50 protein-coding genes, 1 tRNA gene and 3 pseudogenes are annotated in these 56,658 nt (G+C 64.3%); 41 read left to right on the top strand and 13 right to left on the bottom strand.

Annotated elements, in window-relative coordinates; translation table 11 throughout:
- Positions 1-178: 178 nt before the first annotated feature.
- A pseudogene (locus ACN0V4_RS00005) lies at positions 179-511 on the bottom strand (IS21 family transposase); the annotation flags it as partial.
- Positions 512-654: 143 nt separating this feature from the next.
- Between ACN0V4_RS00005 and ACN0V4_RS00010 the strand changes: the two are divergent.
- The 9 genes from ACN0V4_RS00010 (at position 655) to ACN0V4_RS00050 (ending at position 9,349) form a co-directional block, all read left to right on the top strand.
- Positions 655-1,020 carry a hypothetical protein gene (locus ACN0V4_RS00010; protein WP_417672402.1) on the top strand — a complete coding sequence of 122 codons (366 nt, stop codon included), beginning with the start codon at positions 655-657 and terminating at the stop codon, positions 1,018-1,020.
- Positions 1,021-1,027: 7 nt separating this feature from the next.
- Positions 1,028-1,723 carry a GntR family transcriptional regulator gene (locus ACN0V4_RS00015; RefSeq protein ID WP_417672404.1) on the top strand — a complete coding sequence of 232 codons (696 nt, stop codon included), beginning with the start codon at positions 1,028-1,030 and terminating at the stop codon, positions 1,721-1,723.
- A gap of 320 nt (positions 1,724-2,043) precedes the next feature.
- Entirely contained in the window at positions 2,044-2,790 is a 747-nt protein-coding gene (locus tag ACN0V4_RS00020; RefSeq protein ID WP_417672406.1) for an aspartate/glutamate racemase family protein, read from the top strand.
- Positions 2,787-4,184, top strand: coding sequence for a dihydropyrimidinase (hydA, locus tag ACN0V4_RS00025; RefSeq protein WP_417672408.1), 1,398 nt, complete (start codon positions 2,787-2,789; stop codon positions 4,182-4,184). The genes ACN0V4_RS00020 and hydA overlap by 4 nt, the downstream gene beginning before the upstream one ends.
- Positions 4,181-4,945 carry an aspartate/glutamate racemase family protein gene (locus ACN0V4_RS00030; RefSeq protein WP_417672410.1) on the top strand — a complete coding sequence of 255 codons (765 nt, stop codon included), beginning with the start codon at positions 4,181-4,183 and terminating at the stop codon, positions 4,943-4,945. The genes hydA and ACN0V4_RS00030 overlap by 4 nt, the downstream gene beginning before the upstream one ends.
- 70 nt (positions 4,946-5,015) lie before the next feature.
- On the top strand, positions 5,016-6,050 hold the full coding sequence (locus ACN0V4_RS00035) for a TRAP transporter substrate-binding protein (RefSeq protein ID WP_417672412.1): 1,035 nt from the start codon (positions 5,016-5,018) through the stop codon (positions 6,048-6,050).
- A 65-nt stretch (positions 6,051-6,115) separates the two neighbouring features.
- The gene (locus ACN0V4_RS00040) at positions 6,116-6,670 is read left to right on the top strand and encodes a TRAP transporter small permease subunit (RefSeq protein ID WP_417672414.1); all 555 of its coding nucleotides are present in this window, start codon (positions 6,116-6,118) and stop codon (positions 6,668-6,670) included.
- A gap of 16 nt (positions 6,671-6,686) precedes the next feature.
- The gene (locus tag ACN0V4_RS00045) at positions 6,687-8,003 is read left to right on the top strand and encodes a TRAP transporter large permease (RefSeq protein ID WP_417672416.1); all 1,317 of its coding nucleotides are present in this window, start codon (positions 6,687-6,689) and stop codon (positions 8,001-8,003) included.
- On the top strand, positions 7,976-9,349 hold the full coding sequence (locus ACN0V4_RS00050) for an amidase (RefSeq protein ID WP_417672418.1): 1,374 nt from the start codon (positions 7,976-7,978) through the stop codon (positions 9,347-9,349). Before ACN0V4_RS00045 ends, ACN0V4_RS00050 begins: the two co-directional genes overlap by 28 nt.
- Here ACN0V4_RS00050 and ACN0V4_RS00055 read toward each other — a convergent pair.
- Positions 9,336-10,058, bottom strand: a complete 723-nt coding sequence (locus ACN0V4_RS00055) for a hydratase (protein WP_417672420.1) — start codon at positions 10,056-10,058, stop codon at positions 9,336-9,338. The genes ACN0V4_RS00050 and ACN0V4_RS00055 overlap by 14 nt on opposite strands.
- A 111-nt stretch (positions 10,059-10,169) precedes the next feature.
- On the opposite strand from ACN0V4_RS00055, the pseudogene ACN0V4_RS00060 reads away from it, so the two are divergent.
- From ACN0V4_RS00060 to ACN0V4_RS00070, 3 genes and pseudogenes are all read left to right on the top strand, one after another.
- Positions 10,170-11,221, top strand: a pseudogene (locus ACN0V4_RS00060) (IS5 family transposase).
- A 42-nt stretch (positions 11,222-11,263) separates the two neighbouring features.
- Positions 11,264-11,776: pseudogene (locus ACN0V4_RS00065) on the top strand (recombinase family protein); the annotation flags it as partial.
- 85 nt (positions 11,777-11,861) lie between these two features.
- Positions 11,862-12,323 (top strand): hypothetical protein, encoded by a 462-nt coding sequence (locus ACN0V4_RS00070; RefSeq protein WP_417672422.1) that lies wholly within the window; start codon positions 11,862-11,864, stop codon positions 12,321-12,323.
- On the opposite strand, the gene ACN0V4_RS00075 is transcribed toward ACN0V4_RS00070, so the two are convergent.
- Positions 12,309-12,385, bottom strand: a tRNA-Met gene (locus ACN0V4_RS00075). The genes ACN0V4_RS00070 and ACN0V4_RS00075 overlap by 15 nt on opposite strands.
- 188 nt (positions 12,386-12,573) lie before the next feature.
- On the opposite strand from ACN0V4_RS00075, the gene ACN0V4_RS00080 reads away from it, so the two are divergent.
- Positions 12,574-14,184 (top strand): hypothetical protein, encoded by a 1,611-nt coding sequence (locus ACN0V4_RS00080; RefSeq protein WP_417672424.1) that lies wholly within the window; start codon positions 12,574-12,576, stop codon positions 14,182-14,184.
- Between the two features lie 8 nt (positions 14,185-14,192).
- Here the strand turns inward: ACN0V4_RS00080 and ACN0V4_RS00085 are convergent, their stop codons facing one another.
- On the bottom strand, positions 14,193-15,095 hold the full coding sequence (locus tag ACN0V4_RS00085; protein ID WP_417672426.1) for a LysR family transcriptional regulator: 903 nt from the start codon (positions 15,093-15,095) through the stop codon (positions 14,193-14,195).
- Positions 15,096-15,261: 166 nt separating this feature from the next.
- Between ACN0V4_RS00085 and ACN0V4_RS00090 the strand changes: the two genes are divergently transcribed.
- Entirely contained in the window at positions 15,262-16,650 is a 1,389-nt protein-coding gene (locus ACN0V4_RS00090) for a VOC family protein (RefSeq protein WP_417672428.1), read from the top strand.
- A 35-nt stretch (positions 16,651-16,685) separates the two neighbouring features.
- Positions 16,686-18,209, top strand: coding sequence for an aldehyde dehydrogenase family protein (locus ACN0V4_RS00095; protein ID WP_417672430.1), 1,524 nt, complete (start codon positions 16,686-16,688; stop codon positions 18,207-18,209).
- Between the two features lie 76 nt (positions 18,210-18,285).
- On the opposite strand, the gene ACN0V4_RS00100 is transcribed toward ACN0V4_RS00095, so the two are convergent.
- Positions 18,286-19,212, bottom strand: a complete 927-nt coding sequence (locus ACN0V4_RS00100; RefSeq protein ID WP_417672432.1) for an isocitrate lyase/PEP mutase family protein — start codon at positions 19,210-19,212, stop codon at positions 18,286-18,288.
- The gene (locus ACN0V4_RS00105) at positions 19,209-19,883 is read right to left on the bottom strand and encodes a GntR family transcriptional regulator (RefSeq protein ID WP_417672434.1); all 675 of its coding nucleotides are present in this window, start codon (positions 19,881-19,883) and stop codon (positions 19,209-19,211) included. The genes ACN0V4_RS00100 and ACN0V4_RS00105 overlap by 4 nt, the downstream gene beginning before the upstream one ends.
- A gap of 150 nt (positions 19,884-20,033) precedes the next feature.
- Here ACN0V4_RS00105 and acnA point away from each other — a divergent pair, with 150 nt between their 5' ends.
- The 13 genes from acnA to ACN0V4_RS00170 all read left to right on the top strand — a co-directional run bounded on the left by acnA (position 20,034) and on the right by ACN0V4_RS00170 (position 35,769).
- Positions 20,034-22,727, top strand: a complete 2,694-nt coding sequence (gene acnA / locus ACN0V4_RS00110; RefSeq protein ID WP_417672436.1) for an aconitate hydratase AcnA — start codon at positions 20,034-20,036, stop codon at positions 22,725-22,727.
- Positions 22,724-24,082, top strand: coding sequence for a dihydroorotase (locus tag ACN0V4_RS00115; protein ID WP_417672438.1), 1,359 nt, complete (start codon positions 22,724-22,726; stop codon positions 24,080-24,082). Before acnA ends, ACN0V4_RS00115 begins: the two co-directional genes overlap by 4 nt.
- An 11-nt stretch (positions 24,083-24,093) precedes the next feature.
- Positions 24,094-24,819, top strand: a complete 726-nt coding sequence (locus ACN0V4_RS00120; protein ID WP_417672440.1) for an isochorismatase family protein — start codon at positions 24,094-24,096, stop codon at positions 24,817-24,819.
- 141 nt (positions 24,820-24,960) lie between these two features.
- On the top strand, positions 24,961-26,184 hold the full coding sequence (locus ACN0V4_RS00125; protein WP_417672442.1) for an FAD-dependent oxidoreductase: 1,224 nt from the start codon (positions 24,961-24,963) through the stop codon (positions 26,182-26,184).
- A complete protein-coding gene (locus ACN0V4_RS00130; RefSeq protein ID WP_417672444.1) occupies positions 26,177-26,992 on the top strand; it encodes a hypothetical protein in 816 nt (271 codons plus the stop codon). The genes ACN0V4_RS00125 and ACN0V4_RS00130 overlap by 8 nt, the downstream gene beginning before the upstream one ends.
- A gap of 37 nt (positions 26,993-27,029) precedes the next feature.
- A complete protein-coding gene (locus ACN0V4_RS00135) occupies positions 27,030-28,061 on the top strand; it encodes an extracellular solute-binding protein (protein WP_417672446.1) in 1,032 nt (343 codons plus the stop codon).
- A gap of 77 nt (positions 28,062-28,138) precedes the next feature.
- On the top strand, positions 28,139-29,317 hold the full coding sequence (locus tag ACN0V4_RS00140; RefSeq protein ID WP_417672448.1) for an ABC transporter permease: 1,179 nt from the start codon (positions 28,139-28,141) through the stop codon (positions 29,315-29,317).
- Positions 29,318-29,324: 7 nt separating this feature from the next.
- On the top strand, positions 29,325-30,122 hold the full coding sequence (locus ACN0V4_RS00145; protein ID WP_417672450.1) for an ABC transporter permease: 798 nt from the start codon (positions 29,325-29,327) through the stop codon (positions 30,120-30,122).
- An 11-nt stretch (positions 30,123-30,133) separates the two neighbouring features.
- Positions 30,134-31,222 (top strand): ABC transporter ATP-binding protein, encoded by a 1,089-nt coding sequence (locus ACN0V4_RS00150; RefSeq protein WP_417672452.1) that lies wholly within the window; start codon positions 30,134-30,136, stop codon positions 31,220-31,222.
- Between the two features lie 34 nt (positions 31,223-31,256).
- Positions 31,257-32,804, top strand: coding sequence for an aldehyde dehydrogenase (locus tag ACN0V4_RS00155; RefSeq protein WP_417672454.1), 1,548 nt, complete (start codon positions 31,257-31,259; stop codon positions 32,802-32,804).
- A 217-nt stretch (positions 32,805-33,021) separates the two neighbouring features.
- On the top strand, positions 33,022-33,543 hold the full coding sequence (locus tag ACN0V4_RS00160) for a hypothetical protein (RefSeq protein WP_417672456.1): 522 nt from the start codon (positions 33,022-33,024) through the stop codon (positions 33,541-33,543).
- Between the two features lie 147 nt (positions 33,544-33,690).
- Positions 33,691-34,980 (top strand): aspartate aminotransferase family protein, encoded by a 1,290-nt coding sequence (locus tag ACN0V4_RS00165; RefSeq protein ID WP_417672458.1) that lies wholly within the window; start codon positions 33,691-33,693, stop codon positions 34,978-34,980.
- A gap of 3 nt (positions 34,981-34,983) precedes the next feature.
- On the top strand, positions 34,984-35,769 hold the full coding sequence (locus ACN0V4_RS00170; RefSeq protein WP_417672460.1) for a GntR family transcriptional regulator: 786 nt from the start codon (positions 34,984-34,986) through the stop codon (positions 35,767-35,769).
- 37 nt (positions 35,770-35,806) lie between these two features.
- Here ACN0V4_RS00170 and ACN0V4_RS00175 read toward each other — a convergent pair whose 3' ends face one another.
- Both ACN0V4_RS00175 and ACN0V4_RS00180 read right to left on the bottom strand, forming a co-directional pair.
- The gene (locus ACN0V4_RS00175; RefSeq protein WP_417672462.1) at positions 35,807-36,178 is read right to left on the bottom strand and encodes a DsrE family protein; all 372 of its coding nucleotides are present in this window, start codon (positions 36,176-36,178) and stop codon (positions 35,807-35,809) included.
- A gap of 127 nt (positions 36,179-36,305) precedes the next feature.
- The gene (locus tag ACN0V4_RS00180) at positions 36,306-37,466 is read right to left on the bottom strand and encodes a M20 aminoacylase family protein (protein WP_417672464.1); all 1,161 of its coding nucleotides are present in this window, start codon (positions 37,464-37,466) and stop codon (positions 36,306-36,308) included.
- 395 nt (positions 37,467-37,861) lie between these two features.
- Between ACN0V4_RS00180 and ACN0V4_RS00185 the strand changes: the two genes are divergently transcribed.
- The 11 genes from ACN0V4_RS00185 (at position 37,862) to ACN0V4_RS00235 (ending at position 50,029) form a co-directional block, all read left to right on the top strand.
- On the top strand, positions 37,862-39,343 hold the full coding sequence (locus ACN0V4_RS00185) for an ABC transporter substrate-binding protein (protein WP_417672466.1): 1,482 nt from the start codon (positions 37,862-37,864) through the stop codon (positions 39,341-39,343).
- Between the two features lie 58 nt (positions 39,344-39,401).
- Positions 39,402-40,349 carry an ABC transporter permease gene (locus tag ACN0V4_RS00190; RefSeq protein ID WP_417672468.1) on the top strand — a complete coding sequence of 316 codons (948 nt, stop codon included), beginning with the start codon at positions 39,402-39,404 and terminating at the stop codon, positions 40,347-40,349.
- Positions 40,346-41,164: an ABC transporter permease gene (locus ACN0V4_RS00195; RefSeq protein ID WP_417672469.1), complete on the top strand. Its 819-nt coding sequence runs from the start codon at positions 40,346-40,348 to the stop codon at positions 41,162-41,164. Before ACN0V4_RS00190 ends, ACN0V4_RS00195 begins: the two co-directional genes overlap by 4 nt.
- Positions 41,161-42,117 (top strand): ABC transporter ATP-binding protein, encoded by a 957-nt coding sequence (locus ACN0V4_RS00200; protein WP_417672471.1) that lies wholly within the window; start codon positions 41,161-41,163, stop codon positions 42,115-42,117. The genes ACN0V4_RS00195 and ACN0V4_RS00200 overlap by 4 nt, the downstream gene beginning before the upstream one ends.
- Positions 42,114-42,911 carry an ATP-binding cassette domain-containing protein gene (locus ACN0V4_RS00205; protein WP_417672473.1) on the top strand — a complete coding sequence of 266 codons (798 nt, stop codon included), beginning with the start codon at positions 42,114-42,116 and terminating at the stop codon, positions 42,909-42,911. Before ACN0V4_RS00200 ends, ACN0V4_RS00205 begins: the two co-directional genes overlap by 4 nt.
- The gene (locus tag ACN0V4_RS00210) at positions 42,908-43,720 is read left to right on the top strand and encodes a metallophosphoesterase family protein (protein WP_417672475.1); all 813 of its coding nucleotides are present in this window, start codon (positions 42,908-42,910) and stop codon (positions 43,718-43,720) included. The genes ACN0V4_RS00205 and ACN0V4_RS00210 overlap by 4 nt, the downstream gene beginning before the upstream one ends.
- Positions 43,721-44,066: 346 nt before the next feature.
- Entirely contained in the window at positions 44,067-44,399 is a 333-nt protein-coding gene (locus ACN0V4_RS00215; RefSeq protein ID WP_417672477.1) for a hypothetical protein, read from the top strand.
- 294 nt (positions 44,400-44,693) lie between these two features.
- A complete protein-coding gene (locus ACN0V4_RS00220) occupies positions 44,694-45,668 on the top strand; it encodes a response regulator (RefSeq protein WP_417672478.1) in 975 nt (324 codons plus the stop codon).
- 290 nt (positions 45,669-45,958) lie between these two features.
- Positions 45,959-46,303, top strand: coding sequence for an Hpt domain-containing protein (locus ACN0V4_RS00225; RefSeq protein WP_417672480.1), 345 nt, complete (start codon positions 45,959-45,961; stop codon positions 46,301-46,303).
- On the top strand, positions 46,293-49,592 hold the full coding sequence (locus ACN0V4_RS00230; protein WP_417672482.1) for a PhnD/SsuA/transferrin family substrate-binding protein: 3,300 nt from the start codon (positions 46,293-46,295) through the stop codon (positions 49,590-49,592). Before ACN0V4_RS00225 ends, ACN0V4_RS00230 begins: the two co-directional genes overlap by 11 nt.
- Before the next feature lie 50 nt (positions 49,593-49,642).
- On the top strand, positions 49,643-50,029 hold the full coding sequence (locus ACN0V4_RS00235) for a response regulator (RefSeq protein ID WP_417672484.1): 387 nt from the start codon (positions 49,643-49,645) through the stop codon (positions 50,027-50,029).
- On the opposite strand, the gene ACN0V4_RS00240 is transcribed toward ACN0V4_RS00235, so the two are convergent.
- Complete coding sequence (locus tag ACN0V4_RS00240) at positions 50,030-50,464, bottom strand: hypothetical protein (protein WP_417672486.1); 435 nt, start codon at positions 50,462-50,464, stop codon at positions 50,030-50,032.
- A gap of 4 nt (positions 50,465-50,468) precedes the next feature.
- Positions 50,469-51,338, bottom strand: coding sequence for a flagellar motor stator protein MotA (motA, locus tag ACN0V4_RS00245; protein WP_417672488.1), 870 nt, complete (start codon positions 51,336-51,338; stop codon positions 50,469-50,471).
- A gap of 208 nt (positions 51,339-51,546) precedes the next feature.
- On the opposite strand from motA, the gene ACN0V4_RS00250 reads away from it, so the two are divergent.
- Positions 51,547-52,842, top strand: coding sequence for a hypothetical protein (locus tag ACN0V4_RS00250; protein ID WP_417672490.1), 1,296 nt, complete (start codon positions 51,547-51,549; stop codon positions 52,840-52,842).
- Positions 52,843-52,905: 63 nt separating this feature from the next.
- Here ACN0V4_RS00250 and ACN0V4_RS00255 read toward each other — a convergent pair whose 3' ends face one another.
- The 3 genes from ACN0V4_RS00255 to ACN0V4_RS00265 form a co-directional block, all read right to left on the bottom strand.
- Positions 52,906-54,174, bottom strand: coding sequence for a flagellar motor protein MotB (locus ACN0V4_RS00255; protein WP_417672492.1), 1,269 nt, complete (start codon positions 54,172-54,174; stop codon positions 52,906-52,908).
- 193 nt (positions 54,175-54,367) lie between these two features.
- Positions 54,368-54,874, bottom strand: coding sequence for a MucR family transcriptional regulator (locus tag ACN0V4_RS00260; RefSeq protein WP_417672494.1), 507 nt, complete (start codon positions 54,872-54,874; stop codon positions 54,368-54,370).
- A 124-nt stretch (positions 54,875-54,998) separates the two neighbouring features.
- The gene (locus ACN0V4_RS00265) at positions 54,999-55,265 is read right to left on the bottom strand and encodes a hypothetical protein (RefSeq protein ID WP_417672496.1); all 267 of its coding nucleotides are present in this window, start codon (positions 55,263-55,265) and stop codon (positions 54,999-55,001) included.
- Between the two features lie 338 nt (positions 55,266-55,603).
- Here ACN0V4_RS00265 and ACN0V4_RS00270 point away from each other — a divergent pair, with 338 nt between their 5' ends.
- The gene (locus tag ACN0V4_RS00270; protein ID WP_417672498.1) at positions 55,604-56,329 is read left to right on the top strand and encodes a winged helix-turn-helix domain-containing protein; all 726 of its coding nucleotides are present in this window, start codon (positions 55,604-55,606) and stop codon (positions 56,327-56,329) included.
- Positions 56,330-56,658 lie beyond the last annotated feature (329 nt).

A 56,658-nucleotide genomic window follows, 5' to 3' on the forward strand; every position in this document is an offset into this window, starting at 1 on the left:
CAGCATCCGTTCCATGAGCTTGATCTTCAGCTCTTTCATCAGTCCGGCATCGCCGAGCAGATCCTCGGGACGCTCAACGCCCTTCAGCCGTTCGTCCAGGATTTCTTTCGAGATGGTCACGCATGCTTCCTTTCGATGAAGCATGGACCGGATCAGTCATACACAGAAGATCGGACACCCTCGCATGCCCGGGCGCATGGGCCAGCGGCACGAACATCTCGCGACCGCGCCGGTCATGCTCGCGAATGTAATCCTTCACGATCGTGTCGCCGCCGGTGAAACCATGCTCGTCCCGGAGTCGCTCGAACACAGGCTTGGCGGTGTGCCGCTGCTTGCGCGGGACACCGCGATCTTCTTCCAGCCAAGTGCCGATGATCTCGGTGAAACCATCCAGCTTCGGGCGCTTGATCGGCACCTTGCGCCGATAGCCGGGCGGAACCGAATACGCCAACATCTTCTGCACGCTCTCGCGCGAAATCCCGAAGTGATGCGCCGCAGCCCGCTGGCTCATCTCCTCGGCGCAGGCAAGTCGAACCCTGCGACACAAGTCCACGGTGAAAATCCTCCTGCCCGCCCTGGCGCCAGAAAGGGCAAAAGTGGACGACTTATACGCCGCCCGCAGCCGGATCATCCCCCCGCTACCGTGGACGACTATTGCTCCGCCGTTCTCACCTCACGGCGCTGACCGAGGTGAACGGTCATGCCACCGTCGTGCAAAGCCGCGCGCTGGCGATCCGGCGCATGCTCGAGGCGCGGCATAGCTGGATCTTTTCCGAGGGGGCGCCGCCGGTGAAAGGCCAGAAGATCGTGCCGCAAAGCATCAGCATCGCGATCAGCGCGCAACAGGTTCTGCCTCGGGTTGCCGGCACGCTGGCGCAGGATCTGTCCGAGGCCATGCAGGCGATTGCTCGCCGGGGTCAAGGCGGCGATGGCGCAGCGCTGAGCGCGCCTTTGCAGGCCTTCATCTTTCTATTGCCCTCGGTCCGGCTATGCGAAATGCTATGCCAAATTGAGCGATGAGCGGATGATGACCGACGAAGCCGGGCCACAGATCGAAGCGACAGCCCCGAGCGAACCCACCGCGATTGCGCAATGGGTCGCCGATGTGCTGCGCGACCGGATCGTCAAGGGCAGCTACCCGCCGGGGGCGCGTCTGGTGGAGCGCAAGATCTCCGCCGAGCTCGAGGTGTCGCGCACGCCGGTGCGCGAGGCGATCAAGCTGCTCGACGCCGACGGTCTGATCGGCATCTCCCGCAACAAGGGGGCGCAGGTTCTGCAACTCGGGCCGGAGGAGGCCCGTAAGATATTCGATGTCATCGCCGTGCTGGAAAGCCTGGCGGCAGAACGTTTCGCCGAAGCTCTCGCGCCGGAGCAGCTCGAGACGCTGGAAGAGTTGCACGACCGGATGATGGTCTTTCACAAGATCGGCAGCCACATGGATTATTTCGACACCAATTCGGAAATCCATGATTTCATCATGGAAAATTGCGGCAATCCGATCGTGATCGAGACCCATAAACGGTTGATGGCCCGGGCGCGGCGGGGCAGGTTCCTCGCCATCATGCGGCCCGAGCGGTTGATCGAAGCAGTGGCCGAGCACGAGGCGCTGATGGCGGCGCTGCGTCAGGGCGATGCCGCGGTGGTGGCGCAGATCTGGCGCGCCCATCTGCTGCATACCGGCGAAACGCTTGCCATGCTCCTCGCCCAATCCGAGCCGGCATAAGCTCTAGCCCGACCTTCTATCCTTGCGAATCACGCCGGCGCGTCATGCCCCGATTGCGTGCCGGTGAGCCGCGATCGGGCGATGCGTCTGAGTCCCCTTGATAAAATGGAATGCCATTTTTGATTTTGCAGCGCTCATGAAAGTGGCTCGGGCGCAAAAGTCCTGCCTGTTTTTTGGGTTTGTCGCAAATTGCCGCCGAAATTTTGAGAAATCCTCTCGGAAAACCACATGGTTTTGCGCCATCTAAAATGGAATTCCATTTTCTAGATGCGGACTCACGCCGGGTCAACAGAGCAGAAAGAGACAGAAAGAGCCCCCGCATGCGCCTTCTCCTTGTGAACCCGAATATGACGGTTGCGATGACCGATAGGATGGCGGCCATCGCCCGCAAACTGGCCGGAGCGCGTGCCGAGATCGTGCCGCTGACCGCCCCGCGCGGCTTCCCATATATCGCCTCACGCGCCGAGGCGCAGATCGCGGGCGGCATCGCGCTCGAAATGATCGCCGAGCACATCGACGGGATCGACGCGGTGGTGATCGCGGCCTTTGGCGATCCGGGGCTGGCGGGGGCGCGCGAGTTGTTCGATCTGCCGGTTGTCGGCATGGCCGAAGCCGCCGTAATGACCGCCGCCATGCTGGGCGAACGGTTTTCGGTCGTGACCTTCTCGCCGCTGATGACGCCGTGGTATTCCGATTGCGTCAAGGACACTGGGCTGGCCTCGCGGTTCACCGGGGTTTGCGCTCCGAAAACGCGTGCGGTGGATGTGACGCGGGCCGCGACCGACCTGCGCGGGGATCTGATCGCGCTGGCCAATCAGGCCGTGCGCGAAGACGGGGCCGATGTTGTCATTCTGGGCGGTGCGCCGCTTGCCGGGCTGGCGCCGGAAATCGCGGATGACGTTCCGGGGATTGTCATCGACCCGATTTCGGCGGCGGTGGCGCAGGCGATGACACTAGCCTCGCTCAAGGTGCAATTCGCCGGGCGGACCTGCAAACCCACCGTGAAATCCTCGGTCGGGCTGGCACCGGCGCTGGCGGATATCATTGCGACGGAGACGGTCCAGTGAGCTTCGACACGATCATCCGTGGTGCGCGCGTGGTGACCCCCGCCGGTGTGACACGCTGCGAGATCGGCATTTCCAGCGGGCGCATCGCGGCGCTTGGCCTGTCGCTCGGCGACGCCACCAAGGTCATCGAGGCCGAGGGCCTCATCGCCATGCCGGGCGGCATCGACAGTCATGTGCATATTTCCCAGCCGTCCGGACCGGGGATCGAGATGGCCGATGATTTCAGCTCCGCCACGCGGGCGGCGGTGGCCGGGGGCAACACCACGGTTCTGCCGTTCTGCCTGCCGGAAGAGGGGCAGAGCCTGCGCGATGCGGTGGCGGCGTATCATGCCAAGGCGGCGGGCCAATGTCATTGCGATGTGTCCTTTCACCTGATCGTCAAGGCGACCGACCCGATCACGCTGGGGCAGGATCTGCCGGCGCTGATCGCGGCGGGACATACGAGTCTCAAGGTCTTCATGACCTATCAGGGGCTGGCGCTCTCCGATCGCGAGATCCTCGAGGTCATGTCCGTGGCGAAAGCGCAGGGTGCTCTGGTCATGGTGCATGCCGAGAACGAAGATGCGATCGAATTTCTGCGCGACAAGGCCGAGCGCGAGGGCAACACCGACCCGCTGTTTCACGCCCGGACGCGTCCGGTGCCGGTCGAACGCGAAGCCACCCATCGCGCCATCACCCTGGCCGAGATCGTCGATGTGCCGCTGACCATCGTCCATGTGTCGAATGGTGAGAGCCTCGAGGAAATCCGACGAGGCCGGGCACGCGGCGCCAAGGTCTTTGCCGAGACCTGCCCGCAATATATCACCCTGACGGCGGAGGATCTCGACCGTGCCGGCTTTGAAGGGGCGAAATACGTCTGTTCGCCGCCACCGCGGGCAGCGTCCGATTGGCAGGCGATCTGGTCTGGCATCTGCAATGGCGATTTCGAGCTGTTCTCCTCCGATCATTGCCCTTTCCGCTTTGCCGATCCGGCGGGCAAGGATGCGCCGGGCGCGCGCAAGAGCTTTCGCAACATCCCGAACGGCATTCCCGGGGTCGAAACCCGCCTGCCGATCCTGTTCTCCGAAGGGGTGAGCAAGGGGAGGCTCTCGCTTGAGCGTTTCGCCGCGCTCACGGCGACCAATCACGCGCGTCTCTACGGGCTGAAAGACAAAGGCGCGATCATGGTCGGCATGGATGCCGATATCGTACTCTGGGACCCGGAGATGACCCGGGAGATCCGCCAGGACGATCTGCATCACGGCTCGGATTATACGCCCTGGGAAGGCTTCACTGTCCTGGGCTGGCCGGTGCGCACGATCCTGCGCGGCGAAACGGTGATGCAAGACGGCGATGTGCAGGGCGCGCCGATAGGCAGCCATATTGCGCGGAGTGCGCCGGAGGTCCTGCTATGAGTTTTCCTGTGACCGCCCCCCTGATCGATGGCGCGCGCGTCGGCATGTTGACGCCCTCGTCGAACACCGCGCTCGAACCCTATACGGCGGCGATGTTCGCACCTTTCGGTGACGAAGCTTCAGCGCATTTCGGACGGTTCCGGGTGGTGGAAATCTCCATGTCGGAAGCCTCGCAGACGCAGTTTCAGAACGCGCCGATTCTCGAGGCGGCCGAGCGTTTGGCCGAGGCGCATCCGCGCCTCATCGCCTGGAACGGCACCTCGGCCTCCTGGCTCGGGCTCGACAAGGACCGCGCGCTCTGCGCCGAGATCGAACGCGTCACCGGCGTGCCCGCCACCTCGACGATGCTGGCCTACGACCGGATTTTCAAAGGCATGAAGGTCAAGCGGCTCGGCCTCGTCACGCCCTATATCGGTGAAATTCAGGGCCGGATCATCGCCAACTATGCCGCGCAGGGGATCGAGATCGTCGCCGAGGCGCGGCTTGAGGACAAGGGCAATTATTCCTTCGCCACCTATCCGCCCGAACAGGTGGGCGCGATGATTGAACAGGTGGCCGATGCGAAGCCCGACGCGATTGCCATCGTTTGCACGAATTTCCGTGGCGCCCCGGTGGCGGAACGGATCGAAGCGGAAACGGGCATCCCGGTGCTCGATTCCATTGCTGTCACCGCTGCACATTGCATGGGTGAAATGGGGCTCGATCCCGCGCGCGTGACCGGCTGGGGCTCCGTGTTCCAGCGTTTTGCCGAGCTTGCCTAATCCCAGAATTCCCACCCACCAGACCCAACGGGCCGATCAGACCCCCCATTTCCACAGAGAGGACGACACCATGACCTTCAGCAAGACGATCTCCGCAGCGCTCGCCGCAGCCACGCTCCTGAGCGGCGCGGCCAGCGCCGAAACATTGCGCGTCATGGGACAGCCGGTGGCCACCGGCCTGATCCAGAAGAATATCGAGCAGCCGTTCTTCGAGAATTTCGCCAAGGAAACCGGGCTCGATTTCACCGCCGACTATCAGCCAGTCGATGTCACCGGGATCAAGGACACCGAACAGCTTCGCATTCTGAAGGATGGGTTGTTCGATATCGTCTCGCTGCGGCTGTCGCAGGTCTCGCGGGATGAGCCGACCATCCTCGGCCTCGATCTCGTCGGCCTGAACCCGGATTACGCGACCGGGGCGGTCACGGCCGAGAAATTCGCCCCCGTCGTCGACGCGGCATTGCAGAAGAAATTCAATACCAAGCTGCTGGGCGTCTGGCCCTTTGGCCCGCAGGTGCTGTTCTGCGAACCGGAAATCTCGTCGCTCTCGGATCTCAAGGGGCTGAAGGTCCGGGTCTATGATCAGAATCTGGCGAATTTCATTTCGATGGTCGGTGGCACGCCGGTGCCGCTGTCCTTCGCGGAGGTGCAGCAGTCGCTGGCCCGCGGCGTGGTCGATTGCGCCATCACCGGCCCGTCGTCGGCCAACTCCGCAGGCTGGCCGGAGGTGAGCAAATACATGCTGCCGATCGCGTTCCAGCTGGCGATGAACGGCTATGGCATCAATCTCGACACCTGGAACAAGCTGTCGCCGGAAGATCAGGAGAAGCTGCAGGCGGCGTTCGACAAGCTGTCGGCGGATATCTGGGCTTATTCCGAGAAGCTCTTTGTCGACGCCGTGTCCTGCAACACCGGCGGCGAGGTTTGCGAGACCGGCAAGAAATACAATCTGACCCTCGTCGAACCGTCTGAGGCCGACATGGCCCTGATCGGCACGGCCGTGACCGAGGTCTCCTTCCCGGCGTGGAAAGAAGCCTGCGACGCGGTGAATGAGGGCTGCTCGGCCTCTTGGCTCGAAACGGTCGGCACCGCCTACGATTTCTGATCGCGATAGATCGCGCCGCGTCCCCCTGGGGCGCGGCGCCCGGCGCGCATTGTTAGGAGAAACAGATGGAACGGATCGCCCAGTGGATTTCACGCCTTTTCGGCGCGGCACTGCTTTTCTTGTCGGGCTTCGTGGCGCTTGAAACGCTGCTGCGCAAACTGTTCAACACCTCGCTTCAGGGGGCCGACGAGCTGGGCGGCTATGTGCTCGCCTTCGGGGCCTCTGCCGCCTTTGTGGTCGCCCTCATCGACCGGGCCCATGTGCGCATCGATGTGCTGCATCAGAAATTTCCGCTGCGCCTCCAGGCCTGGATCGACTTTGCCGCTGTGCTGTCTCTGGGCGTCCTCGGGCTGTTTTTCCTCTATGTCGGCTGGTTCGTGATCAAGGACACGATCGCCTATAAATCCACCGCCGCGACGCCCTGGCGCACGCCGCTGATCTACCCGCAGGCGGCCTGGTATGCCGGGCTGGCCATCTTTGCGCTCTGTTCCTTCTGGCTGTCGCTGCGCGCGCTGCGCCTCGTTCTCGCCGGGCGCATCGGCGAGGTGATCCACGAATTCAATCCGAAAACCGCGGAGGAGGAGCTGGCCGAGGAACTCGACCAGCTTTCCATCCGCTGAGCGAAGGGACATCGCTATGAGCATTGTCGATATTCTTGTCGGTTTCGCCGTGATGATGGGGCTTTTGCTCGTCGGATTTCCGGTGGCCGTGGTCATGGTGACGCTGGGCGTGCTCGGCGGGATGATCCTCTACGGATCGGTGCTGCTCAAGTCCATGGGGCCGGTGCTGTGGGGGGTGTCGAACGAGAACGTTCTGACTGCGATCCCGTTGTTCATCCTCCTGGGCGAGCTCTTGCTGCGCTCGGGGCTGGCGGATCGGATGTATGGTGCATTGGCGCTATGGCTGGGGCGCCTTCCGGGCGGGCTGCTGCATACCAATATCGGCGCCTGTTCGCTGTTCGCCGCGACCTCGGGTTCGTCGGTGGCGACGGCGGCGACCGTAGGCACCGTGGCGCTGCCGGCGCTGGGAGAGCGCGGCTATGCCCCGTCCCGCTCGCTGGGCTCGCTTGCCGCGGGGGGCACGCTCGGAATTCTGATCCCGCCCTCGGTGAACCTGCTGATCTATGGCTCGCTCGCCTCGGTCTCCGTCGGGCAGCTCTTCATGGCAGGCATCCTGCCGGGCATTCTGCTCACCCTGCTCTTCATGGCCTTCGTCATCGCAGAGAGCCTCTATCGACGTTCCAAGGGATTGCCCGATGCCTCGAAGGTCGAAGAAAAACTTCCGCTCGGAGACCGTCTGCGCGCTCTGGTCCACCTCATTCCCGCGGCGTTGGTCTTTGCCATCGTGATGGGCTCGATCTATCTCGGCATCGCAACCCCGACCGAGAGCGCGGCGCTCGCCGTCATCGTCGCACTGATCTTCGTCTGGCGCGAAGGGCGTCTGACCTTTGCCTTCCTCGATACCTGCTTTCGGCAGACCGCAAAGACGACGGGGATGATCCTGCTGATCATCACGGCGGCCTTCACGCTCAATGTCACGCTGGCGCTTGGCGGGATCACCGGGGTGATTTCCAACTGGGTGGCCGGGCTCGGCCTTGGCCCCACGGGGCTCTTGCTGGCACTGATGGTCTTCTATGTCGTGTTGGGCATGTTCATGGACGTGCTGTCGATGCAGGTGCTGACCATCCCGATCGTCGTGCCGATCATCATGGCCGCCGGGATCGATCCGGTCTGGTTCGGCATTTTCGTCGTGCTGATGAGCGAGCTGGGGATGATCACTCCGCCGGTCGGGATGAACCTCTATGTGGTGCAGGGCGTGCGCACCGATGGCGGTCCGTTTTCCGATGTGGTGCGCGGTGCGGTGCCCTATGCGGGGCTGATGCTACTGTTCACCCTGTTGCTGATCGCCGTGCCGGGGATCGCGACATGGCTGCCGGAAAGCGTCATGCGATGATCTGGCAGGCCGATTGCACAACGCTCCTAGAGATGTTCGCGGCGGGGCGGACCACCCCAAGCGCGCTTGTCGAGGTCCTGCTGGCGCGGATCGCCACGCTGGACCCGGTGCTGAATGCCTATTCCGCCCTGTCCGATACCCTGCGCGCCGGGGCGGAGGCGGCCACGAAGCGTTGGGCGATAGCGACACCCCTCGGGCCGCTGGATGGCCTGCCGCTGATCTTCAAGGATAATCTCGTGAGTGCGGGATTACCCGCCGCCTGGGGCAATGCGACCTTGGCGAGACGTATTGCGCCCCATGACGAGCGCCCGGTCGCGGCACTGCGCGACAGGGGCGCTCTGGTGATCGGCAAGGGCAATACGCCCGAATTCGCGGTTGAGGGCTATACCGACAATCTCACCTTCGGGGTGACGCGAAACCCGTTTGACCCGGCCCTGACGCCGGGGGGCTCCTCCGGCGGTGTGGTCGCGGCGATTGCTGCCGGGCTTGCCCCTGCCGGGCTCGGAACCGATGGCGGCGGCTCGATCCGTCGCCCGTCGGGCTACACCGGGCTGGTCGGTCTTAAACCCAGCATCGGACATGTGCCGCGCGGTGGCGGGCTGGCGCAGGTGCTTCTCGATTTCGAAGTCGTGGGTCCCATTGCCCGCTCGGTCCGTGATTTGCGGCTGCTGGATTGGGCGCTGTCGGGGCCGGCCAGCGCGGCGTCCTTGGTTCAACCGGCACGCATCCTCGCCATAGCGACCTTGGACGATGCGCCTTGCGATCCCGAGATCCGCGCGGCTTTCGCACAGACCGTGCGGGCGCTGCGAGCTGAAGGGCATGAGGTGGAGGAAGGCCCGCTGCCCTATGACCTCTCCGCCCTCAATGTCGGCTGGACCAGGATCGCGGAAATCGGTTTGGCGCGATATTTCCGCGACGATCCCGAGGTCGGGAAAGCCGCCGCGCCGAAATACCGGGACATGGCCGCGCGCGGAGCGGAGGCCTCGGCCACCGATCTTGCTGCCATCCTTCAGGCGATCTACGCCTTGCGCGAGGCCGCCGCCGAGCTTTGGGGATACGATGCGATCTTGATGCCCAGTTCCGCCGCACACCCCTGGCCCGCCAGCGACAGCCACCCGCCAGAGATTGACGGCCAGCACGTCGGCCCGCGCGGCCATGCGGTCTATACCGGCTGGGTGAATGCGGCGGGGCTGCCCGCCGTGGCCTTCCCGGCGGCGCGGGAACAGGGGCTGCCGATCGGCATGCAGCTCATCGGCCCAGCAGGCGCGGAGCGGCGCTTGCTCGATCTGGCAGAGCCCGTGGTGGCGCCGTTCCGCTGGCCGGAGCTCGCGCTTACGTCAGGCTGAGCGCGACGCGACCAAGCCCCTCGATCTCGCCCGTGATCTCCGTGCCCGGTCCGAAATAGGGCAGGCCGCAGATCGAGCCGGTGATGACGATCTGTCCGACTTGCAAGCCGTCACAGTGGGTTCCGAGATGTGCCACCAGCAGGCCGAGATTGGCCAGTGCCGAGCCGCCCGGCACCGTGGTCTTGCCGTCGAGCACAGTGGCCCCATTGGCCAAAAGCCGGGCGTTCAATGCGCCGAAATCGGAGCCGTCCCAACTGGACAGCTCATCGCCTTTGACCAGCCCGGCGTTGATCTGAAAATCCGCGAATTTATAATCGGGATCATCCGCCAGAGCGCCTTCGATCCGGGTGTCGACAAGCTCCAGCGCGACACAGGGGCGGAGATAGTTTTGAATATCTTCCGGCAAGTGACCACCGGGCAGGGGGCGCAGAAGCTCGAACCCGACTTCCAGCTCGATCCCGAGCCGGTCCCGGACGACGCGGCTGCCGTGGTTTGCCACACGGTAACGCGCCGGGATCGGGGCGATGATCGGCGGGCCGTCGGGCTGATGCCCTACCTTGAACCCTGCGACATCGCCCAAGGCAGCCATGACCCTTGACTGGATGTCGAGGATTTCGCTGCGCGACAGGGCACGCTTGGTCGGGACGAAACGAGACCCGGTTTCGTGAGCCCGAAGAAAATCTGTGCTCAGGTCCTGAGGATTGATCATTGCTCATCTCCAAGATGCATGTGAATTCCTATCTGGTACCTCAGCATGGCTCTGTTGCACAAACCCCATGAAGGGATTCATGTCGTGAATCCAGTGTGGTAGCTGGCCGGCATGAGCAGACCGACGCCCCGGACCTACAAGACCAGGAACTGGCCAACCTACAATGAAGCGCTTAGGCGCCGGGGCTCGCTGACGATCCGTTGGCCGATAGGCGATTGCCCGCAATCGCCGTAAGGCTGGTTTGACCCCGAGATGACGTGGGATGCCGCGCCGAAAGGCCGGCGTGGCCGCCAGCAGACCTACAGCTACGCCGCCATCCAGATGTGCCTTTCAATGAAGGTCTTGTTCGGCATGGCGCTCCGGCAAACGACTGGTTTCGTCGAAAGCCTGCTGAAGTTGGTCGGCCTCGACTGGGCGGTGCCGGATTTCAGCACGCTGTCCCGGTGCCAAAAGACCCTTGCCGTGAACATCCCGTGTCGCGGCTCGCGGGGCCCGTTGCACCTGCTGATCGACACTGAGCCATGGAGCCGCCACTGGTCCGAGGCCCATGGCGAAGGGCATCAAGGTCGAGGGCGAAGGCGAATGGCATGCCTGCAAGCATGGTGGCCCCAAACGGCGCGTCTGGCGCAAGCTCCACCTCGGGATCGACGAGCAAACACTGGAGGTTCGGGCCGTCGAGATCACCGGGAGCCATATCGGTGATGCGCCGGTCCTGCCCGACCTTCTCAGCCAGATTCCGGAAGACCAAGAGATCGGTAGCGTTATGGCAGACGGTGCCTGCGACGCCCGCAAGTGCCACGACGCCATCGCCGAGCGCGGCGCCCATGCCGTCATCCCGCCCCGCAAGAACGCGCGAAGCCTTGGAAGACCGTCACCGCCGGGGCGGTTGCAAGAAACGAAGCCCTGCGCGCCTCAAAATACCTCGGTTGGGCACTATGGCGACCCCTCTCGGCAGCATCCTGCGGATGCGCCTGCCGGGCAGTGGATGGGGCGGTTATCACCGTCGAAGTCGCGTCGAAACCAAGATGCACTGCGTGAAACTTCTGGGGCCGCGCCTCATGGCGCGGGACTTCGATTGCCAGGTCGCTGAACTTCAGGTCCGCATCGCCGTCATGAACGGCTACACCGCGCTCGGCATACCCCTCACAGAGGCCGTGGTATAGGTCTGCCCGGGGAAAAGGGGAGCCTCGGCTATCAGCCGATTTGTGCAACAGAGCCATGCCGAAGGCATCCGCAGCCCCGGCGCGGGCAGCGGCCAATGGAGCTTCTCAACTATTTCCGGGAACCCCAAGCGGGGCACCGGCATTCTGAACAACGAACTCTACCTTGGCCGCCGGGTCTGGAACCGACAGCGCTTCATCAAGGACCCGGAGACAGGAAAGCGCCAGGCACGGCCCAACCCGCCGGAGGCCTGGGTCATCGAGGAGGTGCCAGAGCTGGGCCTCGTGGACGAATCTCTTTGGCACCGGGTGAAGCAGCGCCAGAACGCCGTGCGAGAGGAGATGAACCCAGCAGGTGTAAAGGATGCTGACCTTCGACCGGAACGAGGGCGGCGCCCGACCTACCTGCTTTCCGGTTTGATCAAGTGCGGATGTTGCGGGGCAAGCTACACGCTCATCAACAAGACCCGGTACGGATGCTCCGCTGTTCGCAACAAGGGTGACGCCATTTGCACCAACCGCGCGACAATCACCCGCCATGCCGTGGAGGAGCGTGTGCTCCGCGGCTTGCAGGACCGCCTTCTTCACCCAGACCTTCTGGACGTATTCGTGAAAGAGGACCAGCTTGCCTGGAATGCGGCACATGTCGGTACGCGAGCCGCGCGCCAAGGCCGGACGGGACCTCGCCGAGGTCGAAAAGAGGATCGCGGGCATTCTCGCGGCTATCCAAGATGGCATGTACCATTCCTTGATGAAGGCGAAGATGGAAGAGTTGGAGGACCGCAAGCGGCACCTCGAAGCCTGCGTTGCCGAGGAGCCCGAGCCGGCGATTATCCGGATGCACCCGAGCCTCACCGCTCTCTACCGCCAGAAGATCGGCGATCTGGCTTCCGCCCTCTCGGACCCCGCGGTGCGGGTCCAGGCCGCCGGGGCGATGCGCGGGCTGATCTCCGAGATCCGGATGATCCCTGTGGTCGACGCACCGAACGGCCATCAGATCGACCTGCGCGGCGATCTGGCTGGCATTCTGGCATTGGGGGAGGCGGAAACGACAAAGCCCTCGCCAGAGCGAGGGCCTTGTCTATTGTTTTGGTTGCGGGAGTAGGATTTGAACCTACGACCTTCAGGTTATGAGCCTGACGAGCTACCGGGCTGCTCCATCCCGCGTCAATGAGGCTTACCTAATGAAGTCGGCTGGGAAGCTCAAGGGCAATCGGCTGTTTTTTTCAGCTTTTTGTCATTTTCTCGTTACGTGACCTTTCGGGCCTGCGCGCGATGGCTGTGGGCTGTTCTTTGCGGGCGGTTGGCGGCAGACTGCGGAGCGAACCGACAGCAGGAAAGCTCCGGAGTTGAGTGTGAATTTTACCGTACCGGCAGAGGGTTGGCCGATCTACCGCGAGGCGCCGCCCTATATTCATCTGAGTTGGACCGAGGGGCGCGCGGCGGTGCGCGGGCAATCGGTCTGTGATCTGGGCCGGCCGGTGCCGTCTGGCCCGGGACAGCCGGCGGAAGGGGTCTATGCCCATTGGTCCTGGGACGGGGAGACGCTCGAGGCCGGGGTCGATCCCCTGGGGTTCTACAGTCTCTTTCTCTACCAGAAGGGGGGGGAGGTGGCGCTGTCGCCCTCGATCCTGCAGCTGATCGCCGAAGGGGCCGATCCGGAGCTGGACGAACGGGCCTTGGCGGTCTTCTACCGGTTGGGGATGTTCGTCAACGATGACACGCCGTTTCGCCATATCAAGGTGCTGCCAGCGGGCGGGGTGTTCCGCTGGCGCGAGGGGCAGGCAGAACAGCCGCGGGATCGCAGCTTCATTCCGCCGGTGCAGCAGATCAGCCGCGCCGAGGCGGTCGAGGGAATCATCACCCTCGCCCGGGACAGCGTCGGGCGCATCCTGGCGGACTGGGATCGGCCGGTGCTGCTGCCGCTGAGCGGCGGGCGCGATTCGCGGCATATCCTGCTGGCGATGGATCATCTGGGACAAAGGCCGGAAGTCTGCGTCAGTTTCCAGAACGCGGCGATGCGCTCGGATCCGGATGCGCGCTCGGCCCGGGCGCTCTGCGAAAGGATGGGCGTGGCGCATAAGATCCTGGGCAAGCCGCGGGTGCGGCCGCAGGATCTGCTGCGGTGTCAGGTGCTCAACAGCCTCTGCTCGGACGAGCATATGCAGATGCTGGCGCTGCACGATTTCCTGTTCGGCGGCCCCTGGGCGGTGCTGGACGGGATCGCCGGCGATATCCTGACCAATCCCGACGACGATGCCGAAGGCCATATGCGCCATGCGGAACGCGGCGATTATGCCGCCATCGCCCGCGACATGATGGACGGGCACGGGCGGGTGATCTCGAAACCCGGGCATCCGGACGGGCCGGGCGGCCGCTATGCCCCCGGCCGGCGTGACGAGGCGATCGCCTATGTCGGCGCGTGCATCGCGCGCTATGGCGAGGCCGCCGATCCCTATCAGGCCTATTGGTTCTGGAATCGCACCCGGCGCGAGATCGGCTTTGTCTCGACCGCCATCTTCGGCCCGGCGCAGGCGGTCTTCTGCCCCTTCCTGGCGCCGGACTATGTGCGGTTCGGCCTGTCCTTGCCCTATGCGGTGACCCGCGACCAGCAATTGCACAACGAGGCGCTGGCCAAGGCCTATCCCGCCTATGCCGATGTGCCCTTTGCCGAGGGGTTCCCGCCGGTCTACGGCTCTGGCAGCGCGGCTTTAAAGCTCGAGATGGTGGTGAAGGGTGTCGCCATGCTGTTGCGGTTGAAGCCGCAGCATCCGCTGGCCGAGGCGCTGGGCTATATCCGCGGCGATGCCGTGCTGCGCCGTCGCCCGGGCGAGGTGCTGCAGCTGCATCACCTGATCCTCTCCGGCCTTGATGCCGAGCTGGCGCGTGATCTGCTGCAACTCGGGCCGCAATACGCGAACTACGGGCGGCGGGACGAGGTGCTGGACAGCTTTACCCCGGGCTGAGACGACCCTCAGCCGGCCAGGGGACGGAACCGGACCTGGCTGATCAGCCAGTCGCTGAAGTCCTTCACCTCCTCCGAGCGGCCCTCGGGGGTGACGATGTAATAGGCCATGTCGGTCGAGTGGGGGATGTCGATCGCGATCTTCAATTCGCCGCGCTCCAGCTCCTTTTCGATCAGATAGCGCGGCAGCAGGGCGCAGCCCAGCCCGCTCCGGACCGCCTCGATGCTGAGCGAGAATTGGTCGAACCAGTGCCCGGCGCTGGCGTCGGGCAGATCCATTCCCTGTCGCGCGAACCATTCGGACCAGAGCTGTGGCCGCTCCGATAGCTGGATCTTCGGCAGATCGATCAGCGCCTTCGGCCCGGTCACCGGGACGTCGCGCAGCGCGCCGCCGAGCACCGGCAGCACGATTTCGCTGCACAGATAGGTGCAGGTGCCGCCGGGCCAGACCGGCTGGCCGTAGTGGATGGCAAGATCGCATTGCCGTTCGGCGAAATCGAAAATCCCGAGCGTGGTGGTCAGATCCATGCGCAGCTCGGGATGTCGCGTCAGATAGTCGGGCAGGCGCGGCATCAGCCAGCGGGTGGCGAAGGTCGGCAGGGCGTTGACCGCCAGCACGGTTTCGCCTGCCTCTCCAGCGGTGGCGTGGCGCATGGTGCTTTCGGCCATCTGCAGAAGCCGCTGCGCTTCGGGCAACAGTTCGCGCCCGGCACGGGTCAGCACCACCCGACCGGGCAGACGTTCGAACAATGGCTTGCGGACCTGCTGCTCCAGCTCGCGAATTTGCCGGCTGACGGCGCTCTGGGTCAGCGACAGCTCTTCTCCGGCGCGGGTGAAATTGCCGTGGCGGGCGGCGCATTCGAAGGTTTGCAGCACCTTGAGGTCGGGCAGGAAGCGGCGTTGCAGGATCATGATTTTGCCTTTGCGGTCTGGTCGGGACGCATCATGCGTCGGGCTGGGGTGAACGGCAAGTTGCCATGCGAAAACGGAATGGGGGCAGTTCCAACCATCGTTAGGGGGCGAGATGTGCAAAGGGCTAGGCTGCGCGCGAAGTCGAACCATCACAGGAAATCCCGAGATGACCGAAACGCTGATCGGCGCCGATGCGGTCCGCACGCTGTTTTCGCGTGCGATGTCCGTCATGTACCGCGATGAGGTTCCCGCCTATGGCACCCTGCTGGAGCTGGTGCGGCAGGTGAACGACGCGACCCTCGCCGCCCATCCGGCAGAGCGGGCGCGGCTTGAGGCCTTGGGTGAGTTGGGTCGGATTTCCGAGGAACGCCACGGCGCCATTCGCCTGGGCACCGCCGCCGAACTGGCGACGATGCGGCGGCTGTTCGCGGTGATGGGCATGTATCCGGTGGGCTATTACGATCTGAGCGTTGCCGGTGTTCCGGTGCATTCCACCGCCTTTCGGCCGCTGGAAGACGAGGCGCTGCGGGCGAATCCCTTCCGCGTCTTCACCTCGCTGTTGCGGCTCGATCTGATCGAGGATGAAGCCCTGCGGGACGAGGCGGCGGCGGTGCTGGCGGGCCGGCAGATCTTTACCCCCGGTTGTCTTGCCCTGATCGAAAGGTGCGAGGCGCAGGGCGGTCTGGATCAGGCTGACGCCGAGGCTTTCGTCGCCGAGGCGCTGGAAACCTTCCGCTGGCATGCCGAGGCCAATGTCAGCCATGCGCTTTATCGCCGTCTGCATGACGCGCATCGGCTGGTCGCCGATGTGGTGGCCTTCAAGGGGCCGCATATCAACCATCTGACTCCGCGCACGCTGGACATTGACGCGGTGCAACGAATGATGCCGGAAAAGGGCATCGCCCCCAAGGCCGTGGTCGAGGGTCCGCCGTCGCGCGCAGTGCCGATCCTGTTGCGCCAGACCTCGTTCAAGGCGTTGGAGGAGCCGGTGGATTTCATCGCCGACGGCACCAATGAACCGGGCCGCCATACCGCCCGGTTCGGTGAGATCGAGCAGCGCGGCATGGCGCTGACGCCGAAGGGGCAGGCGCTTTATGACCGGCTGCTGGCCGAAACCCGCGCGGTGATCACGCCGAAGCCCGACGGGTCGAACGCCGCCGCCTATATGGCCAAGCTGGAGGAGGTCTTTGCCACCTTCCCCGATGATCTCGACACCCTCCGGCGCGAGGGGCTGGGTTATTTCCGTTACAGCCCGACCGGCAAGCCGGCGCGGGCGGTGGATCTGGCGCGTGACGCGGATGCGCTGGTCGCGGCTGGCATCCTGCGCGCCGACCCGATCGTTTACGAGGATTTCCTGCCGGTCAGCGCCGCCGGCATCTTCCAGTCGAATCTGGGGGACGATGCGGCCCAGGCCTTTGTCGCCACCCCGAATCGCGACTTGTTCGAAACCGCGCTCGGCGCAAGGGTGATCGACCTGCACCAGCGCTATGCCGAGGCCGAGGCCGCATCGCTCGCCCGCGCGCGGGCCGAACTTGGCCGCACCGTAGCGGCGTGATTTCCGCGTCCACCGACACTGAAAGGACTATACAGATGCAAAGCAAATCCCTCGCGGCGGTGACCGCCGAAACCATGGCTACCTGCGGCGTGACCGCATCGCTTGACGCCGCCGGCGGTCTTGCGGTGACCTCTCCGGTGACCGCCGAGGTGGTTGCCACCCTCGCCACCCATAGCGCCGCCGAAGCCGAGGCGATGGTCGCCAAGGCCGACGCCGCCTTCCGCAAGTGGCGGCTGATTCCCGCCCCGCGCCGGGGCGAGCTGGTCCGTCTCTTCGCCGAGGAGCTGCGCAAGTCTAAGGAAGACCTTGGTCGCATGGTGTCGATCGAGGCCGGCAAGTCGCCTTCGGAAGGGCAGGGTGAAGTGCAGGAGATGATCGACATCTGCGATTTCGCCGTCGGCCTGTCGCGTCAGCTTTACGGTCTGACCATCGCCACCGAGCGCCCCGGCCACCGGATGATGGAAACCTGGCATCCGCTGGGTGTCGTAGGCATCATCACCGCCTTCAACTTTCCCTGTGCCCCCTGGTGCTGGAATGCCGCGCTGGCGCTGGTCTGTGGCGATCCGGTGATCTGGAAGCCTTCGGAAAAGACCCCGCTGACGGCGCTGGCCGTGCAGGCGGTGCTGGATCGCGCCCTGGCCCGCTTCGGCGCCGACGCCCCCGAGGGGCTGAGCCAGGTTCTGGTCGGTGGCCCCGAGCTGGGCGAGGTGCTGGTCGACAGCCCCAAGGTCGCGCTGATCTCGGCCACCGGCTCGACCCGCATGGGGCGGATCGTCGGGCCGAAGGTCGCGGCGCGCTTCGGTCGCTGCATCCTGGAGCTTGGCGGCAACAATGCCGGCATCGTCTGCCCCTCGGCGGATCTGGACATGACGCTGCGCGCCGTGGCCTTCGGCGCCATGGGCACCGCCGGTCAGCGCTGCACCACCATGCGTCGGCTCTTCGTGCATGAAGCCGTCTATGACCAGATGGTTCCGGCGCTGAAGAAGGCCTATGCCAGCGTGACCGTGGGCAATCCGCTGGAAACCGCCGCGCTGGTCGGTCCGCTGATCGACAAGGTGGCCTATGACAGCATGCTGGTCGCCCTGGACGAGGCCAAGGCGCTGGGCGGCACCGTGCACGGGGGCGAGCGCGCCTCTGACGTGTCGAACTCGGCCTATTACGTGCATCCCGCGCTGGTCGAGATGCCGGAACAGGCGGGCCCGGTGCTGCGCGAAACCTTCGCGCCGATCCTCTATGTCATGAAGTACAGCGACTTCGACGAGGTGCTGGAGCTGCATAACGCCGTCGGCGGCGGGCTGTCGTCGTCGATCTTCACCACCGACCTGCGCGAGATGGAGACCTTCCTGTCGGCGCGCGGGTCCGACTGCGGCATCGCCAACGTCAATATCGGCACCTCGGGCGCTGAGATCGGCGGCGCCTTCGGTGGCGAGAAGGAGACCGGCGGCGGGCGCGAAAGCGGGTCGGATGCCTGGCGCGCCTATATGCGCCGCGCCACCAACACGATCAACTATTCGAAAGAGCTGCCGCTCGCCCAGGGTGTGGTCTTCGACATCGACTGATCGCGGATCGACAAGACGTGAAAAAGGCCGGTCCCCCCAAGGGGGCCGGCCTTGCTGTTTCCGGAAAGGGGCTGGATCAGGCCTCGACCCCGCAGAGGTCGTTGTACGTCAGTTCCATCTGCCGGATCTCGGGCTGGCCCATCAGCGCCCAGATGTCGTCGATGCTGGCCAGCAGGTCGGGCCGGTGGACGATTTCGCCGCTGGGGATCGATTCCTTCAGGATCGACAGGGCGTTCTCCATCGCCATGATGGCGGCGGCGGGCAGCAGGCGGGGCAGGGTGACCCGTTTCACCCCGATCTCGGCCAGCCGCGCCAGCGGGATCAGCGGCGTGGTGGGGCGGTTGCGGATGCCGAAACCCATGTTGACCGAGACCGGCACCGGCACCGCATCGACCAGCGCCTTGATCTGATCCTCCCCGCCGATGGCATCGGCAAAGATCATGTCGGCGCCGGCCTTGGCGTAAAGCCTGGCGCGGCGAATGGCGCCCTCCAGCCCTTCCAGCGCGATGGCGTCGGTGCGGGCGAGCACGACGAAATCGTCATCCTTGCGCGCGTCGCAGGCGGCCTCGATCTTGCGGGCCATCTCGCGCGCGTCGATCACGTCCTTGCCGGCCATATGGCCGCAGCGTTTCGGGCTGACCTGATCTTCGATATTGATGCCGGCGACGCCGGCTTCCTCGAACCGCTGGGTGGTGTGATAGACGGTGACCGGGTTGCCATAGCCGGTATCGGCATCCGCCATGACCGGGATCGAGACGGATCGCGCGATCATCCGGCAGGCGTCGACATTGTCGGTCAGCCCCATGATGCCGACATCCGGCACGCCCAGCCGCGAATTCGACAGGCCGGCGCCAGTGGTGCAGGCGGTCTTGAAGCCCATCTTCTCGACCAGCCGCACGCTATAGCCGTCGAACACGCCCGGCGAGACGATCATGTCCTCGGCGGCGATCAGTTCGCGCATGCGGCGGGTGGGGCGGGTGAGCGCAGGGGATTGGCTGGTCATGAGGGTTCCTTTTCCGTCAGCGGGATCTGGGCGGCCTGGTCGGCGGCCAGCAGATCCTCCAGCGATTGGGTTGCGCGCACGATATGCGCGCGCATCAGCGATTCAGCGAGATCGGCATCTCGCGCCCGCATGGCGCGCAGAATCTGCCAATGTTCGGAATAGGCGTTCGACCGGCGGCCGGGGATATCACCCGAGCGCGCCCGATAGAGCCGCAGGAGATAATACAGCTCGTCACACAGCAGGGCGCGGATGCGGTCGTTGCCACAGCCCCGGGCGATGGCGACGTGAACGTCCAGCACCTCTTCGCTGGTGCGGCTCTGGCGGCTGTGGGAGAAATCCTCAAGCAGCGCATCGAGCGCCTCGTCGCTCATGTTCAGCGTGGCGAGCCGCACCGACATGCCTTCGACAGCCTCGCGCAGCTGGAAGATCTGGATGATGTCTGAGGCCGAGAGTTCGACGACGCGGGCCTTGAGATAGGGTTCCTTGACCACCAGTCCGCGGCCTTCGAATTGCTTGATCGCCTCGCGCACCGGCCCGCGGCTGACGTTGAACCGGCTGGCCAGCGCCGCCTCGTTGATAGTGCCGCCAAGCGGCATTTCCCCCGACACCAGAAGATCGAAAATCTTGTCGAAGACCTGGTTCACCAGCGTCTTGCTCTCGGTCTCCGCCATCTGATCTCCGTGTCAACACTTCTGGGGTTTATCGGTCTATGTCTTATGATTATCCGAAGAATTCACCTGTTTCAAGTCTGAATAGTGATAAAGTGTTGACACTTTGGCGATGCTATGCGATTTCGGCTCCGACAGGAAGGATAGGCTGCCGTGACATCGGACAAAAAAAGCCCCGAAGTGTTGGAGTTCGATCTGCCGGCGGGCGGGGGTGCTCGCTGTGTCGATCTTAAGGCGCTCATGGCGGGGCGCGACAAGCCTTTGCCCGCCTGTCTGAAAATTGTTCTGGAGAATGTCGCGCGGCAGGTGTTGGCGCGGCGGGCGACGCCCGAGGATGCGGCGCGGATCGCCGGCTGGACCCCGGCCTCCGGGCCGATCTCGGTCGCGCTCGAGGTGTCGCGGCTGGTGCTGCCCGATTCCAGTGGCCTGCCGGTGCTGATGGATCTGGCCGCGGCGATGGATGCGGCGCAGGCCGCAGGTGTCTCCCCGTCGGTGGTGGAGCCGCAGGTGCCGGTGACCCTGGTGGTCGATCATTCGCTGATCGTCGATGTTGCCGGTCACCCCAATGCCCAAGTCCGCAATATCGCCGAGGAATATCGCCGCAACGCCGAGCGATATGGCTTTTTCAAATGGGCGCAGCAGGCCTTCGACAATCTGCGCGTGGTGCCGCCGGGCGCCGGGATCATTCACCAAATTCATCTGGAAAAGCTGGCAAAGCTGGTCGACCGGGTGACGGTGCCGGGGCAGGGGGTTCTGGTCGCGCCGGAATTCGTGCTGGGGTGCGACAGCCACACGCCGATGGTCAACGGGCTTGGGCTGCTGGCCTGGGGTGTTGGCGGCATTGATGGCGAGGCGGCGGCGCTGGGGCAACGCCATGTGGCGCGCATCCCGCGCTGCGTCGGGGTCCGGTTGATCGGCCGGCTGCCGGCCGGGGCCACCACCACCGATCTGGTGCTCACCGTGACCGAGCGGTTGCGACAGGTCGGTGTGGTGGGAGATTTCGTCGAATTCTTCGGTGCCGGCGTCGCCGGGTTGTCGGTGCCCGATCGCGCCACGATTGCGAACATGGCGCCGGAATATGGCGCCACCATCGGCTATTTCCCGATCGACGCCCGCAGCATTGATTATCTGCGCCAGTCCGGCCGGGACGCGGCGCATGTCGATCTGGTCGAGGCCTATGCTCGCGCCGCCGGCCTGTTCGTCGAGGATCACGACATCGCGGCGGAGTATTCCGAGGTGGTGGAGATCGACCTGTCCCGGGTGGGTCCCAGTCTTGCCGGCCCCAAGCGGCCGCAGGACCGGGTGGCGCTGGCCGAGGTCAAAACCGCCTTCCACGCCGCGCTGACGGCGCCCGCCGGGGTACGCGGTTTCGGTCTGGAACCCGCCGATCTGGACCGCGCCGCCGTCATCGAGGGGGCGGAGGCGCCGCTTCGCCATGGTGCCATCCTGCTGGCGGCGATCACCTCCTGCACCAATACGTCGAACCCGGCGGTGATGCTGGGGGCCGGGCTGCTGGCGCGCAACGCGGTGGCGCGCGGGCTCAGCGTGCCGGGGTGGATCAAGACCTCGCTGGCGCCGGGGTCGCGGCTGGTCGGGGATTATCTGCGGCGCACCGGGCTGATGGAGCCGCTGGAGGCGCTGGGATTCCACATCGTCGGTTATGGCTGCACCACCTGTTCCGGCAAGTCCGGCCCGATCCGCGAGGACGTCGCCCGGGCGGTGGCCAATGCCGATCTGGTGGCGGTCTCGGTCCTGTCGGGCAATCGCAACTTCGAGGGGCGCATTCACCGCGCCTGCCGCGCCAATTACCTGGCCTCGCCGCCCCTGGTGATCGCCTTCGCGCTGGCCGGGCGGATCGACATCGACCTTGAGGTCGAACCCTTGGGGCATGGTGCCGATGGCGCCCCGGTCTTCCTGCGCGATATCTGGCCGGACGCCGACGAACTGGCCGCCCTTCTGCGCGAGACCCAGCAGCCGGAGAATTATCGCGCCAGCTATGCCCGGCTCTTCGATGGGGCTGAGTTGTGGCAAAAGCTCGAGGCACCGGTGGGGCCGCGGTTCCGCTGGGATCCGGGCTCGACCTATGTCTGTCCGCCGCCCTTCTTCCGCATCGACAACCCGCCGCTGCCGGACCGGCTGGAAGGGGTTCGGGTGCTGCTGAAGACCGGTGATTCCCTGACCACCGATCACATCACCCCGAGCGGCGAGATCTCTGCCGACAGCCTTGCCGGGCGCTATCTGATCGACCAGGGGGTGGCGCCGCGCGACTTCAATGCGGTGACCCAGCGGCGCGGCAATCACGAGTTCATGGCGCGGATCACCTTTGGCAACCAGAGGCTCAAGAACGATCTGGTGCCGGGCGTCGAAGGCGGGGTGACCCGCATGACCTCGGACACCGAGGCGATGCCGATCTTCGAGGCGGCAAGCCGCTATCGCGTCGCCGGCACGCCGCTGATGGTGCTGGCCGGGCGCGACTACGGCATGGGTTCCAGTCGCGACTGGGCGGCCAAGGGGCCGAAGCTCTTGGGCGTGCGGGTGGTGCTGGCCGAGGGGTTTGAACGAATTCACCGGTCGAACCTGATCGGCATGGGCATCCTGCCGCTGATCTTCGCCACAGGCGAGGGGGCCGCGGCGCTGGGGCTCGACGGGTTCGAGACCTTCGGCTTTGCCAATCTGCACGCCGCCGTCACCCGGGGCGCGCCTGTTATCGTCACCGCCAAGCCCCCGTCGGGGCCGGCGCGTCAATTCGAAGCCTTCGCCGATATCGCCAGCGACGCCGAACGCGAACTGCTGCTGTCGGGGGGCATGTTCGCAACCCTGTTGGACAAGTTGGAGACCGCCGCATGAGCTATGATCTGATCCTACAGAACGGAGAGATTGTCTTTCCCGGCACCGGCGTGCGGCGCGGCTCCGTCGCGGTGCGGGATGGCCGGATCGTCGCGATCCTGGCGCCGGGTGAAACGGCTGCGGCCACAAGGGTGATCGACTGCACCGACCGTTTCGTGATGCCCGGGCTGATCGACCCGCACACCCATATCGGTTTCGGCGCCAAGGAAGAGGATTGGTTCACCGAAAGCCGTACCGCCGCATTGGGCGGGGTGACCGGGCTGTTTTCGTTCTGGCGCAGCGATGATCTGGGCGCCAGCACCGACCCCTGGCGCGCGGCGGCCGAGGCGCGATCGGCCATCGACTTCGGCTTTCATTTCGGTGTCACCGCCCGCCGCCATGTCGAGGAGCTGCCCGAGCTGGCTCACCGCTTCGGCGTTACCTCGGTCAAGGTCTATCTGATGTACAAGGGCGCCACCGGCGCCGCCAAGGGGTTTACCGAGGTCGACGACGCGCTGCTGTTCCGTGCGCTGCAGGCGGGGGCGAAGATCAAGGGCGGCGTGGTCGGCGTGCATTGCGAGAATACCGAGGTCATCCCCGTCTTCCGCGAGCCGCTGAAGGCCGCCGGGCGCAATGATCTGCCGGTCTGGGACGAGCAATCCCCGGGCTTTCTGGAAACCGAGAACATCTTTCGCGTCGCCTATTTCGGCGAAAAGGCCGAGTGTCCGGTGAATATCGTCCATATGTCCTCGGCCGAAAGTCTCGATCTGGTGCGGCGCCTGCGCCATCCTGGTCGCGCGCCCATTCATGTCGAGACCTGCGCCCATTACCTGTCGCTCAGCCGTGACAGCGAGATCGGCGTCGTCGGCAAGGTGAACCCGCCGCTGCGCAGCCAGGCCGATATCGACGGGCTGTGGGAGGGGGTGCGCGCCGGCGATATCGCGACCATCGGGTCGGATCACGTGCCGCGCAAGCTGGCGACCAAGGGAGACGACATCTGGACCGCCTCGGCGGGGTTCCCGGGCATTGCCCAGATCCTGCCGGTGCTGCTCGAGGAGGGCTGGCGCAAGCGCGGCGTGCCGATCGAGACCCTGGCGGCGGCGACCTCGAAGAATGTGGCCGATCTCTATTCGGTGGCGAACAAGGGGCGGATTGCGCCGGGCTATGACGCCGATCTGGTCGTCGTCGATCCCGAGGCCGAAACCCGCGTGGCGGCCGCCGACTATCCGTCGCATTCCGATTATTCGCCCTACGAAGGCATGACCTTCCGTGGCGCCATCACCCATACCATCCTGCGCGGCCAGCTGCTGGTCGAAAACGGCGCCCTGGCCGAAGACCTCGGCGCGCCGGGCCAGTACATGCACCGCGCCTGCTGAAAGGACTGATCATGAGCGAACGTATCTGGGACAAGTTCCTGACCGAGCACGACAAGAAGATTTTCCAGCTTGCCGGCTATGGCAAGCGCGGCGGGTTCGGCAAGCGGCCGGCGCTGTTCATCATTGACGTGCAGTACAACTTCACCGGCGACACGCCGGGCGAAACCCATGAAGAGGGGCTGAAGACATATCGCACCCATTGTGGCGAGGCAGGCTGGAAGGCAGTGCCGCATATCGAACGGCTGCTGAAGCTGGCGCGGGAAAAGAACCTGCCGGTGTTCTACACCGTCTCGGAACGTCGGCCCGACATGATCGACAGCGGCGTCCAGGTCGGCAAGAGCCACCGCGGCACCGAAAAGACCTCGACCGCGGGCAGCCACGCGACTCAGACGGTCGCGCCGCTGGCACCGCAACCGCAGGACATCCTGATCGGCAAGCGCAAGCCCTCGGCCTTCTTCGGCACGATCTTCATGAGCCATCTCAACTTCCTCGATGTCGACACTTTGATCATGACCGGCTGCACCACCTCGGGTTGCCTCAGGGCGACGACGGTGGATGCCTATTCCTTCAACTTCAAGGTGGTCATCCCCGAGGAGACGGCCTTTGACCGGTTCGAGGCGAGCCATGCGATCAACCTCTTCGATCTGAACTGCAAATATGCCGACGTCATCCCGACCGAGGAGGTTGCGGCCTATCTCGAAGGGCTCGACTCGCGGCCGGCCGAAGGCTGGGCGTAATCGCGGCCAATCTGCTAAATGTTGACACTATATAGCGTCACCTGTGAAGATTTGGGCATTTTGCGGATATTTATGCGGATTTCGGCGAGATTCTGATCTTCTATCCGCATAAGTGTTGACACTTTTGACGAGAGGCATAGCATGCCTTCAAGACAGGACGGGATGGAAATGGATCCGAACTTCAACAAAGGGGTGGTTGTCGCCGGGGCGGGGCCAGTGGGGCTTACGCTGGCGCTGAAGATCCTGCGGGCCGGGATTCCGGTCACCGTGCTGGAAAAGCGCGACACGGTGAACGAACAATCCAAGGCCTCGACCTTCCATGCCTCGACGCTCGACATTCTCGACACCCTCGGGGTGCTGGAGACCATGCGCGCGGCCGGCACGCAGATCGACTGCGTGCAATATCGCCGGCCGTCGGGCGAGATCCTGGCGCAGCTTGATTTCAGCCTGCTGGAAGGTCTGGTGCGCCATCCGATCCGGTTGCATTACGAGCAGGTGGCGCTGACCCGGCTGATGCGCGATCTGTTCCTGGCCGAAGGTGGCCGGCTGCAGTTCGGCGCCGGGGTGACCGGTGTGACGCAGGATGTCGCCGGGGTGGTGGTCAGTGCCGCCGACGGCAGCACCCACGAGGGCTTCGCACTGTTCGGTTGCGACGGTGCCCAATCGGCGGTGCGCGAGGCGGTGAGCATCGGCTATGTCGAAAAACCCTATCCGGGGATGGTGCTGCGGCTTTATTCGCAAAAGTCCATGCGCGATTACTTCCCCGATCTGGGCGGTATCGTCTATCTGCACGAGGGCGAGGATACCTGCAGCCTGCTGGAGATGCCCGATTGCTGGCGCATCGTGGTGCGGGTGCCTGCCGGCGTGTCCGAGGGTGAGGCACTGTCGGACGCCTGGGTGATCGACCGGCTGAAAGGGCTGCTGCCGATCGAGGAGATTCTGCCGCACCTTTCTGGTCGCGATGTCTATTCCGCCCGGCGCCGTCACGCGCTGGGGGCGAGTGCCGGCAAGGTCTATATCGCCGGTGACGCGCTGCATCTGACCAATACCAAGGGCGGCATGAACCTGAACGCCGGTCTGCACGACGCCGTGGCCTATGCCGCCGCCGCGATCGAGGTGGCGGCGAGCGGTGATTACACCGCGCTTGACCGGGCGGCCTGGGAACGTGGCCGGGTGGCGCGCGATCTGCTGATCCCGCGCACCGATACCAATGTCGGCACCGGCAGCGCCCGGGTGGCGCGGATCGCCGGCATCGCCGCCGATCCGGTCCAGGCGGTGGAGTTTCTGGCGAAACAGGCCATGCTCGACATGCTGGCCGGCGTGCCGGCGGGTGTCGTCGGGCAGGGGGATCGGGCGAATGGCTGACGTGAACGCGAAATCCCGGCTGGGCGTTGTCGTGCCCCCGGCCAATCCGGCGGTCGAACCCGAAATGCGCCTGCTGCTGCCCCTGGAGGCGGTCTATCACACCGCCCGGCTGCCGGTCTTTCCGGACACCACGCTTTACGAACGCAACGATCTTTACATCAAGGCCTATCCCGAAACGCTGAAGGACTTCGGGTCGCTGAAGCTCGACGCGATTTCGGTGGCGATGACCGGATCGTCCTACAAGCTGTTGCCCGAGGGCGATATCGCGCTGTGCCGGGGGCTGTCGGACCAGGCCGGCGCGCCGGTCTTCACGGCGAGCCTGGCGATCCTGATCGTGCTCAAGGCGGCGGGGGTGACCCGCATCGCCATGGTGTCCCCCTATCCGCCGGAGCTGACCGAGCACGCCCGCGCCTATTGGCAGGCGGCCGGATTGGAGATCGTGCAGAAACACGCGATCTCGAACGAATTCCGCGCCTATCAGCTCACCCCGGCGGATGTGGCCGAACATGCGGCGCAGATCGACGCCGCGGCGGTCGAGGCCACGGTGATCACCGGCACCGGCGCCAATACGCTGGCGGCGCTGCCCGGGCTGAACGATGTGGCGCCATCGCCCTTCCTGACCTCGAACCTCTGTTCCGCGCTGGTGCTGACCGCGCTGTCGGGCCTGCCCCCGGCGCCGGCCTTACTGGCGGCTCTGCCGCAATGGGCCGGCAGGATGGCGGGGCTGCTGGCCGCGATCCGCCCCTTGGTCGCGGAGTATACCGGCATCGTCACAGATCAGACCGAAGACCAACAAACGCAATCATAATAACAAAACCTCATATCCAGACATGGGAGATCGAACAATGAAGACGACCGCCAAACTCGCCGCCGCCGCGGCGCTGGCTCTGACCTTTCCTGCCACCTCCTTCGCACGCGATCTGACGATCGTGGGTTTCGGCGGCGGGTATCAGGACAGCGCCCGCGAGACCCTGTTCAAAGGGTTCTCGGAGGCCACCGGCATCCCGGTGACCGATGACGTCTATAATGGCGAGATGGCCAAGGTCTATGGCATGGTCGAAACCGGCAATGTCACCTGGGACATCATCATGGTCGAGGCGCCGGAACTGGTGCGCGGCTGCGAAGACGGCATCTTCGCCCCGATCGACTATAGCGTGATCGACAAGGCCAAGTTCATCACCGGCGCCACCACCACCTGCGGCGTGGGCGGCACCGGCTGGGGGGCGGCGATGTTCTATGACAAGGCGCGCCACGAGACCGGCCCGAAGACCTTTGCCGAGTTCTGGGATCTCGAGAAATTCCCCGGCACCCGGTCGCTGCGCAGCGGCCCGAAAATGACGCTCGAGGCGGCGCTGCTGGCCGACGGGGTGCCGATGTCCGATGTCTATGATGTGCTCGCGACCGACGAGGGTGTCGCGCGGGCCTTCGCCAAGCTCGATCAGATCAAGGCCAATGTGATCTGGTGGAAGTCCGGTGCCCAGCCGCTTCAGTTCATCGGCAGCGGCGAGGCCGATTATGCCTTCGGCTATACCGGCCGCATCATCCGCGCCCAGGGCGAAGGCAGCGATTACGCGCTGAACTGGGGCACGCTGCTGTATTCCATCGACTCCTGGGCGGTGGTCTCCGGCTCGCCGATGACGGCCGAGGCGATGAAGATGATCGACTATATCACCGATGCCGGCCCGCTGCGGGCGCAGGCGGCGGTCTGGCCGATCTCGCCTGCCAACAAGGAAGTCAACGCCGATCCCGAGCTGCAGAAGGCCAATCCGGGTATGGTGCTGAACCACGCCGACGAGGGGTTGTTCATCAACACCGAGTTCTGGATCGAGCATGGCGACGAGCTGGAAGCCAAGTTCACCGCCTGGGCCGCGCAATAAGCCTGGCCTTAGACATCAGCTGGCTCCGGGGATGATCCCCGGGGCTGGTTCCGCCTCTCAAGACGACTGCATGCCCCATGTCCCACAAGTCCCGCATCTCCTGGCTTCTGGTCGCGCCGCTGCTGCTGCTGGTTCTGATCGGCTTCATCATTCCGATCGGCTACACCATGACCAAGGCCGTCGATAACGCCGATGTCACCGGGGCGCTGCCGCGAACCGTCAGCGTGCTGGACCGATGGGACGGCGCCGGCCTGCCGTCCGAGGCCGCATTTGCGGCGCTGGTTCAGGATGTCACCGACACCTCAAGCGCCCAGGCCTTCGGCGCCATGACCCGGCGGCTGAATTTCGAACTGAACGGCGCCCGCGCGGTAATGATGAAGACCCGCCGGGAGCTGGACAGCCTGGCGCCGCCCTATGCGGAAAGCCTGCCCGCCGCGATCCCCGAATGGGGCGATCCGCAGATGTGGCATCTGATCAAGACCAACTCCAATCCGCTTACCGCCAGCTATCTGCTGCGGGCGCTCGATCTCGAAATCACCCCCGAGGGGCATATCCAACCTGTGTCGCAGGATCGCGCCATCTTTGTCGATCTGTTCCAGCGGACCTTCTGGATTTCGGTCTGGGTGACGGTGCTTTGCGTGCTGCTGGCCTATCCGACCGCCTATTACATCTCGACCCTGTCCGACCGGGCGGCGAGCTATGCGATGCTGCTGGTGCTGGTGCCGTTCTGGACTTCGATCCTGGTGCGCACCACGGCCTGGTTCATCCTGCTGCAGCGCGAAGGTCCGATCAATGCGGCGCTTGAGGCGCTGCAGATCACCGATGCGCCGCTGCAGCTGATCTTCACCCGCTTCGCCGTCTATGTGGCGATGGTGCATGTGCTGCTGCCGTTCCAGATCCTGCCGCTCTACAGCGTGATGAAACGGCAGGGGCCGCAGTACATCAAGGCCGCCGCCTCGCTCGGGGCGCCGCCCTGGCGGCAGTTCGTCTCGGTCTATCTGCCGCTGACCATGCCCGGGGTCGCCGCCGGCGCGGTAATGGTCTTCATGCTGTCGGTCGGCTTCTATGTCACCCCGGCGCTGGTGGGCGGGCTGCAGGACCAGATGGTCAGCTATTACATCGCCTTCTACACCAACCAGTCGATCAATTTCGGCATGGTCGCCGCGCTGTCGCTGCTGCTGCTGTTCTTTACCGCAGTGCTGATCGCAGTGGCGCGGCGACTGATCCCGAACCTCGGCAATACCATCAAGGGATGATCCGGCCATGACACGTCTGCTGATCGCGATCTTCGCCTGGGCGGTGCTGATCTTTCTTGTTGCGCCGCTGGTGGTGATCTTTCCGCTCTCCTTCTCGTCGGGGAACATCCTGACGCTGCCAGTGCCGGGCTATTCGCTGCAGTGGTATCAGGACTTCTTCTTCGACGGTCGCTGGCTGTCGGCGATGAAGAACAGCTTTGTCGTCGGCATCGCCACGATGATCATCGCCACCGTCCTGGGCACCGCCGCCGCCTATGGCATCAACCTGTCCGAGTTCCGCGGCAAGAAGCTGGTGCTGGCGGCCCTGTCGCTGCCGATGGTGGTGCCGCTGATCGTCACCGCCGCCTCGATGTTCCTGGCGTTTTCCCTGGTTGGGCTGGCCAATTCGCTGACCGGGCTGGTCATCGCCCATACCATCATCGCCGCCCCCTATGTGGTGATCACCGTGCTCGCCTCGCTGCGCACCTTCGATCCCAATCTGATGCGCGGGGCGCTGTCGCTGGGGGCGCCACCCTTGACCGCCTTCCGCGAGGTGGTGCTGCCGATCATCATGCCGGGCGTCGCCTCGGGCGCGATCTTCGCCTTCGCCACCTCGTTCGACGAACTGGTGATCGCCATCTTCATCACCGGCCCCGGCGAATTCACCCTGCCAAGGCAGATGTTCGCGGGGCTGCGCGAATTCCTCAGCCCGACCATCACCGCCGCGGCGGTGATCATGATCGTGCTGTCCTTCATCCTGCTGTTCATCAGCGAAACCATCCGGCGCCGGGGCGAACGTCTGACCGCCGCCCGCATCAACCGATGAGGAGCCCGACAATGTCCACCGAACCGCTGGTCGTCTTCGAGGCCATCGACAAATTTTATGACGGCTCCACCAAGGTCGTCGACAACCTGCACCTGCAGATCGAGCGGGGCGAGTTTCTGACCCTGCTGGGCCCCTCGGGATCGGGCAAGACCACGATCCTGATGATGCTGGCGGGGTTCGAGGCGCCGTCGCGTGGCACCATCCTGTTCGACGGCAAGCCGCTGAACAACGTGCCGACCTACAAGCGCGATTTTGGCATCGTGTTCCAGAACTATGCGCTCTTCCCGCATATGACGGTGGCCGAGAACCTGGCCTTTCCGCTGCGGATGCGCGGCATCGGCAAGTCCGAGATCACCGACCGCGTGCGCCGCACGCTCGACATGGTCAAGCTGGGGGCATTGGGCGACCGGATGCCGACGCAGCTTTCCGGCGGGCAGCAACAGCGCGTCGCGCTGGCCCGCGCGCTGGTGTTCGAACCCCGCATGGTGCTGATGGACGAACCCTTGGGCGCGCTCGACAAGCAGTTGCGCGAGCATATGCAGCTTGAGATCAAGCGCCTGCACGAGGAGCTGGGCATCGCCATGCTCTATGTCACCCATGACCAGTCCGAGGCGCTCACCATGTCGGACCGGATCGCCGTCTTCGACAAGGGGCGGATCCAGCAGATCGGCGCCCCGGAAGAAGTTTATGCCAACCCGACCTCGACCTTCGTCGCCTCCTTCATGGGCGAGAACAACCGGCTTGACGCCCGGGTGCGAGAGCTGCGCGATGGCGTGGCCCTGCTGCAGGTGGCCGAGGGCGGTCCGGTGATCCATGCGCTGCCGGTCGATGCCGGGCTGGCCGCCGGGGCCTCGGCGACGCTGATGCTGCGGCCCGAGAGCCTGCATATCGGCCGCAAGGAGGGCGCCGAGAACGCCTGTGCCGGCCGGGTGACCGATCTGGTCTATCACGGCGACCACGTCCGGCTGGGCGTGACGATCGAGGGCATGGGCACGTTGGTCGCGCGCTATCCGGTCGACGATCGCGGCCCCGCCGTGGCCCCCGGCGACACTTTGACCGTGAGCTGGTCGGCGCGCCACATGCGCGCCTTTGCCGGCTGATCCCGTCCCCTGTTCAGACGAAGGAACCCCCATCGTGACGACTTATCCCTTTCCCGCCGCCGCCAATCCCGCCATCGCCCGCACCCCGCAGGCCGAGGATGGGCTGGTCACCTATGGCCTCTATATCGACGGCGCCTTCGTGCCGCCGGTAGGGGGCCAATACCTCGAGTCCTCCGACCCGGTGACCGGCGAAGCCTGGTCCCGGGTGCCCCGCGCCGGGGCCGAGGACGTGGATCGCGCCTGTCGTGCCGCCCAGGCGGCCTTTGATAATCCCGAGTGGCGGGGCCTGTCGGCCAGCGCCCGCGGCAAGCTGATGCGCAAGCTGGGCGATCTGATCACCGAGAACGCGGACTGGCTCGCCGCGGTCGAGATGAAAGACAACGGCAAGCTGATCGCCGAGCTTGGCAATCAGATGCGCTATATGGCGAACTACTATTACTACTACGGCGGGCTGGCCGATAAGATCGAAGGCTCGACCATCCCCACCGACAAGCCGGGGGTGTTCAACTTCACCCGCTATGAGCCGCTGGGCGTCGTCGCCTGCATCATGCCGTGGAATTCGCCGCTGCCGCTGACCTCGCTCAAGCTGGCGCCGGCACTGGCGGCGGGCAATACGGTGGTGCTGAAGCCGTCGGAATTCACCTCGGCCTCGCTGCTGGAATTCGTCAAGCTGGTGGAGCTGGCGGGCTTTCCCAAGGGGGTGGTCAACGTCGTTACCGGCTATGGCCACGAGATGGGCGAGGCGCTGGTGTCGCATCCGGTGGTGGAACGCATTGCCTTCACCGGCGGGCCGATCGCCGGGCGGATCATCAACGAACAGGCGGCCCGGTCTATGAAACGGGTGACGATGGAGCTGGGTGGCAAATCCCCCAACATCATCTTCGAGGACGCCGATCTGGAGCAGGCGGTGAAAGGGGCGGTGACCGGCATCTTCGCCGCTTCGGGTCAGACCTGCGTGGCCGGGTCGCGGCTGCTGCTGCAGCGGTCGATCCACGATCAGTTCCTGGAAAAGCTGGTCGCCTTCCTTGAGGACATCCGCTTTGGTCATCCGAGCGATCCGGAAACCCAGATCGCGCCGATCTCGACCGCGCCGCAGATGGCCAAGATCGAGGAATATGTCCGCATCGCCACGGACGAGGGCGCCCGGCTGGTACGCGGCGGCAAGCGGGCGGTGGTCGAGGGATATCCCAACGGGCTGTTCTATGAGCCCACCATCTTCGCCGACGTGCGCAACGACATGCGGATCGCGCAGGAAGAGGTCTTTGGCCCGGTGCTGGCGGTCATTCCCTTCGAGGATGAGGACGACGCGGTGCGCATCGCCAATGACATCGACTTTGGCCTGGCCGCCGGGATCTGGACCCAGAACCTGGCGCGCGGCATCCGCATGACCGAAAGGGTGCGCGCCGGCACCATCTGGGTGAACAACTATCGTTCGACCAGCACCACCTCGCCCTTCGGCGGCTTCAAGATGAGCGGTATCGGCCGCGAGGGCGGTATCGTCGGCATGTTGGAATACATGGAACTGAAAAGCGTCTGGGTGTCGACCGGAGTGGAGATTCCCAACCCGTTCATCCGGCGCTGAGATCGCGGCGGCCCGTCTTGGCGCGGGCCGCTTTTTCGCAAATCGGGCGGCGATCCCCGCCCGGTTGCACAGCTTTCCCCCGGGGACTGTTGCCAGGGGATGGAGTTGGGTGGAAAAGGAGGCTGTGATAGGATCAACCGCGCGCCGATGGTTCTGAGGGTGGGCAAGCGCCCCTTTCCAGGCCGAGAGCTGCGATCTGCTGCTGGAGACAACCCGAATGCCGGAAAACGAAGTCTATGAAATCAGGGTGAAATCCGTCGTTGTCGACGAGAACCCCGATGGCGGCGGTAGGGTGAGTGTCACCTATCAGGGGCGAGCCGAGGAAAAGACCGCGACGCAAACCTATGCTTCGGACGGGTTCCAGGATCTGTTCGAGTGCTGCCAGAAGATCGCCGAAGACATCACCATGAGCGAATTTCGTCCCAACACCGGGGTGAATTTCCATTTCAACCTGGTGAACGAGGAAGGCATCTCGGTCTGGCATACGGCGCCGTCGAACTTTCTGAAGATGCCGCTGCAGATGAACATGGACTGGAGCTGTGAACACCTGCGCAGCAGCTTCAAGTCCTATACCACCCTGGGGATGATCGAGCTGCCCGAGGAATTTCACCTGCTCAACGGCAAGCTGCCGACGCAGAAGCTGGTCGAACTGCTGATCAATTCGATGGTCTCGGGGGTGGAGTTCATCGGCATGATGTTCCTTCAGCGCGAACAGATGGGCACCAGTCACCACGGCTGAGGCGCGCGTCGTGCTGCGCTGCTGAAAGAGTGGAAATATAAGGATTTTCAAGGGATTAACTTGAATTTTCTGTGGGTCTGAAGTTGCGTTTCATCGTTAAATGTCTTATTGATAATACCATAAGTCATCTTAGCCGCTGGAACTGTCATGTCCTTCGATTCCCCCTCTTTCGCGGGGGCGCGCGCCTATCGTGAGCGTGCCCTGAAAACCCTTTGCTTCGGTGTCTCCTCGACTCCGCGCGGGCGGCAAGTGCCGGCGCCGATCGTGGCTGATCGTGCCCGCGGCGCGCATATCTGGGACAGCGACGGCAACCGCTATATCGACTATAGCGCCGGCTACGGGCCGTTGATCCTGGGCCATTCGCCGGCCTGCGTGATCAACGCGGTGAAGGACGAGCTGGATCGGGGTCTGCGCACCGCCAGCGTCCACGCCGGCGAGGCGCAATTGGCCGAACTGGTCTGCGACACCATGCCCTGCGCCGAGAAATGCGCCTTTGTCAGTTCCGGGTCAGAGGCGGTGCATCTGGCGATGCGGGTTGCCCGGGCCAGCACCGGACGCACCCAGATCCTCAAGTTCCGCGGCAATTATCATGGCTGGTTCGATTCGATCCATGCGGCGGGATCGGTCGGGAATGACGGGCCCTCGACCCTGGGGCAGGATCTCAATGCGCTGAAATCGCTGACCTTTGTCGATTGGGGGGATATCGAGACGGTGCGCCGGACCCTGACCGGGGATTTCGCCGCGGTCATTCTGGAGCCCATCGCGGTGAACGGTGGCTGCTTCATGCCGGCCCCCGGATTCATCGAGGAACTGCGCGAGCTGACCCGCGCGCTTGGCGTGGTGCTGATCTTTGACGAGGTGATCACCGGCTATCGGTTGTCGCTGGGTGGCGCCCAGCAGGTGCTGGGGGTCACGCCGGATATCGCGGTGATCGGCAAGGCGATGGGTGGCGGGCTGCCGATCGGCGGCGTCGTCGGTTCCGACGCGGTGATGGAGCCGCTCAGCTCGGGCAGGCTGCTCCATCGCGGGACGTTCAACGGCAACCCAGTTTCGGTCGGCGCGGCGGTGGGCTGCATCACCTATCTCGCGCAGCATGCCGACGACATCTATCCGCGCATCGACGCGATGAGCGCCGATCTGGCGCAGCACATCCGCCAGAGCGCGGCGGCGCATGGGGTGACCTGTGCGGTGAACCAGACCGGATCGGCGGTGCAGATCGCCATGGGGATCGCCGAGATGCCGACGCTGGCCGATGCGGCCAAGGCCGATTTCAATGCCACCCGCCAGTTTACCGGCCACCTGCTGGAACGTGGGGTTCAAGTCATTGGCCGCGGGCTGATGTATTTGACTGCGGCGCACGAGCCGGGTGATATCGCCGAAACCAAGGTGGCCTTCGACGGTGCTTTTGCGGCGATGGCCAGGGAAACGAACGTGTAGGCGATGCAGGCGAAATCGGCGGGTGAGGGGGCGATCACCAAGGTGATGCCCCTTTATTACAAGATCTTCATGGTCCTGGAGCGGGAGATCCGCAACCGGCAGTACCCGTCGGAGACGCCGCTGCCGAGCGAGTTTGAGCTGGCGCAGCGATTCGACGTCTCGCGGGTGACCATTCGCCATACCTTGGCGATGCTGGCCGAAAAGCGGCTGATCGACCGTCAGCGGGGCAGGGGCACCTTTGCCAGGCCGCCGGATCCGGTGGCGCCCAGGGTCAGCAGCTTTGACGGGTTGAACCAGAACATTGCCGAGTTCGAGACCGGGACCAAGGTTGAAATCCTTGACACCGGGGCCGGGCGGCTGCCCGATTGGGCGCGGCACTGGCTGGGGCTCGGGCCGCTTGATACCCGGCGGATCACCCGGGTCCGGCGCGATGGGGCGGGGCCGTTTTCCTATTCGATCTGCCATCTGTCGGGGGCGGCAGCGCAGCTTGATCCGTCGCTCCTGGGCAATCGGGCCATCATCGCGGCGCTCGCGGATGTGGGGGTCATTGCCGAACGGGTGGAACAGCGGCTGACCGCCGTGGCCGCCGCGCCCGAGATCGCCGAACATCTCGACGTCGTGGTGGGCGCGCCGTTGACGTTGATGCGGCGGGTGATGTTCGACGCCACCGGCGGGGCCTTTGAATTCCTCGAAGTCTATTACCGCCCGGATCGCTTCGAATACAGCGTCAACCTGACCCGGCAGGATGGCAGTTCCGGCCCGCCGCATTGGGTGTCGAAAGGCGACTGAGGCGGCCCCACTCGCGAGGGCGGGGCCTGAGCCGATCTCAGGTGATCTGCAGCGACCCCTTGGCCTCCATCAGCAGGTCGATCACATCGGGGGCGGTGATGATCTCATAGCCGGGCACCATCTCCTCGGCGGTATAGCCGTTGTGGATCATGCAGGAGCCGCAGATGCCGATGCGGCCGCCGGCGGCCAGGAACTGCTCCAGCACCTCGGCGGCGGGCGAGAAGGGCTTGCCGATGTCGATCGGATCGAGCGCGCCGGGCTTGCCCAGTTCCACCGCCTCGACCATCAGCAGAACCATCGCGCTGTGACCCTTCTTCAGCGCGTTCAGCGCCATGGTGAAGGCGACGGTGACCTTGTTGGGGTTCGAGGTGCCATCGAAAAGCGTGGCGACGAAATCCACCGTTTGCATATCAATCTCCTTTCGCGCGGGAAAAGCCCCGCTGCCGGGCGGAGCTTCCTGCGAAACGAACGAATGCTCAAGATGGAATGTGTCGCAGGCCCGGCGCCGGCGCAAAGCCGCCCGGGCCTGCGCCGGATCAGGCGGCGGCGCCGCGGTCGATCACCAGATTGGCGTAGATGTTCGAGCCGACCGGCAGCATGGCATCGTCGATGAAGAACGCCGGGTTGTGCAGTTGCACGTCGCCGCCGTGGCCGACGGTGCAATAGGCGCCGGGCACGATGCGCAGCATGTCGGCGAAATCCTCCGATCCCATCACCAATTCGTCGGTCATCTCGGTCTTGGCCTCGCCCACCACCGGGGCGGCGGCGCGGATCACCGCATCGGCCAGCGCCGGATCGTTCTCCAGCACGTCGAAGACATTGCGGATATCAACCTGGACCCCGACACCATATCCCTTGGCAATGCCGTCACAGAGCGCCCGGATGCGCTCCGAGATCAGTTCGCCCACCTCGGGGTGGAAGAAGCGGATGGTGCCGCCCAGGGTGGCGGTTTCGGGGATGACGTTATAGGCGGCGCCGGCGTTCAGCTTGGTGACCGAGATCACCGCCGGCTTGGTCGGGGGCACATTGCGCGAGACGATCGACTGGATCTGCTGCACCAGGTTGGTGGCGATGACGATGGGGTCGCGGCTGCCTTCCGGGCGGGCGCCATGGCTGCCGCGGCCAGTGATCTTGATGTCGAAGAAATCCGACCCGGCCATCGCCTTGCCCTTCTTGATGCCGACGACATCGGGGCTTTGGTGCGGGGCATTGTGCATCCCATAGATTTCATCGCAGGGAAAGCGGTCGAACAGCCCGTCGGCGATCATCGCCCGGGCACCGCCCAGGCCTTCTTCAGCCGGCTGGAAGATGAAGACGACAGTGCCGGCGAAATCGCGATGTTCGCTGAGGTATTTCGCGGCGCCGAGCAGCATGGTGGTATGGGCGTCATGGCCGCAGGCATGCATCACACCCGGCGTTTTCGAGGCATAGGGCAGGTTGGTTTCCTCGTGAATCGGCAGCGCGTCCATATCGGCGCGCAGCCCGATGGTGCGGCCCGGCCTGGTTCCCTTCAGCACGCCCACCACACCGGTCTTGCCGATGCCGGTGGTCACCTCGATCCCCCAGCTTTTCAGTTTCTCGGCAACGATGCCCGATGTGCGCACCTCTTCGAACCCCAGCTCGGGGTGTTCGTGCAGATCGCGGCGGATGGCGGTCAGCTCATCGGCATAGGCGGCGATTTCGTCATTTACCGGCATGGGTGGGCTCCTTCTTGTCCTGCGGAGGAGTGTTTCCGTTCCGGGCTGAAATTCAAGCTGAAGCTGTCCGGGCCCGGATATTGTCGGCCCGCTGGCCCTGTCGTGACCGCAGCGGGGCAGATCGGGCTGAGCATTTCCATCGCGTCGCGGGAAAATGCGCCTGCGACCCTGCGAATTTATTTTGCGTGTCAAAAATTGAATGTCATAAAAATGTTACAAAGCTTAACGGCTCGAATTATCAAGGAATCAAAGGGGGGTCTTTCATCCGCTGTACCGACCAGGCCGCGCTTGGCCTGCCAGATCACGCCCATTGCCCCCCGGTGCCCCGGAGACTGTCATAATCCGGTAACAGCCCGAGCCTATTCAGCCGCCAATCTCTGCTAACGAGGAACACCATGACCAAGTTTCGCACCACTGTCCTGACGGCGATCGTGTCGTCCATCGCGTTGGCCTCGCCGCTGCTCGCCGCCGGCACCGTCCGGATCGGCACCCAGCAGGAACCGACCGTTCTGGACCCGACCAGCGATGCGACCGCCTCCATTTCCGGGATGCTGGCGCATAACGTCTATGAGGCGCTGACCACCGTCGACGAAAGCGGCGTGGTTCTGCCCAATCTGGCGACAAGCTGGACCATTTCGGACGACGGGCTGACCTATACCTTCACCCTGGTCGAAGGCGCCAAGTTCCACGATGGCACCACCTTTGACGCGGAGGATGTGAAATTCAGCTTCGACCGCGCCATGGCCGAAGGGTCGGTGAACCCGACCAAGAAGATTTTCGAGCCGATCGAAAGCATCACCGTGATCGACCCGAAGACCATCGAGATGAAGCTGAAGCGCAAGGATGCCTTCTTCCTGTTCAACATTGCGCAGGGCGCCGCCTCGATCGTCGGGCCCGAAAGCGTGGCTGACGATGTCACCAAGCCGGTCGGCACCGGTCCCTTCGCCTTCGACAGCTGGACCCGCGGCGATCGCCTGGTGCTGAAGAAATACGCCGACTATCGCGATGCCGCCAACGTGTCGCTGGACAAGGTCGAGTTCCGCTTCATCTCGGACCCGGCCGCCGCCACCGCCGCGCTGATGGCCGAGGAGCTGGATGCCTTCCCGACCTTCCCGGCGCCCGAGCTGCTGGATCAGTTCGAGGCCGATCCGCGCTTCAAGGTCGTCGTCGGCTCGACCGAGGGTGAGGTGATCCTGGCCCTCAACAACTCGAAACCGCCGTTCAATGACCTGAAGGCGCGCCGGGGCGTGTCCTATGCCATCGACCGCAACGAGATCATCGAAGGCGCGATGTATGGCCGCGCCGTGCCGATCGGCTCGTTCTACCCGCCGCACGGACCCGCCTATGTCGATCTGACCGGCATGTATCCGCATGATGCTGCCAAGGCGAAGGAACTGTTCACCGAATCCGGTCTGGAAGGTGGCGAAGTGACCCTGCGGGTGCCGCCCTTCCCCTATGCCACCCGTTCGGCCGAGATCATTCAGGCCGAAATGGCCAAGGCCGGCGTGAAGGTGAATGTCGAGAATGTCGAATGGGGCTTCTGGATCGACGAGGTCTATAAGAAGAAGAACTATGACATGACCATCATCGCCCATACCTCGCCCAACGACCTGAGCAATTTCGCCATGGGGCCGAACTATTTCTATGGCTACCATTCGGACGAATACGACGCGCTGTGGAACGCCATCAAGACCGAGAGCGATCCGGCCAAGCGGCACGAGCTGGAGAAGCAGGCGCAGGTCTTCATCGCCGAGAACGCAATCCATGGCTTCCTGTTCCAGCTGCCGAAGCTGGGGGTCTATCGTCAGAATGTCGATGGTTTCTGGGCCTCGTCGCCGGTGCTGTTCCAGCCGCTGGCCGGCGTGACCGTCCAGTAAGCCCAGCAACAGAAAGCTGTGCCGGGGGTTCCTGCCCCCGGCATTTTGGCGTTTCCGCATGCAAGTTTTCCTCCTCAGACGAACACTGGGATTCCTGGCCACGATCCTCGCGATCTCGGTCATCGTCTTCCTGGTGATGAACGTGCTGCCCGGCGATCCGTCGGTCACCATTCTCGGCATCGATTCCACCGAAGACGCCCGCGCCGCCCTGCGCGCGCAGCTCGGGCTCGATGATCCGCTCTGGCAACGCTATCTCCACTGGATATGGGGCGCGCTGCACGGCGATTTCGGCACCAGCTATTTCTTCCGCGTGCCGGTGGGCGAACTGATCGTGGAGCGTCTGCCTCTGACGTTGTCGCTGGCGGCCTTCGGCACCCTGGCGACGGTGGTCCTGGGCATCGTTCTGGGCGTGATCGCGGCGGCCAACCACGGCCGCGCCGGCGACTGGATCATCATGCTGCTCAGCCAGCTTGGCATCGCCATCCCGGCCTTCTGGCTGTCGATGCTCCTGGTGCTGCTCTTCGCGGTCAAGCTGCGCTGGCTGCCGCCCGGCGGCTTTCCCGGCTGGGACGAGCCGGTCGCGGCGCTCAGATCGCTGATCCTGCCGACCACGGCATTGGCGCTGGTGCAATCGGCGGTGCTGGCGCGGGTGACGCGGTCTTCGGCGCTGGAGGTCATGCGGCTTGATTTCGTGCGCACCGCGCGGGCCACCGGCATGACCCGGGGCCGCATCCTTGGCCGGCATATCCTGCCCAATGCGCTGGTGCCGATCGTCACCATCGTCGGCATGCAGGTCGCCGCCGTGGTGACCGGGACCATCGTGATCGAAAACGTCTTTTATCTGCCCGGGCTCGGCCGGCTGGTGTTCCAGTCGATCTCGAACCGGGATCTCTTCACCGTGCAGGCATTGGTGGTGCTGTTCGCCGCCATCGTGGTCACGGCGAACTTTCTGGTCGATATCGCCTATGTTCTGATCGACCCGCGGCTGAAAGGACGGCTGTCATGACCCGCGCGATCAACCTTCGGATCGGGGCGGTTCTGGTGGTGGCTCTGACCGCGGCGGCACTGTTGTCCCTGGTCTGGACGCCCTATGACTATACCGTGCTGAGCGTCACCCAGAAGTTCCGCCCGCCCTCGGCCGACCATTGGCTGGGCACCGATCAGCTTGGTCGCGACGTGGTCAGCCTGCTGATGGCGGCCTCGGTCAATTCGCTGGCGGTGGCCTTCATCTCGGTCGGCATCGGCGGCAGCATCGGCACCGCGCTGGGGCTGACCGCCTCGGCCTTCGGTGGCTGGGTGGAATCCGCGATCATGCGGATTGCCGACCTGGGCTTCGCCTTTCCGGCGCTGCTGTTCGCGATCATGCTGGCTGCGGCCTTCGGTCCGTCGCTGTCGAACGCGATCCTGGCGATCGCCTTCATCAACGTGCCGATCTTCACCCGGGTGGCGCGCGGCGCCGCGAACCAGATCTGGACGCGGGATTACGTGCTTGCCGGTCGCGCCGCGGGCGCGAGCCAGTTCAGCCTGACCATCGACCACGTGCTGCCGAACATCTCGGCCACGCTGATCGTGCAGGCGACGATCGAATTCGCCGTTGCCATCCTGGCCGAGGCGGCGCTGAGCTATCTGGGCCTTGGCGCGCAGCCGCCGATGCCCTCATGGGGCCGGATGCTGAACGAGGCGCAGACGCTGATGTATCTGGCGCCGCAACTGGCGATCTATCCGGGGCTCTGCATCATCGCCGCCGTGCTGGGCTTCGGCCTGCTGGGCGATGGGCTCAGGGATATCTCCGATCCCCGACTGGCGAGGGCGCGCACATGATCGAGGCGGAAAACATCTCGGTCCGCTTTGGCGAGGCCGAGGCGCTGCGGCGGGTGTCGCTGAGCCTGCGTCCGGGCGAACGGCTGGGTCTGGTCGGCGAAAGCGGGTCGGGCAAGTCGATGCTGGGGCTAGCGCTGATGGGCATGCTGCCCGAGGCGGCGCAGATGACCGGCCGGCTGACGATCGACGGCCATGACCTGTCCGGCGCCTCCGACCGCGACTGGCGCGAGATGCGCGCGCGCAAGGTGGCGATGATCTTTCAGGAACCGATGATGGCGCTGAACCCGCTGCGGCGGGTGGGCGATACGGTGATGGAACCGCTGCGGCTGCATCTGGGCTTGAGCAAGTCCGACGCCCGCCGCCGGGCGCTGGAGCTGTTTGAGGAGACCGGCATTCAGGATCCGGAAGAGAAGCTGCGGCAATACCCGCATGAACTTTCCGGCGGCCAGCGGCAGCGGGTGCTGATTGCGCTGGCCCTGGCCTGCGATCCGGGCATCCTGATCGCGGATGAGCCGACCACCGCGCTCGACGCGCATGTGGCGCTGAGGATCACCGATCTGCTGACCCGGCTGGCCCGGGATCGCGGCATGGTGCTGGTCTTCATCAGCCACGATCTGGCCGCCGTCGCCCGCACCGCCGAGACGGTGGCGGTGATGTACGGCGGCGAGATCGTCGAGAAGGGGCCGGTGGCGCAGGTGCTGTCCGATCCGCAGCATCCCTATACCAAGGGCTTGCTGCATGCCCGCCCGACCATCACCGGGGGCGAGCTGCGCAAGCGGCTGCCGATGATCCCGGGCAATGTGCCGGCGCTGGCCGATCTGCCGCATGGCTGCCGCTTCTCCGGCCGTTGTTCGGTGGAACTGCCGAAATGCGCGGATACCCGTCCGGCCCTGCATGGGATCGGCGGCGCGCGCACCTGCGCCTGTCATCATGTGCCGGAGGTGGTGGAATGAGCGTTCTGCTGGACATTCAGGGCGTCACCCGCCGCTATCCCCGCCCGCGCAAGCAGCTCTTTCATCACGAGGAGCCTCTGGTCGCGGTCGATAACGTCTCGGTCCAGATCACCCAGGGCCGCACCCTGGGGATCGTCGGCGAAAGCGGATCGGGCAAGTCGACCCTGGCGCGGATGGTGATGGCCTTCGAGGCGCCGGACGAGGGCGAGGTGCTGTTCGAGGGCAGGAACATCCACGCGCTGAACAAGCGCGAGCTGCAGGCGCTGCGGCCAGAGTTCCAGATGATCTTTCAGGATCCTTTCGGATCGCTCGATCCGCGCCGCTCGGTCGGCTGGTCGGTGGCGCAGCCGTTGCGCGCCGCCGGCATGAAGCCCGATCAGGCATTGATCCTGAAGACGCTGGAGCAAGTGGGGCTCAGGGCGGCGGATATCGACCGTTTTCCGCATGAGTTCTCCGGCGGGCAGCGCCAGCGGATCGCCATTGCGCGGGCCATTGTCACCAAGCCCAAGTTGCTGGTCGCGGACGAGGCGGTCTCGGCGCTCGACGTCTCGGTGCGGGCGCAAATCCTGAACCTGCTGATGGATCTGCAAGACGAGATGGGGCTTGGCATTCTCTTCATCAGCCATGATCTCGCCGTGGTCTCCAGCCTCTGCGACGATCTGCTGGTGCTCCGGAACGGGGTGGTGGTCGAACAGGGGCTGGCGGCGGATATCCTGAACAACCCGGGGCATGACTATACCCATACCTTGCTGACGGCGGCGAAACTGGAACTGGAAGGGGGCAAGGCACTGTGACCCGTTTTCTTCATCTGACCGACATCCACCTGACCGCGCCGGAGGCCGAGGATCCGCATCAATACGCCGATACGGTGACGGTGCTGGCGCGGATGGTCGAGATCGCCAATGGCATCTCTCCGCGCCCCGATTTCATCGTCGCCTCGGGCGATCTGACCAATATCGGCGATGAGTCGTCCTATCGTCTGCTGCGGCAGATGATGGCGCCGCTCGACATGCCGGTGCTCTATGCGCTTGGCAATCACGACCGGCGCGAGGGGTTCTTTGCGGTCTTTCCCGATCACGCGGCGGGGCCGGAGGGGACGGTCGACCATGACGCGGTGATCGGCGAGGTGCATATTGTCATTCTCGACAGCCTGCAGCCCGGTCAGGTCAGCGGTGGGCTGAGCCCGGCGCAACTGGCCCATGCCGAGGAGATGCTGGCGCGCCATCCCGACCTGCCGAAGCTGGTGGCGATCCACCACCCGCCGCGGATTGATCCCGCATCGCCCTATGCCTGGGAGACGCTGAACGACGAAACCACGGCGCGACTGGGTGATCTGCTGGCCGGCCGCAACGTTCTGGCGGTGTTGGCGGGGCATATCCACACCAACCGCGTCACCCTCTGGCGTGGCATTCCGGTGGTGACCAGCATCGGCCAGCAATCCGGCGTCGACGAGACGCTGGAAACTGGCATGACCATCCTTGAGGACGGCGGCTTCGCGATCTGCGATCTGTTGCCGGAGGGGCTGCAGGTGACCTTTTCGTCCTTGGCGGATCGCGCGGTGATCAAGGCGCTGCCGGACAGCTTGCTGCGCGGGTTTGCCTGACGGCCCGCGCCGGCACGTCGGGGGGCAGGGGGGGCCGGGTCCGACCGCTGAGAATATGCATGCCGTCGACTAGTTTTGCCGGCTGAGCGATACCCTTTGCGGCCGCCGCGGAGAGGGGCGCTTAAATTTTGGGCGGAATCTGTTTTGTTAACAATTGTAGGTTTTGCGCGGCATCGTCGGGACGCGTGGCGCCGTTGCGGCTTTTCGCCGAGTGGGGCGATTCTGTCCGAGAGAAGCAACTGTTGGCACCTCCCGGTCGGGGGTCACCCAAGGGTAGAGCGATTTCCGACTTGGGTTTTCCCGGCCACCGCCGTAGCTTGGCCGCGATGCGAAGGGAGGGCCGGACATGCCCGATGAGACAGCCTGTCGAACGGCGGGAATTTCCGCACTGACGGCGGCATTTCTGGTCGTGGCGGTGACCGCGACGGCCCAACCCCTCCAGCCGCCGGCGGCGCTGGGTGCCAGCCCCTTGCCAGATCAGGTGGAAACGCGATTCTGCTATTTCTCGGGCCTTGCCTATTCGCCGGGGTCACTGGTCACGGTAGAGGTGCCGGTGCGCCGCGACGTGGTGACCGATCGGCCGCACAAGGCGTTGCGTTGTGTGTCGGATAACAGCTCTCAGGGGCGGTTCTACTGGCGCGAACTCGACCCTGACGAGGGGGATCCCTTCCGCAACTAAGGCGTGTATGCGCGGCCGGTCCCCTTCTGCGCGTGCTGCGGCAGGGGAGGAGGTTCGGGCGCGGGCGGCCCCGAATCAGTCAAGGTCGGCGCTAAAATCAAAGCGTCGCAACTGATCCCAAACTCGGTCAAATTTGCGCCATATTTCTCCCCCCTAATGCAACCTAGAGAGTAGAGCAGAGCCATCCCGTGCGGTCGAATCGGACCGTCAGGGTGACAACAGGAAAATCGGCGCAGAAGTGCCCGACCGAGACGTAACTGTCGAAAAAAACCGGCAGAACGACTGGAGAGCAAAATGAAGATCCTCGCTGTCGACGATGACGAACTGATCCGGGAACTGCTGTTCGCGACGCTGGAGGCGCATGGTTACGATGACGTCGTCCTGGCGGAGAGCGGCGAAGATGCCTTGCGCAAGATCGCAATTGCCGGAACCCCATTCGACGTTTTCATGTTCGATATCCAGATGCCGGGCATGGATGGAATCGAACTGACCCAACGGGTGCGGGAGATGGACATTTATCGGAAGTCGCCGGTGGTCATGATCACCGCGATGAACCAGAAAGATTATATCGACCGCGCCTTCCTGGCGGGGGCCACCGACTATGTCACCAAGCCCTTCGACACGACCGAGCTGATGACCCGAATCCGCCTGGCCGACCGGCTGCAATCCGAGATGCGCCGCGCCGCCATGGCGACGGCTGCCATCGCCCGGCCTGAAAAGCAGAAAGGCTCCTTCGCCCAGCCGATCGCCATTGAGGAGATCAAGGGCTATGTCTCGCACGGGGTTCTGCAGAACTACGTGATGATCATGAAGGAACAGAAGCAATTCTCGATCGGTGCCTTCGCGATCCGCGTGCCTGAGCTGGAATATGTCCATACCGGTTCCTCGCCGGAGGAATTCGCCTATGTCGTCACCGATGTCGCCGAGGTGATCTCGGATGTGCTGGTCGGCAGTCAGGCCTTTGTCACCTATATCGGCAGCGGCATCTTCCTGTGTGTCGGGCCGAAGCGGTCACTGCCGCAGATCGAAACCATGCAGGATCAGTTGGTCAGCATGCTGAACGATCCCGATCTGGTTTATTGCGAAGACGTCGCCACCAGCTTTTCGGTTCAGATCGGTGCCGTTGCCGCCCCCAAGCTGCTGGAGCGTCGCGACGATTTGCGATTTCTCGAACGGGCTGTTGAAAACCTGAAGCAATGCCAGACCACGGAAAGGCTGGGACGTCCCGAGCGTGCCGCCGGGAGCTTTCTCGCCGCGCATGCAGCATGAGCTTCCGGGCTGAGATCGGAAGCGACGGGACGAGGGGGCGCCGCGGCGCCCCTTTGTTGTCCACGGCAAGTCGACTCCCAACATTTGGTGCCACATCGTGTCCAATCCGCACCAGTGGGGTCATAATCGTTAACAAATTCTTGATTTCTTATACCAGCTTTAAACTCAAAAAGATTATCTACTCTGTGCAGTTGAAGATCTTTGCGATTGTGAAAGTTACAGAAACAGTGGGCGTGCGGCGCGCGCCAAAAGCTGGGCGAACGGGTTGGTAGGGTCAAATGGTTCAAGGGTTGGACGCTGTTAAGGCGGCGCAGCTTGACGCCGGGTTGGCGCGCATAAGAGGGCGCTTCATCGCGTCTCTTTCTGATCGGATCGATGGATTTTACGAACTGCTCGGCGGTTTGAAGGATAGTGACCGCTGGCAAGATGTCACAGGGGAATTGCGCGGGACTGCGCATAAGTTGCACGGAATCTGCGGGGCGGTCGGTTTTCCCGACATCGGGTCGACGGCCGCGCGGCTGGAGGCAAGGATTGACGATCTGGCGGAGACGCCGGAGGAGGCCGATCGGGTCGAAATCCGGGATTTGCTGAATCAGTTGCTCGACGTTATGGAGCAGAGCTTGGATGCGGAGTGACGCGGGAAAGCGAACCCGAAGACGCTGCCGAGGCCGCCCTCTATGGGGTCTGGCGTCTGTCCTGATCTGCGCCATCTGGTTGCTTGTCGGCACCCAGGCGCAGGCTCAGGCGGTCCCGCAAACGACAACTCCCTTCCGCATCGGTGTCCTGTCGACCGAAGGCGCGACCCGCACGCTTGAAGCCTGGGGACCGATGGCGGCGTTTCTGAACGAGGCCGCTCGACGGCAGGATCTGCCATATCGCTTCAGCATCGAGCCGCATACGCTGGCCTCGCTTTCCGATGCGGTGGAAAAGCACAAGATCGAATTCGCCCTGACCGATCCGGCCTCTTATGTGGCGGCCGAGGTCGAAGACGGCGCGCGGGCGCTGCTGTCGGTCGCCAAGCAGTGGCAGGGGCGCACCTATGACATGACCGGCGCGCTGATCTTCACCCGGGCCGACAGTCCGGTGCGCAATCTTCGCCAGCTTGAAGGCAAGCGGGTGATGGCGGTGGAGCCGAACGATTTCGGCGGCTGGTGGCTGGCGGCGCAGGAATTCCGCAAGCGCCGGATGGATCCCGAACGGGCGCTGTCCGAATTGGTCTTTTCCGGCGGCAACCAGCGCGAGGTTGTCTATGCGGTGCAATCGGGGCTGGTCGACGCCGGGGTGGTCCGTGCCGGTCTGCTCGAGGATCTGGCGGCGCAGGGGGCCATCGACCTGACTGATTTCGCCCCGATTTCGGCGGCCCCGGCCAAGGATTACCCATTCTGGGTTTCGACCCCGCTCTATCCCGAGTGGATGCTGTCGGCCTTGCCGGACGTGCCGGAACCGGTGCTGGCGATGGTCATCAACACGCTTCTGACCATGGGCTTCGACAGCCCCGAGGCGCAGGCCGCCGGCGGCATGATCTGGCAGGCGCCGCAGAACTATCAATCGGTTCATGATCTGCTGATCTCGCTCCGGGTGCGGCCCTACGAGAATTACCTGCTGCAGGCGGCGAACCGGATTTTCCGGACGTATCGCGCCCCGATCCTCGGCGGGATCATCCTGATCTTGCTGTCGTTGCTGTTCCTGGCCTATGAGCTGCGCCGCAATATCCAGTTGGCCGAACAGCGCCGCAACGTGCTGCAGTCCGAGGCGCGGTCGAAAGCCTTCTATCGCAGCGCCATCGAGGAACATACGGTGTTCTGCATGCTGACCCAGGACGGCAGCATCTCGCATGTCAACGACCGCTTCTGCGCCATCGCGGATCAGAACCGTCAGCGCCTAATCGAACGCAAACTGGGCGATCTGCTGTCAGAGGCCGACCGTGGCGTCCTGATGGGGGATATCATGGCGGCGATGCGGGCCGGTGCCCCCTGGAATGGGGCGCTGAAGCTGGTGAAAGAGGATGGAACCGCCGCCTTCGTGCAATGTACCTGCATCCCGGTGACCGGCAGCGACGACAAGCTGAGCGAGATTGCGGTTGTCGCCACCGATGTGACCAAGACCCGCAAGGGCATTTCCGAGGAGCGCTTCAACGACACGCTGGAACTGATCGAAGATCAGGTCATCGTGTTGCGGCCGAAGACGCTGGAGGTGCTCTATTGCAACAAGGCTGCCGTTCAGCATCTGGTCCGCGACCGCCTGTCCGGTCGTTCGGATGGCAAGTGGCAGGGGCGGCGGGTGGCCGATTTCATCAGCTCCGGCGACCTGCGCGCGTTGGAGCTGCGTCGCGATGCATTGGCCGAAGGACCGCAGCGCCGCATCACCTGGGAGGTGACCGCCAAATCGGGCACGCCCTATGAAATCAGCCTGGAATATGTCGAGCCGGATCAGGGTGAACCGCGGCTGATTGCGATCTATCGCGACATCACCCAGCGCAAGGTGGCGGAGAAGGCCAAGAACGAATTCATCTCGACCGTCAGCCACGAGCTGCGCACGCCGCTCACCTCGATGAAAGGGGCGCTGGGACTGGCGCTGTCGGGCTCGATCGGCGACATGTCCGATCCGGTCAAGAAGATGGTCTCGATGGCCAGCAGCAACTGCGACCGGCTGGTGATGCTGATCAACGACATCCTTGATCTGGAGAAGATCGAGGCCGGCAAGATGGACTTCAAGATGGAGCCGTTGAACCTGGCCGACCTGATCGACTCGGCGATCGAGGCGAACAAATTCTATGCCGACAAATATGGTGTCACCCTGCGCGCGGATATCGACGCGGCAGAGGGCGATCTGATCACCCTGGGCGACCGCAACCGGCTGATGCAGGTCATGGACAACCTGTTGTCGAACGCGTCGAAATTTTCGTCCAAAGGCTCCGAGATCGTGGTGAGGCTGCATCCTTATCAGGGCGCGCTCAGGCTGTCCGTGCGTGATTATGGGGCGGGCATCCCGCAGGCGGCCCAGCCGACCATTTTCGAGAAATTCACTCAGGCCGACAGTTCCGATACCCGTTCCAAGGGCGGTACCGGTCTGGGGTTGTCGATCGCCAAACTGATCGTCGAGGAGCACAAGGGCAATATCTTCTTCGTCAGCGAGGAAGGGGTGGGGACCGAGTTCTTTGTCGATCTGCCGCGGTTGACCGGCGAGATACTGGCGCCCGTCACCGCAATCCCTCTGGTCGCCGGTGGCGCCGGGGATGAGGAGGCACGCCAACGGGCCCTGGTCGCGCTGGAGGCCGAGGAGAACGCTTTTCGCCGCCTGATCGTGCTGCTGCGCAAGGGGGGTGCCAAGGTCGAATTCGAATCCGGCCGGGTGACCGCGAGCCAGGTGGTGAAAGGGGTCGGTGTTCTGGGCCAATCCTCGGCGCTGATGTGGCTGAACGAACAGGGCCGCGCCCTGCTTGCCGCGCTTTGCGAGAAGGAACTGCTGGAAAATCGCCCGGTCTCGGTGATCGAGGCGAGCGCCTCTGGCAAGCCCGGCGTCGAATTGGTGCTGCGTCCCGAGGGACAGGCCGAGATGCTGGCCGACTGGCTCGAGGGGCTGCATGGGGATCAGGTGCTGCGCGTGCTGCAGGTCGAGGGCGCTGCCGGCGCGCTGCCGGCGCGCGATGGGGTGCTGATCGCTCGGGTGGCCAATATGGGGCAGGCGCAGAACCTGGCTGCCGAGGATCGTTTCGATCTGATGATGTTCAGCGATCTCATCGGCGAAACCTGGGTCACCGTGCTGCTGCCGCTGCGCGCCGGGCGGCTGCCGTCTGATCTGCCCATCACCGTGGTTGCGGCCCGGGGCGTTTCGCCAGAGCTGAGCCGCGGCATCGTCTCGAAGTTCTCCCGTCCTGCGGAATCCGTGCGCGGCAGGGCGCGGCGTTGGGCGGCCGGGTCGTGAAATGATTACCCCGGGGGTCACGGCGCCGGTTGCGAGAAAGGGAGTGCACTTTGTCTGAGCTTACCAAAATCCTGCATGTCGAGGACGAGGCGGATATCCGCGAGATCGCCCAGATGGCGCTGGAGCTGATCGGCGGGCTCGACGTCTGTCTGGTGGGCAGCGGTGCGGCGGCGCTCGAGGCGCTGGACAGCTTCCAGCCGCAACTGGTCCTGACCGATGTGCAGATGCCCGGGATGACCGGCCCCGAGACCCTGGCCGCGATCCGCGCCCGCCCGGGCTATGCCGAGATGCCGGGGATCTACATGACCGCCAAGATCATGGAATCCGAGCGCGAGGCGCTGCTTGGCCCGCGGGATATCGGGGTGATCGCCAAGCCCTTCGACCCGATGACGCTGGCCAGCGATATTCGCGCGCTGTGGCAGGCGGCCGGGCTCTGATCAGCCCTCGCGGGATTGCCTGAGATAGACATTGCGGGCGATCTCTTCGGTGGCGGCGGCCTCTTGCCGGCCTTCGTGCGCCTTCTGGGCGTCGCGGGCCCGGTCCAGGACTGTGTCGTTGACCTTGGCTTCGCGAAAGCTTTCCAAAAGCTCAGCCTCGATCGTCTCGGCCTCGGTGTCGAGGCGCCGAAGCTCTGCCTTCAGCCAGCTGCGGCGGGTCTGCGCGGCGCGCAGGAAGCTGGCGAGATAGCTGGCGGTTTCCGGCGTGGTGACGCGGCCTTCGCGGTCGACCTGGGCATCCAATGCCTCGATCTGCGCCTGAACGCGGGCCTGTTCGGCGCGCAGCGCCGTCATCCGGGCAGCGTGGCCGTCGATTTCATGCTGCCGGATCCGCCCGATCAGCTTCAGGGCCGCGATCCGGCGCCGTTCGGGCATCGGCTCAGGCGGCCTCGGCCATATCCTGGCGCGCCTCTTCCATCTCATAGAAGTTCGGTTGCAGCTTGGTCGGAATGTTGCCGCGGCCGATTTCGACGCAGATGGTGGGCGAATGGTTGTGCAGGATGGCGATGAAGATGTCGCGGATCACGGAATAAAAGGCGCCGTCCTGCTCTTCGATGGTGGTCAGCCGGTTGGAGACCGGGGCGACGAAGAGATAGGCCAGAAACACGCCCAGAAAGGTGCCGACCAGGGCGCCGCCGATCATCTCGCCCAGCACCGCCGGCGGCTTGTCGATCGACCCCATGGTCTTGATCACCCCGAGCACGGCGGCGACGATGCCGATCGCCGGCAGCGCGTCGGCCACCGTGGTCAGCCCGTGCGCAGCCGCAAGGGATTCGTGGTGATGTTTCTTCAGCTTCTTGTTGATCACGTCCTCGGTCTGGAACGGGTCGTCGAACTGCAGCGCCAGCATGCGGAAGCTGTCGGTGATCAGGTCGATGGCGAAATGGTCTTTCTGCAGCTTGGGGAAGCGCGAGAAGATCGCGCTCTCCTGCGGGTTCTCGATATGCTCGTCCAGCGCCAGGATGCCGTCGCGCTGATACATCTTGGTCAGCGTGTACATCAGGTTGAGAAGGTCGATGTAATCCTTCTCTTTCCACTTCGGTCCCTTGAAGGTCTTCAGTACGGATTTGAAGGTGCCGAGGATTTCGCCAAAGGAATTCGCGGCAATGAACGACCCCAGCGCCGCGCCGCCGATCATCATGCCTTCGAAGGGGATCGCGTGCACGATCACAGCCATCTCGCCGCCGGAGAGGACGAAGCCCCCGAAGACAAGCGCGATGACGATGATGAAACCGATGATGATGGTCATGTCACGATAGGGTCCAATGGGCCGCCCCGTGGGCGCGGGTGGCTGGGCTGCATCTGTTTCCGGTCAGTATACGTGGATTAGACAAGAATAAAATAAAAATCTCCTTTATTCACCTGGGGTGGCGGGGGATTTGCAAGGATAATTGACAACTAATTCAGGCATGGTACAGGTTTATTCATGAGTTCTCGTGTCTGAAGGAACCCGGCGAATGTCTGGCAAGGAACAGGTGATGGCTGTCCTGATGGGGCCGGCCGACGTGCGCCAGACGTTTCGCGACTGGCCGGGCGACATGTGCCTGGCCGTCTGTTTGATGCAGAGCGGCGACTGCCAGCTCATGGTCTTTCATCATCAGGAGGCCGAGACATATCCGCGTCGCCTGCAGCGTCAGCTCGCGCTGCGGTCGGGGGACATGTGTTTCTTTCCCGCAGTCGAAGGCTTTGCCTCGCGGTCGCTGCTTTATTCCGATGAACAGAAGCTGATGGTGCTGGTCGCCGAGGCGCCGGAGATCGTCGAAGAGGCCGCGGATTACTCCGTCAACTATGCCTATGCGTTGGAAGAGGGGCTGGATCCGGTGGCTTTTCTGGGCGTTGACGGCTCGGTGGCAGAGCCGGAACCGGCAGAGAAGCCGCTGCATTTTCCCCATATGGCGGAGGAACGCGAGGCGGATTTCGTCTCGCGTCGGGTGACGCCGGTCCAGATCGAGCCGGTGGCCCGCGTGCGCAAGGCGCTGCTGCCGGGCTTCATGCAGCGACAGGAGACTGTGGGGCCGGGGCCCTATTTCCGCTCGGCCCGGGAGCTGGAGGGGAGCGATGAGCATCGCGTCGCCTGTGATGTGCTGCCGGAACACGACGGATGGATTCTGATCGCCCAGCATGGTGAGGGCGGCGCGGACATCCGGGTGAGCGATACCGATCTGCTCTATCTGCGCGACGATCGCAATGTGGTGGCGATCCGGCTTGAGCCGGCCTGGCAATCGACCGCGGCCTTGCCCGGACGGATCTGGATCCGGGCCGAGAAGTTGCCGCAAAGCCTGCGCGGGGTCTTCGGCGATCGCATCGGTCAGGCCGAGTTGAGCGGCACCGGCAGTTTTCTCTATCTGCATTTCGGCACGCGCGCCGCGCTTCGGCGCGAGCCGGCGCCCTTTACGCCGGTTCCCGCGGTGGGGCGGCCCGAGGCAATCGCGCGTAGGGCGATGGCAAAGGTCGCGCCGGTCGAGGAGAGCGTCGCGCCCGCCGTTGCAGATGTGCTTGGCGAGCCCGAGGTAGAGGCCTCGGTCGATGTCGAGCCTGCCGAGGCGAAGCCGCTGATCGCCGAACGTGCCGCAGCCCTTCCGAAACGCAACCGGCGACGCTGGCTGATGGTCTCGGCCGCGGTGTCGGGGCTGGTGCTGCTGCAGATCGGTTTGCAGCTTGCCGGCCCATCCGAACGCGACGCCAAAGGTGGTGGCGCTCCGATCGACTGGGACAAGTTTCGCAGCAGCTCGCAGGCGGCCAAGGCCGGATAGCAAAAGGCCCCACCCCGGGGAAGGGATGGGGCCACTGAAAGGCCGTGGACAATGCCGATCCGCTTAGCGCAGGGCGCTGCGCAGGTTTTCAAACACTTTTTCGTCCAGTTCGCTTACACGTTGCGGTAGGGGGGCGAGGGGCGCTTCTGCGCGACGGCTTTCAGGCGATTGGGTCGGTGCCGTGGGGGAAAACGGATTGGCGGCCGGGGCAATATCCTGCGGGTTGGCGGCGGCACCGGGTTCGCCCGGTGTGGCGGCGGGCTGCTCGGCGGCTGCGGGCTTGCGGAATTCCAGCAGTACCGAGATGCGCCGGTTCGACGGGTCGAGCGGATTTTCCGGCACCAGCAGGTCGGTATCGGCCATGCCTGAGACCCGGGTGATGCGCGAGGGGGCGACACCGGCCTTCAGCAGGACGCGGCGCATCGCATTGGCCCGGTCCGAGGACAGATCCCAGTTGTCATAGGCGCGGCGATTGGCGAAGGGCACCGCGTCGGTATGGCCCGAGATCACCATGTCATTGGGCAGCGCCGCCAGCGACTGGCCCAGCTGCTGCATCAGTTTTAGCGTGGCCGAGGTCATCTCAGTGCTGCCGCTGGCGAACATCGGCTTGCCAAGCTGGTCGACCACCTGGATGCGCAGGCCGTCCGGGGTTTTTTCGAAGATCACGTTTTCGGCCAGCGGGCGCAGCTCGGGGTTGGCCTGCATGGCCTGGCGCAGTTCGGCCTCGATGGCGTCGAATTTGGTGACATCGGCGGCATGCATCGCCTGCGCCTCTCCCTGCGCCGCGGTCTGGGCAGCAACTGTCTGGCCTTGCTCGGCCTGCGGTGCACCGGCGCCTTCGTGGCTGTTTTCGCCCTCTGCCTCGCCCTGGCGGTTTGCCATCGCGGCGGGGCGGCTCTCCTGTTCGGAAATCGCTCCGGTGGCAGGGTTGTCAAAGGCGCCCTTATAGGTGCCCTTGATCAAGTCGTCGGGGTCGGCGGTCTGGGTGATGTCCATCACCTCCCAGCGGGCGGGGCTGGGATCGTCGATCTCTCCCATCTCGGCGCCACGGGCGACCACCGTGCCGGTCGAGGCGTTCAGCGTTCCCGGCGGGCCGAAGGTGGCGCCATCCAGCAGGCCGCTGCCGTTCGGCATCGTGGCATTGGTGAAATATTCTGCGATGCCGCGCAGCTTTTGTTCATCCGAAGAGGAGAGAATCCAAAGGAGAAGGAAGAAGGCCATCATCGCGGTCATGAAGTCCGCATAAGCCACTTTCCAGGCGCCGCCGTGATGCCCACCGTCCTCGGTGATCTCCACTCTGCGGATGATGCTGATGCCCGTTTTCGCTGCCATGTTCGTCGCCTCGTCGGGGCCGGTTCAACCGGCGATTCCGGACGGCAGCGCCTTCTGCGCAAGCCGAGCCTTCCCGAGTGATCGGTGAAGAACATGCGCTCAGAGGGGCGCAAATGAGACATGTTTGGGGCGGGGACGGGGGAAATGTGGCAAGGTTAATGGCCCCCGGGCCCTCTGAGCATCTTGCCTGTGGTCAGCTCTCGCCGATTTCACGCTGATATTTGCCCAGACCGACACGCTTGGCATAGGCGGCCTTGCGTTCGGAATAGTTGGGCGCAACCAGGGGCATGTCTTCGGGCAGGCCATAGCGCAGGCGATATTCTTCCTCGGTCAGCCCGTGTTCGGCCTTCAGATGCCGCTTGAGCATGGTGAAGCCGCGCCCGCAGCACAGGCAATAGACCTTGTCCGAGGTGACCGCCTGATCAATGGGCAGGGCTGGCACCGCCTTGGTCGGGGAATGCGAGGGGGGGGCCGCCACGGCCAGGCGCTGTGCGGCAGGTGGCAGCGGCGCTGCGACCGCGAGATCGGGGCGGCTCGGCGTGGCGGAGAAAACCTGCAGCAGGCGGATGGTCAGCGCCACGATCTCGTCGGCGGTGGTGTCGGGCCGTTGTGCAAAGGCAGCAACCACGCGCGCGACCGATGCTTCCGTGCTCCGCTCGTTCGGGTCGGTCTCGGGGGGCACGGCGTTACCTGCGTCCATATGCAAAAAATCCAAGGCTGTGGAACTCGTCGATAAAATATCCGGCACGTTATGAACGGTGTCATCAAGGAGTCAACAAGCCAGCGCAAGAACAGGAGGAACGGGCAATCCTTTGCCGGTTGCCCTATCCGCGCCCGGTCGGTCGTCCGCGCCCATGCCAGGTGCCGCGCGCCATCGGTGTGCGGTCACGGATGGTCTCGGGCAAGCGTTCCGTCCGGCGGTCGGCGGCGGGCAGCGCCTGTTGCTCCAGTCCGACCATGGTGCGATCGGCGCTGTGCAGAACTTCTGTCAGAAAATCATCGTTTTCCACGACGGCAAGCAGCAGCCTGACCCGGTTGGCCGCGGCAAGGGCGGCATCTCTGCCGATGGTGCTGTTCCTCTTGCCTGCCATGGTGCCTCCCATGATTTTCCTGCGTTTCTGCGGAATGGCGCGTTCTGCTTGAAGGATTTTATAGGGCGGGCGCGGTTAAAGTTTTGTCAAAGTTCTTAGTACTTCTTGGGAAATTAGTTACGCAAAAGTTAAAGTTCTTCTCGAAAGCGTGTCGCTCGAGATGTTTTCTTGCAAGTTCTTGCTGTGCTGAGCGGTGTCGCATTCTGCGGCATGGGGAATTCGCGCTGGCGTCGCGCTGACCTTGGGGGGTAGAGTTCGGCCAAAGTCTGCCGGCCTGCCGCAACGCGGTGCCGGGGTAGACCGAACCGAGCCAGGCAAATCGAGGAAAGCAGGCGGACGTGTCCGAGGTGCATGACATTCAGACCGGGCAGCCGCATGCGTTGATTGTCGAGGCTGATTTGGCCTGCCGGATGGGGTTGCAGCACCTGTTTACCGTGATCCTGGACCGGTTGGTTCGGGTGACGGCAGAGGGCGACGAGGCTCTGGGGCTGCTCCGGGGCGGGCTGCGTCCGCGGCTGGCGGTGATTGGTCAATGCCGCGCTGACGACATCTCTCTGCCCCTGATCGGGGTGGCAAAGGCGACCGGTGCCTGCGTCATCGCGCTGGATTGGCGGCAGAACCGGGATGGGGCGGTCAAGGCTTTCCTGGCCGGGGCGGATGATGTGGCGCAGGCCCCGGTTGGGTTGAAGGAATTTGCGCTGCGGATGGCGGCGCGGCTGGGGCCGGAGGGGAGCGGGCTGACGGGATGCAAGCTGGACCTGGCCGCCGATTGGGAGACCGAGGCCGATATCGCGCTGCGCGCCGGTTTGACCGAGGCCGAAGCGCGGGTGGTCAGCATTCTGCTTGGCGGCAGTGGCCGCATCGTGACCCGTGACGAGCTGAGCCATGCCATCGACCGCCGGCCCTGGGATTATGGCGACCGCAAGTTCGATGTGCATGTGGCGAAGATCCGCAAGAAGCTGAGCCAGGCCTTTGGCTCTCGCATTTCGGTTTCTACGGTGCGGTCTTCGGGGTATCGGATGACCATCGGCGACCACGGCGCGTCGGTGCCGGTGGAGAGATAGCCAGGTTGACCGCCTCCAGTCTGCCGGGATTCCCCCGGTCTTGCCGCGTGGTCTTAGGTCAAGTGGCAAAATGTAAATCTTCCTCGCCGACTGGGATGCCAGCCTAGGAGTGGTGTTGACGTCTAGGTATGGTGGTTGTTGGCGCCATTTTGTGCACATGTGGAAATTACTATGCAACTCAATCGGTTGCGTTTCGGCATTGTGAGGCGTCTGCGCCGAGGGGAGACGCATGGCTGACAACACATGTAGATAAGGTTAGCGCAAGGTTTACAAACAAACCATTCTCCTAGTAGGAGAGACAAAATATGCTATTCGCATAACATTGGACG

The sequence above is a fragment of the Pseudodonghicola sp. genome, from assembly GCF_048268305.1.
GTDB lineage: Bacteria > Pseudomonadota > Alphaproteobacteria > Rhodobacterales > Rhodobacteraceae > Pseudodonghicola.

Excerpts from the sequence above, each read along its gene's own strand:
- ACN0V4_RS00035 (WP_417672412.1), top strand. The coding sequence starts at position 5,016 with ATGACCTTCAGCAAGACGATCTCCGCAGCGCTCGCCGCAGCCACGCTC.
- ACN0V4_RS00085 (WP_417672426.1), bottom strand. The coding sequence starts at position 15,095 with ATGATCCTGCAACGCCGCTTCCTGCCCGACCTCAAGGTGCTGCAAACC.
- ACN0V4_RS00185 (WP_417672466.1), top strand. The coding sequence starts at position 37,862 with ATGACCAAGTTTCGCACCACTGTCCTGACGGCGATCGTGTCGTCCATC.
- ACN0V4_RS00205 (WP_417672473.1), top strand. The coding sequence starts at position 42,114 with ATGAGCGTTCTGCTGGACATTCAGGGCGTCACCCGCCGCTATCCCCGC.
- ACN0V4_RS00195 (WP_417672469.1), top strand. The coding sequence starts at position 40,346 with ATGACCCGCGCGATCAACCTTCGGATCGGGGCGGTTCTGGTGGTGGCT.
- ACN0V4_RS00265 (WP_417672496.1), bottom strand. The coding sequence starts at position 55,265 with ATGGCAGGCAAGAGGAACAGCACCATCGGCAGAGATGCCGCCCTTGCC.
- ACN0V4_RS00175 (WP_417672462.1), bottom strand. The coding sequence starts at position 36,178 with ATGCAAACGGTGGATTTCGTCGCCACGCTTTTCGATGGCACCTCGAAC.
- ACN0V4_RS00130 (WP_417672444.1), top strand. The coding sequence starts at position 26,177 with ATGGCTGACGTGAACGCGAAATCCCGGCTGGGCGTTGTCGTGCCCCCG.
- ACN0V4_RS00140 (WP_417672448.1), top strand. The coding sequence starts at position 28,139 with ATGTCCCACAAGTCCCGCATCTCCTGGCTTCTGGTCGCGCCGCTGCTG.
- ACN0V4_RS00145 (WP_417672450.1), top strand. The coding sequence starts at position 29,325 with ATGACACGTCTGCTGATCGCGATCTTCGCCTGGGCGGTGCTGATCTTT.
- ACN0V4_RS00200 (WP_417672471.1), top strand. The coding sequence starts at position 41,161 with ATGATCGAGGCGGAAAACATCTCGGTCCGCTTTGGCGAGGCCGAGGCG.
- ACN0V4_RS00170 (WP_417672460.1), top strand. The coding sequence starts at position 34,984 with ATGCAGGCGAAATCGGCGGGTGAGGGGGCGATCACCAAGGTGATGCCC.
- ACN0V4_RS00070 (WP_417672422.1), top strand. The coding sequence starts at position 11,862 with ATGTCGGTACGCGAGCCGCGCGCCAAGGCCGGACGGGACCTCGCCGAG.
- ACN0V4_RS00020 (WP_417672406.1), top strand. The coding sequence starts at position 2,044 with ATGCGCCTTCTCCTTGTGAACCCGAATATGACGGTTGCGATGACCGAT.
- ACN0V4_RS00125 (WP_417672442.1), top strand. The coding sequence starts at position 24,961 with ATGCCTTCAAGACAGGACGGGATGGAAATGGATCCGAACTTCAACAAA.
- ACN0V4_RS00105 (WP_417672434.1), bottom strand. The coding sequence starts at position 19,883 with ATGGCGGAGACCGAGAGCAAGACGCTGGTGAACCAGGTCTTCGACAAG.
- ACN0V4_RS00135 (WP_417672446.1), top strand. The coding sequence starts at position 27,030 with ATGAAGACGACCGCCAAACTCGCCGCCGCCGCGGCGCTGGCTCTGACC.
- ACN0V4_RS00255 (WP_417672492.1), bottom strand. The coding sequence starts at position 54,174 with ATGGCAGCGAAAACGGGCATCAGCATCATCCGCAGAGTGGAGATCACC.
- ACN0V4_RS00015 (WP_417672404.1), top strand. The coding sequence starts at position 1,028 with ATGACCGACGAAGCCGGGCCACAGATCGAAGCGACAGCCCCGAGCGAA.
- ACN0V4_RS00260 (WP_417672494.1), bottom strand. The coding sequence starts at position 54,874 with ATGGACGCAGGTAACGCCGTGCCCCCCGAGACCGACCCGAACGAGCGG.
- ACN0V4_RS00190 (WP_417672468.1), top strand. The coding sequence starts at position 39,402 with ATGCAAGTTTTCCTCCTCAGACGAACACTGGGATTCCTGGCCACGATC.
- ACN0V4_RS00100 (WP_417672432.1), bottom strand. The coding sequence starts at position 19,212 with ATGACCAGCCAATCCCCTGCGCTCACCCGCCCCACCCGCCGCATGCGC.
- ACN0V4_RS00160 (WP_417672456.1), top strand. The coding sequence starts at position 33,022 with ATGCCGGAAAACGAAGTCTATGAAATCAGGGTGAAATCCGTCGTTGTC.
- ACN0V4_RS00230 (WP_417672482.1), top strand. The coding sequence starts at position 46,293 with ATGCGGAGTGACGCGGGAAAGCGAACCCGAAGACGCTGCCGAGGCCGC.
- ACN0V4_RS00215 (WP_417672477.1), top strand. The coding sequence starts at position 44,067 with ATGCCCGATGAGACAGCCTGTCGAACGGCGGGAATTTCCGCACTGACG.
- ACN0V4_RS00220 (WP_417672478.1), top strand. The coding sequence starts at position 44,694 with ATGAAGATCCTCGCTGTCGACGATGACGAACTGATCCGGGAACTGCTG.
- ACN0V4_RS00180 (WP_417672464.1), bottom strand. The coding sequence starts at position 37,466 with ATGCCGGTAAATGACGAAATCGCCGCCTATGCCGATGAGCTGACCGCC.
- ACN0V4_RS00240 (WP_417672486.1), bottom strand. The coding sequence starts at position 50,464 with ATGCCCGAACGGCGCCGGATCGCGGCCCTGAAGCTGATCGGGCGGATC.
- ACN0V4_RS00150 (WP_417672452.1), top strand. The coding sequence starts at position 30,134 with ATGTCCACCGAACCGCTGGTCGTCTTCGAGGCCATCGACAAATTTTAT.
- ACN0V4_RS00045 (WP_417672416.1), top strand. The coding sequence starts at position 6,687 with ATGAGCATTGTCGATATTCTTGTCGGTTTCGCCGTGATGATGGGGCTT.
- ACN0V4_RS00055 (WP_417672420.1), bottom strand. The coding sequence starts at position 10,058 with ATGATCAATCCTCAGGACCTGAGCACAGATTTTCTTCGGGCTCACGAA.
- ACN0V4_RS00050 (WP_417672418.1), top strand. The coding sequence starts at position 7,976 with ATGGCTGCCGGAAAGCGTCATGCGATGATCTGGCAGGCCGATTGCACA.
- ACN0V4_RS00120 (WP_417672440.1), top strand. The coding sequence starts at position 24,094 with ATGAGCGAACGTATCTGGGACAAGTTCCTGACCGAGCACGACAAGAAG.
- ACN0V4_RS00250 (WP_417672490.1), top strand. The coding sequence starts at position 51,547 with ATGTCTGGCAAGGAACAGGTGATGGCTGTCCTGATGGGGCCGGCCGAC.
- ACN0V4_RS00095 (WP_417672430.1), top strand. The coding sequence starts at position 16,686 with ATGCAAAGCAAATCCCTCGCGGCGGTGACCGCCGAAACCATGGCTACC.
- ACN0V4_RS00115 (WP_417672438.1), top strand. The coding sequence starts at position 22,724 with ATGAGCTATGATCTGATCCTACAGAACGGAGAGATTGTCTTTCCCGGC.
- ACN0V4_RS00090 (WP_417672428.1), top strand. The coding sequence starts at position 15,262 with ATGACCGAAACGCTGATCGGCGCCGATGCGGTCCGCACGCTGTTTTCG.
- ACN0V4_RS00040 (WP_417672414.1), top strand. The coding sequence starts at position 6,116 with ATGGAACGGATCGCCCAGTGGATTTCACGCCTTTTCGGCGCGGCACTG.
- motA (WP_417672488.1), bottom strand. The coding sequence starts at position 51,338 with ATGACCATCATCATCGGTTTCATCATCGTCATCGCGCTTGTCTTCGGG.
- ACN0V4_RS00165 (WP_417672458.1), top strand. The coding sequence starts at position 33,691 with ATGTCCTTCGATTCCCCCTCTTTCGCGGGGGCGCGCGCCTATCGTGAG.
- ACN0V4_RS00030 (WP_417672410.1), top strand. The coding sequence starts at position 4,181 with ATGAGTTTTCCTGTGACCGCCCCCCTGATCGATGGCGCGCGCGTCGGC.